56 protein-coding genes and 1 pseudogene (2 of these 57 only partly in view) are annotated in these 55749 nt (G+C 60.0%); 31 read left to right on the forward strand and 26 right to left on the reverse strand.

Features of this window, described 5'->3' with window-relative positions; translation table 11 throughout:
- The 4 genes from BBF94_RS00245 to ppnP all read left to right on the forward strand — a co-directional run.
- Nucleotides 1-500: the 3' portion of an enoyl-CoA hydratase/isomerase family protein gene (locus tag BBF94_RS00245; protein WP_065257056.1), read on the forward strand. The gene continues 298 nt to the left of window position 1, outside the view; only the last 500 of its 798 coding nucleotides appear in the window; the start codon falls outside the window, past its left edge; it ends in the stop codon at nucleotides 498-500.
- A 68-nt stretch (nucleotides 501-568) separates the two neighbouring features.
- Nucleotides 569-2530 (forward strand): acetyl/propionyl/methylcrotonyl-CoA carboxylase subunit alpha, encoded by a 1962-nt coding sequence (locus BBF94_RS00250; protein ID WP_065257057.1) that lies wholly within the window; start codon nucleotides 569-571, stop codon nucleotides 2528-2530.
- A gap of 69 nt (nucleotides 2531-2599) precedes the next feature.
- Complete coding sequence (locus BBF94_RS00255; protein ID WP_065257058.1) at nucleotides 2600-3142, forward strand: exonuclease domain-containing protein; 543 nt, start codon at nucleotides 2600-2602, stop codon at nucleotides 3140-3142.
- Between the two features lie 82 nt (nucleotides 3143-3224).
- Entirely contained in the window at nucleotides 3225-3509 is a 285-nt protein-coding gene (gene ppnP / locus BBF94_RS00260; RefSeq protein WP_007940055.1) for a pyrimidine/purine nucleoside phosphorylase, read from the forward strand.
- Between the two features lie 71 nt (nucleotides 3510-3580).
- On the opposite strand, the gene BBF94_RS00265 is transcribed toward ppnP, so the two are convergent.
- Nucleotides 3581-4387 (reverse strand): MOSC domain-containing protein, encoded by an 807-nt coding sequence (locus BBF94_RS00265; protein WP_065257059.1) that lies wholly within the window; start codon nucleotides 4385-4387, stop codon nucleotides 3581-3583.
- 91 nt (nucleotides 4388-4478) lie between these two features.
- Nucleotides 4479-5414: a chemotaxis protein CheV gene (locus tag BBF94_RS00270; RefSeq protein ID WP_065257060.1), complete on the reverse strand. Its 936-nt coding sequence runs from the start codon at nucleotides 5412-5414 to the stop codon at nucleotides 4479-4481.
- Between the two features lie 455 nt (nucleotides 5415-5869).
- Here BBF94_RS00270 and BBF94_RS00275 point away from each other — a divergent pair, with 455 nt between their 5' ends.
- The 3 genes from BBF94_RS00275 (at nucleotide 5870) to BBF94_RS00285 (ending at nucleotide 8385) form a co-directional block, all read left to right on the forward strand.
- Nucleotides 5870-6340: a hypothetical protein gene (locus tag BBF94_RS00275; RefSeq protein WP_065257061.1), complete on the forward strand. Its 471-nt coding sequence runs from the start codon at nucleotides 5870-5872 to the stop codon at nucleotides 6338-6340.
- 495 nt (nucleotides 6341-6835) lie between these two features.
- On the forward strand, nucleotides 6836-7729 hold the full coding sequence (locus BBF94_RS00280) for a sensor histidine kinase (RefSeq protein ID WP_065257062.1): 894 nt from the start codon (nucleotides 6836-6838) through the stop codon (nucleotides 7727-7729).
- Nucleotides 7726-8385, forward strand: coding sequence for a response regulator (locus tag BBF94_RS00285; RefSeq protein ID WP_065257063.1), 660 nt, complete (start codon nucleotides 7726-7728; stop codon nucleotides 8383-8385). The genes BBF94_RS00280 and BBF94_RS00285 overlap by 4 nt, the downstream gene beginning before the upstream one ends.
- Here BBF94_RS00285 and yegS read toward each other — a convergent pair.
- Nucleotides 8369-9286, reverse strand: a complete 918-nt coding sequence (yegS, locus tag BBF94_RS00290; RefSeq protein ID WP_065257064.1) for a lipid kinase YegS — start codon at nucleotides 9284-9286, stop codon at nucleotides 8369-8371. The two genes, BBF94_RS00285 and yegS, sit on opposite strands and share 17 nt — an antisense overlap.
- Nucleotides 9287-9601: 315 nt before the next feature.
- Here yegS and BBF94_RS27855 point away from each other — a divergent pair, with 315 nt between their 5' ends.
- The gene (locus tag BBF94_RS27855) at nucleotides 9602-9910 is read left to right on the forward strand and encodes a hypothetical protein (RefSeq protein WP_176704396.1); all 309 of its coding nucleotides are present in this window, start codon (nucleotides 9602-9604) and stop codon (nucleotides 9908-9910) included.
- 42 nt (nucleotides 9911-9952) lie between these two features.
- Here the strand turns inward: BBF94_RS27855 and BBF94_RS00300 are convergent, their stop codons facing one another.
- Both BBF94_RS00300 and moaB read right to left on the reverse strand, forming a co-directional pair.
- Nucleotides 9953-11179, reverse strand: a complete 1227-nt coding sequence (locus tag BBF94_RS00300; RefSeq protein WP_065257065.1) for a molybdopterin molybdotransferase MoeA — start codon at nucleotides 11177-11179, stop codon at nucleotides 9953-9955.
- The gene (gene moaB, locus BBF94_RS00305) at nucleotides 11163-11702 is read right to left on the reverse strand and encodes a molybdenum cofactor biosynthesis protein B (RefSeq protein ID WP_065257066.1); all 540 of its coding nucleotides are present in this window, start codon (nucleotides 11700-11702) and stop codon (nucleotides 11163-11165) included. The genes BBF94_RS00300 and moaB overlap by 17 nt, the downstream gene beginning before the upstream one ends.
- Nucleotides 11703-11783: 81 nt before the next feature.
- Between moaB and mobA the strand changes: the two genes are divergently transcribed.
- Nucleotides 11784-12386 carry a molybdenum cofactor guanylyltransferase MobA gene (mobA, locus tag BBF94_RS00310; protein ID WP_065257067.1) on the forward strand — a complete coding sequence of 201 codons (603 nt, stop codon included), beginning with the start codon at nucleotides 11784-11786 and terminating at the stop codon, nucleotides 12384-12386.
- A 75-nt stretch (nucleotides 12387-12461) separates the two neighbouring features.
- Entirely contained in the window at nucleotides 12462-12683 is a 222-nt protein-coding gene (locus BBF94_RS00315; protein ID WP_065257068.1) for a YgdI/YgdR family lipoprotein, read from the forward strand.
- A gap of 69 nt (nucleotides 12684-12752) precedes the next feature.
- Here the strand turns inward: BBF94_RS00315 and BBF94_RS00320 are convergent, their stop codons facing one another.
- The 3 genes from BBF94_RS00320 to BBF94_RS00330 all read right to left on the reverse strand — a co-directional run bounded on the left by BBF94_RS00320 (nucleotide 12753) and on the right by BBF94_RS00330 (nucleotide 14422).
- Nucleotides 12753-13646: a pseudouridine synthase gene (locus tag BBF94_RS00320; RefSeq protein ID WP_141676535.1), complete on the reverse strand. Its 894-nt coding sequence runs from the start codon at nucleotides 13644-13646 to the stop codon at nucleotides 12753-12755.
- 66 nt (nucleotides 13647-13712) lie between these two features.
- The gene (locus BBF94_RS00325; RefSeq protein ID WP_065257265.1) at nucleotides 13713-14030 is read right to left on the reverse strand and encodes a transcriptional regulator; all 318 of its coding nucleotides are present in this window, start codon (nucleotides 14028-14030) and stop codon (nucleotides 13713-13715) included.
- 155 nt (nucleotides 14031-14185) lie between these two features.
- Nucleotides 14186-14422 (reverse strand): glutaredoxin family protein, encoded by a 237-nt coding sequence (locus BBF94_RS00330; protein WP_065257070.1) that lies wholly within the window; start codon nucleotides 14420-14422, stop codon nucleotides 14186-14188.
- Between the two features lie 201 nt (nucleotides 14423-14623).
- Between BBF94_RS00330 and BBF94_RS00335 the strand changes: the two genes are divergently transcribed.
- Nucleotides 14624-16336: a cation:proton antiporter gene (locus tag BBF94_RS00335; RefSeq protein WP_065257071.1), complete on the forward strand. Its 1713-nt coding sequence runs from the start codon at nucleotides 14624-14626 to the stop codon at nucleotides 16334-16336.
- Here the strand turns inward: BBF94_RS00335 and BBF94_RS00340 are convergent.
- The gene (locus BBF94_RS00340) at nucleotides 16333-17541 is read right to left on the reverse strand and encodes an ammonium transporter (protein WP_065257072.1); all 1209 of its coding nucleotides are present in this window, start codon (nucleotides 17539-17541) and stop codon (nucleotides 16333-16335) included. The two genes, BBF94_RS00335 and BBF94_RS00340, sit on opposite strands and share 4 nt — an antisense overlap.
- Before the next feature lie 317 nt (nucleotides 17542-17858).
- On the opposite strand from BBF94_RS00340, the gene BBF94_RS00345 reads away from it, so the two are divergent.
- The 8 genes from BBF94_RS00345 (at nucleotide 17859) to BBF94_RS00380 (ending at nucleotide 29181) form a co-directional block, all read left to right on the forward strand.
- Nucleotides 17859-18173, forward strand: a complete 315-nt coding sequence (locus BBF94_RS00345; RefSeq protein WP_065257073.1) for a DUF883 family protein — start codon at nucleotides 17859-17861, stop codon at nucleotides 18171-18173.
- A gap of 2 nt (nucleotides 18174-18175) precedes the next feature.
- Nucleotides 18176-18562, forward strand: coding sequence for a phage holin family protein (locus BBF94_RS00350; RefSeq protein ID WP_065257074.1), 387 nt, complete (start codon nucleotides 18176-18178; stop codon nucleotides 18560-18562).
- A complete protein-coding gene (locus tag BBF94_RS00355) occupies nucleotides 18559-18897 on the forward strand; it encodes a hypothetical protein (protein ID WP_065257075.1) in 339 nt (112 codons plus the stop codon). The genes BBF94_RS00350 and BBF94_RS00355 overlap by 4 nt, the downstream gene beginning before the upstream one ends.
- Nucleotides 18898-19021: 124 nt before the next feature.
- On the forward strand, nucleotides 19022-20185 hold the full coding sequence (locus BBF94_RS00360; RefSeq protein ID WP_065257076.1) for an EAL domain-containing protein: 1164 nt from the start codon (nucleotides 19022-19024) through the stop codon (nucleotides 20183-20185).
- Nucleotides 20186-20253: 68 nt separating this feature from the next.
- Nucleotides 20254-21582 (forward strand): deoxyguanosinetriphosphate triphosphohydrolase, encoded by a 1329-nt coding sequence (locus BBF94_RS00365; protein WP_065257077.1) that lies wholly within the window; start codon nucleotides 20254-20256, stop codon nucleotides 21580-21582.
- Between the two features lie 312 nt (nucleotides 21583-21894).
- Nucleotides 21895-22521, forward strand: a complete 627-nt coding sequence (locus BBF94_RS00370; protein ID WP_065257078.1) for a response regulator transcription factor — start codon at nucleotides 21895-21897, stop codon at nucleotides 22519-22521.
- An 8-nt stretch (nucleotides 22522-22529) separates the two neighbouring features.
- The gene (locus tag BBF94_RS00375; RefSeq protein WP_065257079.1) at nucleotides 22530-26186 is read left to right on the forward strand and encodes a transporter substrate-binding domain-containing protein; all 3657 of its coding nucleotides are present in this window, start codon (nucleotides 22530-22532) and stop codon (nucleotides 26184-26186) included.
- A gap of 49 nt (nucleotides 26187-26235) precedes the next feature.
- Complete coding sequence (locus BBF94_RS00380) at nucleotides 26236-29181, forward strand: HD domain-containing phosphohydrolase (protein ID WP_065257080.1); 2946 nt, start codon at nucleotides 26236-26238, stop codon at nucleotides 29179-29181.
- On the opposite strand, the gene BBF94_RS00385 is transcribed toward BBF94_RS00380, so the two are convergent.
- Both BBF94_RS00385 and BBF94_RS00390 read right to left on the reverse strand, forming a co-directional pair.
- Nucleotides 29182-29664 (reverse strand): GAF domain-containing protein, encoded by a 483-nt coding sequence (locus tag BBF94_RS00385; protein WP_065257081.1) that lies wholly within the window; start codon nucleotides 29662-29664, stop codon nucleotides 29182-29184.
- Nucleotides 29661-30551 carry an ATP-binding protein gene (locus BBF94_RS00390; RefSeq protein WP_065257082.1) on the reverse strand — a complete coding sequence of 297 codons (891 nt, stop codon included), beginning with the start codon at nucleotides 30549-30551 and terminating at the stop codon, nucleotides 29661-29663. The genes BBF94_RS00385 and BBF94_RS00390 overlap by 4 nt, the downstream gene beginning before the upstream one ends.
- A 166-nt stretch (nucleotides 30552-30717) precedes the next feature.
- Here BBF94_RS00390 and BBF94_RS00395 point away from each other — a divergent pair, with 166 nt between their 5' ends.
- Complete coding sequence (locus BBF94_RS00395; protein ID WP_065257083.1) at nucleotides 30718-33039, forward strand: hybrid sensor histidine kinase/response regulator; 2322 nt, start codon at nucleotides 30718-30720, stop codon at nucleotides 33037-33039.
- Here BBF94_RS00395 and BBF94_RS00400 read toward each other — a convergent pair.
- The 3 genes from BBF94_RS00400 to msrB form a co-directional block, all read right to left on the reverse strand.
- Nucleotides 33023-33484, reverse strand: coding sequence for a MarR family winged helix-turn-helix transcriptional regulator (locus BBF94_RS00400; RefSeq protein ID WP_065257084.1), 462 nt, complete (start codon nucleotides 33482-33484; stop codon nucleotides 33023-33025). The genes BBF94_RS00395 and BBF94_RS00400 overlap by 17 nt on opposite strands.
- Nucleotides 33481-33966, reverse strand: coding sequence for a glutathione peroxidase (locus BBF94_RS00405; protein WP_065257085.1), 486 nt, complete (start codon nucleotides 33964-33966; stop codon nucleotides 33481-33483). Before BBF94_RS00405 ends, BBF94_RS00400 begins: the two co-directional genes overlap by 4 nt.
- Nucleotides 33967-34068: 102 nt before the next feature.
- Nucleotides 34069-34464, reverse strand: coding sequence for a peptide-methionine (R)-S-oxide reductase MsrB (msrB, locus tag BBF94_RS00410; protein ID WP_065257266.1), 396 nt, complete (start codon nucleotides 34462-34464; stop codon nucleotides 34069-34071).
- A gap of 225 nt (nucleotides 34465-34689) precedes the next feature.
- Between msrB and BBF94_RS00415 the strand changes: the two genes are divergently transcribed.
- Together BBF94_RS00415 and htpX are read left to right on the forward strand one after the other, a co-directional pair.
- Nucleotides 34690-35901, forward strand: coding sequence for a pyridoxal phosphate-dependent aminotransferase (locus BBF94_RS00415; protein WP_065257086.1), 1212 nt, complete (start codon nucleotides 34690-34692; stop codon nucleotides 35899-35901).
- A 304-nt stretch (nucleotides 35902-36205) separates the two neighbouring features.
- Entirely contained in the window at nucleotides 36206-37093 is an 888-nt protein-coding gene (gene htpX / locus BBF94_RS00420) for a protease HtpX (RefSeq protein ID WP_065257087.1), read from the forward strand.
- A gap of 53 nt (nucleotides 37094-37146) precedes the next feature.
- Here htpX and BBF94_RS00425 read toward each other — a convergent pair whose 3' ends face one another.
- On the reverse strand, nucleotides 37147-37803 hold the full coding sequence (locus tag BBF94_RS00425; RefSeq protein ID WP_065257088.1) for a thiopurine S-methyltransferase: 657 nt from the start codon (nucleotides 37801-37803) through the stop codon (nucleotides 37147-37149).
- Between the two features lie 102 nt (nucleotides 37804-37905).
- Here BBF94_RS00425 and BBF94_RS00430 point away from each other — a divergent pair, with 102 nt between their 5' ends.
- Nucleotides 37906-38673, forward strand: a complete 768-nt coding sequence (locus tag BBF94_RS00430) for a DODA-type extradiol aromatic ring-opening family dioxygenase (RefSeq protein ID WP_065257089.1) — start codon at nucleotides 37906-37908, stop codon at nucleotides 38671-38673.
- A gap of 86 nt (nucleotides 38674-38759) precedes the next feature.
- Here the strand turns inward: BBF94_RS00430 and BBF94_RS00435 are convergent.
- A pseudogene (locus BBF94_RS00435) lies at nucleotides 38760-40458 on the reverse strand (DEAD/DEAH box helicase).
- A gap of 387 nt (nucleotides 40459-40845) precedes the next feature.
- Between BBF94_RS00435 and BBF94_RS00440 the strand changes: the two are divergent.
- Complete coding sequence (locus tag BBF94_RS00440) at nucleotides 40846-41637, forward strand: crotonase/enoyl-CoA hydratase family protein (RefSeq protein ID WP_065257091.1); 792 nt, start codon at nucleotides 40846-40848, stop codon at nucleotides 41635-41637.
- 3 nt (nucleotides 41638-41640) lie between these two features.
- Here BBF94_RS00440 and BBF94_RS00445 read toward each other — a convergent pair whose 3' ends face one another.
- Nucleotides 41641-42396, reverse strand: coding sequence for a spermidine synthase (locus BBF94_RS00445; protein ID WP_065257092.1), 756 nt, complete (start codon nucleotides 42394-42396; stop codon nucleotides 41641-41643).
- Between the two features lie 127 nt (nucleotides 42397-42523).
- Between BBF94_RS00445 and BBF94_RS00450 the strand changes: the two genes are divergently transcribed.
- Nucleotides 42524-43870: a class II 3-deoxy-7-phosphoheptulonate synthase gene (locus BBF94_RS00450; RefSeq protein WP_065257093.1), complete on the forward strand. Its 1347-nt coding sequence runs from the start codon at nucleotides 42524-42526 to the stop codon at nucleotides 43868-43870.
- 131 nt (nucleotides 43871-44001) lie between these two features.
- Here BBF94_RS00450 and BBF94_RS00455 read toward each other — a convergent pair whose 3' ends face one another.
- The gene (locus BBF94_RS00455; protein WP_065257094.1) at nucleotides 44002-45228 is read right to left on the reverse strand and encodes a winged helix-turn-helix domain-containing protein; all 1227 of its coding nucleotides are present in this window, start codon (nucleotides 45226-45228) and stop codon (nucleotides 44002-44004) included.
- Nucleotides 45229-45292: 64 nt separating this feature from the next.
- Entirely contained in the window at nucleotides 45293-45508 is a 216-nt protein-coding gene (locus BBF94_RS00460) for a DUF1127 domain-containing protein (RefSeq protein WP_065257095.1), read from the reverse strand.
- A 97-nt stretch (nucleotides 45509-45605) separates the two neighbouring features.
- On the opposite strand from BBF94_RS00460, the gene BBF94_RS00465 reads away from it, so the two are divergent.
- Nucleotides 45606-46460 carry a LysR substrate-binding domain-containing protein gene (locus BBF94_RS00465; RefSeq protein ID WP_176704397.1) on the forward strand — a complete coding sequence of 285 codons (855 nt, stop codon included), beginning with the start codon at nucleotides 45606-45608 and terminating at the stop codon, nucleotides 46458-46460.
- Here BBF94_RS00465 and BBF94_RS00470 read toward each other — a convergent pair.
- Complete coding sequence (locus tag BBF94_RS00470; protein ID WP_065257097.1) at nucleotides 46450-47199, reverse strand: sulfite exporter TauE/SafE family protein; 750 nt, start codon at nucleotides 47197-47199, stop codon at nucleotides 46450-46452. The two genes, BBF94_RS00465 and BBF94_RS00470, sit on opposite strands and share 11 nt — an antisense overlap.
- Nucleotides 47200-47311: 112 nt before the next feature.
- Between BBF94_RS00470 and BBF94_RS00475 the strand changes: the two genes are divergently transcribed.
- The 3 genes from BBF94_RS00475 to BBF94_RS00485 all read left to right on the forward strand — a co-directional run bounded on the left by BBF94_RS00475 (nucleotide 47312) and on the right by BBF94_RS00485 (nucleotide 49516).
- Nucleotides 47312-48268, forward strand: a complete 957-nt coding sequence (locus BBF94_RS00475; protein WP_065257098.1) for a LysR family transcriptional regulator — start codon at nucleotides 47312-47314, stop codon at nucleotides 48266-48268.
- Nucleotides 48269-48350: 82 nt separating this feature from the next.
- Nucleotides 48351-48815 carry a MarR family winged helix-turn-helix transcriptional regulator gene (locus BBF94_RS00480; protein ID WP_065257099.1) on the forward strand — a complete coding sequence of 155 codons (465 nt, stop codon included), beginning with the start codon at nucleotides 48351-48353 and terminating at the stop codon, nucleotides 48813-48815.
- 281 nt (nucleotides 48816-49096) lie between these two features.
- Nucleotides 49097-49516 (forward strand): organic hydroperoxide resistance protein, encoded by a 420-nt coding sequence (locus BBF94_RS00485; RefSeq protein WP_007940002.1) that lies wholly within the window; start codon nucleotides 49097-49099, stop codon nucleotides 49514-49516.
- Nucleotides 49517-49595: 79 nt separating this feature from the next.
- Here the strand turns inward: BBF94_RS00485 and efp are convergent, their stop codons facing one another.
- Nucleotides 49596-50165 carry an elongation factor P gene (gene efp, locus BBF94_RS00490; protein WP_065257100.1) on the reverse strand — a complete coding sequence of 190 codons (570 nt, stop codon included), beginning with the start codon at nucleotides 50163-50165 and terminating at the stop codon, nucleotides 49596-49598.
- Nucleotides 50166-50213: 48 nt separating this feature from the next.
- Nucleotides 50214-51356: an elongation factor P maturation arginine rhamnosyltransferase EarP gene (earP, locus tag BBF94_RS00495; RefSeq protein ID WP_065257101.1), complete on the reverse strand. Its 1143-nt coding sequence runs from the start codon at nucleotides 51354-51356 to the stop codon at nucleotides 50214-50216.
- Nucleotides 51357-51479: 123 nt separating this feature from the next.
- Here earP and BBF94_RS00500 point away from each other — a divergent pair, with 123 nt between their 5' ends.
- Together BBF94_RS00500 and BBF94_RS00505 are read left to right on the forward strand one after the other, a co-directional pair.
- Nucleotides 51480-51887, forward strand: a complete 408-nt coding sequence (locus BBF94_RS00500) for a hypothetical protein (protein ID WP_065257102.1) — start codon at nucleotides 51480-51482, stop codon at nucleotides 51885-51887.
- A 2-nt stretch (nucleotides 51888-51889) separates the two neighbouring features.
- Nucleotides 51890-52372, forward strand: a complete 483-nt coding sequence (locus tag BBF94_RS00505) for a GreA/GreB family elongation factor (RefSeq protein ID WP_065257103.1) — start codon at nucleotides 51890-51892, stop codon at nucleotides 52370-52372.
- A gap of 8 nt (nucleotides 52373-52380) precedes the next feature.
- On the opposite strand, the gene cysB is transcribed toward BBF94_RS00505, so the two are convergent.
- From cysB to BBF94_RS00525, 4 genes are all read right to left on the reverse strand, one after another.
- Entirely contained in the window at nucleotides 52381-53355 is a 975-nt protein-coding gene (gene cysB, locus BBF94_RS00510; protein ID WP_065257104.1) for an HTH-type transcriptional regulator CysB, read from the reverse strand.
- Nucleotides 53356-53468: 113 nt separating this feature from the next.
- Nucleotides 53469-53972: a universal stress protein gene (locus BBF94_RS00515; protein ID WP_065257105.1), complete on the reverse strand. Its 504-nt coding sequence runs from the start codon at nucleotides 53970-53972 to the stop codon at nucleotides 53469-53471.
- Between the two features lie 98 nt (nucleotides 53973-54070).
- Complete coding sequence (locus BBF94_RS00520; RefSeq protein ID WP_065257106.1) at nucleotides 54071-54976, reverse strand: 5'-nucleotidase; 906 nt, start codon at nucleotides 54974-54976, stop codon at nucleotides 54071-54073.
- Nucleotides 54977-55007: 31 nt separating this feature from the next.
- Nucleotides 55008-55749 carry the 3' portion of a putative 2-dehydropantoate 2-reductase gene (locus tag BBF94_RS00525; protein ID WP_065257107.1) on the reverse strand. The gene runs 212 nt beyond the window's last position, so only the last 742 of its 954 coding nucleotides appear in the window; its start codon lies beyond the right edge, outside the window; its stop codon occupies nucleotides 55008-55010.

Here is a 55749-nt window from a genome sequence, read left to right on the forward strand (position 1 = left end):
AGCACGCGCCGCAGGTACTGATCACCGTTCTGCAGGGTGCAGTGCTCGGCGGCGGTTTGGGGCTGGCGTGCGTCAGCGATATCGCAATGGCCGATCACCAGGCGCAATTCGGTCTGCCGGAAACCAGCCTCGGCCTGTTGCCGGCGCAGATCGCACCTTTTGTGGTGCAGCGCATCGGCCTCACCGAAGCCCGCCGCCTGGCGCTGACCGCTGCCCGTTTCGACGGCCATCAGGCGCGGCGCCTGGGGCTTGTGCACTTTGTCGAAGAAGATCCACAGGCGCTGGCCGAACGGCTGGAAGACGTGCTGCAACATGTTCTGTGCTGCGCCCCCGAAGCGAACGCCGCCACCAAAAAACTGCTGCTGGCCAGTGCTGGCCAGCCGTCGAGTGAACTGCTGGATGACGCGGCGCGACGGTTCAGCGAAGCGGTAACGGGCGCCGAGGGGATCGAAGGCACGATGGCGTTCATGCAGAAGCGCAAACCCGGATGGAGCACCTGACCTTGTGGGAGCGAGCCCGCTCGCGATGAGGACCTTCAATCCACCGCCAGACACGCAGGAAAACCACCATGCCCGCCATCCATAAAATCCTGATTGCCAACCGCGGTGAAATCGCCTGCCGCATCCAGCGCACCGCCCAGGCCCTCGGCTATCGCACGGTAGCGGTGTTCAGCGACGCCGACGCCGATGCGCTGCATGTGCGAATGGCGGATCAAGCGGTGTACATCGGCCCGGCGCCGGTGCAGCAGTCCTACCTGAACATTCCCGCCATCCTCGCCGCCGCCCGCCGCAGCGGTGCCGACGCGATCCATCCCGGGTATGGCTTCCTCTCGGAAAACGCCGAATTCGCCCGGGCCTGTGAACATGCCGGCCTGACCTTCATCGGTCCCGACGTCGACGCCATCGAGCTGATGGGCAGCAAGCGTCAATCGAAAATCGCCATGCTCGCCGCTGGCGTCCCATGCATCGACGGCTATCAAGGCGCCGAGCAGGATGACGCCACTCTGATCCGCGAAGCCGAACGCATCGGTTATCCGTTGATGATCAAGGCCAGCGCCGGCGGTGGTGGACGCGGCATGCGTCTGGTGCATCACGCAGAAGAACTGGCAGCGCAACTGCGCACCGCCCGTTCCGAAGCAAAGAATGGATTCGGCAGCGACGAACTGATCCTGGAACAGGCGTTGATCGAACCGCGTCACGTCGAAGTGCAGTTGTTCGGCGACCGACACGGCAACCTGATCTACCTCGGCGAACGGGATTGTTCGATCCAGCGGCGCCATCAGAAAGTCATTGAAGAAGCGCCGTGCCCGGTAATGACCGAGGCGCTACGGCAAGCGATGGGCGAAGCGGCGCTCAAGGCCGGGCGCGCAGTGAACTACGTGGGCGCCGGCACGGTGGAGTTTCTGCTCGATGCCCGCGGCCGGTTCTACTTTCTGGAGATGAATACCCGGCTGCAAGTGGAGCACCCTGTGACCGAATTGATTACCGGACTGGATCTGGTGGCGTGGCAGCTTCTGGTTGCCGAAGGTCAACCACTGCCGCTGACCCAGGCGCAGGTGAAACTCGATGGCCACGCCATGGAAGTGCGCCTCTATGCCGAAGATCCGGCCCGGGGATTTCTGCCGCAGACCGGTCGGATCGAAGGTTGGGAACCAGCGCTGGATCGCGGTGCGCGGATTGATCATGGCTTGCTCGAAGGTCAGTCGATCACGCCGTTCTACGACCCGATGCTCGGCAAACTGATCGCCCATGGCGCCACTCGCGAGGAAGCCCGGCGCAAATTGTTGTGCGCGGTGCAGGACAGCGTGTTGCTGGGGGTGCAGAGCAATCAGCGGTTGCTCTGCAGTCTGTTGCAGCATCCGCAGTTCATCAGCGGCGAATTCGGCACCGGGTTCATACCGCAATATTTCACCGACCATCCATGTCTGCTTCCCCACACACCGAGTGCCGAAGAACTGGCGATCGCGGCATTGCTGTTCTATCAAGCTGCCGCAGTTTCGCATCGCGCATCTCTGGCGGGTTGGCGCAACAACGCCGGCGCACCGCTGCACTATCTTTTGGGCCTCGACGATCAGACGTGGAGCGTGCAGTTGCTGCCTGCCGCACATGGCATCGTTCGGGTTCTGGTCGCTGAACATGACTTCGAACTGAAGCTCATCGAACACGGCGAACACTCGATATCGCTGGAAATCGAAGGCCTTCGTCAGCGCCACAGCTATCGTCTGCGCGACGACCGGCTCTGGCTGTTCACCCGTCCCGGCAGCCTGCACCTGGTGGATCGAACTCATGCCGTGATCGACAGTCAGACCAGCGTCAGCTCCGGCACCTTGAAAGCCCCGATGGATGGCGCAATCATCGACGTGCTTGTCAGCGAAGGCAGCCCGGTCAGCAAGGGCCAGCTGCTGGTGGTGCTGGAGGCGATGAAAATGGAGCACCCGCTCAAGGCCGGCATCGACGGCGTGCTCAAGCGGGTGCAGGTCAAGGTCGGCGATCAGGTAAAAAATCGTCAGGTTCTGTTGCAGGTCGAGTGAGTCGCCGAACGTATCCGTAAGGTTTGACTACGCTCTGACTATCAGGACGCGGAAATCAGGAACCCTGCGATGCCCCATTGGCTGGTCATTGATCTGGAAGCCACCACCGACGAAGGTGGCTGGCCGGTAACGGAAATGGAGATCATCGAGATCGGCGCCACTCTGGTGGATCGTGCCGGTCGCGAGCAGGATCACTTTCAGCGCTTCGTCAAACCGGTGCGTCGGCCACTGCTGACGCCGTTCTGTCGCGAACTCACCCACATCACCCAGGCCAATATCGACGCCGCCCAGACACTGAGCGAAGTGTGGCCGACGTTCGAGCGCTGGCTCGGCCAGCACCTTGCACGCCTTGAAGGCTGGGCCAGCTGGGGTGACTACGACCGCAAGCAATTGCTTCAGGAATGGCAGCGCCTGCAACTCGACAGCGCGCTGAGTCGTACTGCGCACATGAACCTCAAACAGCGCTTTGCCAAGGCCAGGCGCCTCGAACGGCCTTTGGGGCTCAATGGCGCCCTGCAACTGGCAGGCATGCAGTTCAGCGGCCAACAACATCGTGCGCTGGAAGATGCACGCAATACCGCCCGATTATTGCCGCTGGTGCTGCCGCTCTAGCGCAGGTGACGGCGCCAAGAGCCTTGTGCATACTGGCCGGCCCTTTTTAACCCTTTTACGCCCTTTTCGAGAGGAATCGCCCATGTTTAAAGTCAACGAGTACTTCGACGGCACCGTCAAGTCGATCGCCTTTGGCACTGCTGAAGGCCCTGCGACCATCGGCGTCATGGCCCCGGGCGAATACGAATTCGGCACCAGCCAGCGTGAAATCATGCATGTGGTATCCGGTGCGCTGACCGTCAAACTGCCGGACAGCAGCGACTGGGAAACCTTCGCTGCCGGCAGCCAGTTCAACGTGCCGGCCAACAGCAAGTTCCAGCTGAAAGTGGCCGTCGACACCGCTTACCTGTGCGAGTACCGCGGCTGACACCCCGGTTTCCTGCGGCAATGAAAAATGCCCGTGTCCAGTGACACGGGCATTTTTCGTTTCGGGGCCGGTTATTCGAGGATTTCCACCGGCATGCCGATTTCGAGGCGACCATTGCTGTCATTGACCAGGTTCTGCCCGAACATCGCGCCATCGGCCTGGGCGCGGGTCTTCTGCAGGGTCGCCAGTGGTTCGCGGTCGGCGCTGCGCTCGCCGGTCTGCGGATCGATGGTGGTGAGAATGCAGCGAGAGCACGACTTGACAACGCGGAACTCGACATCACCGATGCGGATGCGCTTCCAGCCATCCTCGGCGTACGCTTCGCTGCCCTCGATTACCAGATTCGGACGGAACCGCAGCATTTCCAGCGGACGTCCGACTTCCTGCGAAAGATTCTGCAACGACGCCTCGCCAATCAGCAGCAGCGGGAAGCCATCGGCAAACGCGACCTGATCGTCATCTTTGCCATACCCGGCCTGAGTCGTCCGGGCGCGATCCAGCGGAACCTGTACCAGACGAGTCGGCTTGCCGATAAACCGACTGACCCACGCCGCAGCTTCATCTCCGGCATCGGGCACCCGCAGGGTATCGCGCCAGATGGTCACGCCGCGCAGTTCAGCGTCGCTGCCAGGCAAGGCGATATCGATCGCCGAATGCCCCGGCGCATCGAGAGTCAGGCCACCAGCGGCATTCCACAGCGCCGACAACTGGCTCATCTTCGCTTCGGCGCGCTGGGTCAGGAACCGCCCGCTGGCCTCGTCCACCAGCATCCAGCGGCGGTCGCCTTCAAGCCCCAGTTTGTCCAGGCCGATCCCTTGCAGAACCTCGGCCCTGGCGGATTTCAACGGGTAACGATAAAGCGCGCTCAGACGCAGCATGGCCAGCTCCCTGGTGGCGGAAAAATGCCACCCTATACGAGCTTTCTCGTCGAATCAAAGGCTGCCGCACGGTCAGCCCGCGACCGGCGCGTCAGGCAGGCACTCCATCAAGCATCAGACGCTGGCGCACCACATCGACCAGTTTGTCCGGCTGGAATTTGGAAAGGAAATTATCGCAGCCGACCTTCTTGACCATCGAATCGTTGAAGCTGCCGGACAACGAAGTATGCAGCACGACGTACAGACCACGCAGACGCGGATCATTACGGATTTCGGTGGTCAGGCGATAACCGTCCATTTCCGGCATTTCCGCATCGGTGAAGACCATCAACAGTTTGTCGGTCATGCTCACTCCGGTATCGGCCCATGCCTTGAGCATGTTCAAGGCTTTCAGACCGTCACTGGCAATATGCATTTTCACACCCAACTGGCCGAGGGTGTCGCGCAACTGCGACAACGCCACATTGGAATCGTCCACCAGCAGCACCTCACGACCGCGGGCCCGCTCCAGAACCGGGTCTTCGAGCTTGTCGCGGGACACTTTGGCGTTGTAAGGAACGATTTCGGCGAGCACTTTCTCGACGTCGATGATTTCCACCAGTTGATCGTCGACCTTGCTGATGGCCGTCAGGTAATGTTGGCGGCCGGCGCTGCTCGGAGGCGGCAGGATGGCTTCCCAGTTCATGTTGACGATACGATCTACGCCACCGACAAGGAACGCCTGCACCGAGCGGTTGTACTCGGTGACGATGATCGTGCTGTCGGGGCCCGGCACCAGCGGGCGCATGCCGATCGCCTGAGACAGGTCGATCACCGGCAGGGTCTGGCCGCGCAGGTTGACCACACCGCAGACAAACGGATGACGCTGGGGCATCAAGGTCAGCTTCGGCAATTGCAGGACTTCCTGGACCTTGAACACGTTGATCGCGAACAACTGGCGCCCGGCGAGTCGAAACATGAGAATTTCCAGGCGATTCTCACCCACCAGTTGCGTGCGTTGGTCTACCGTATCGAGAATGCCGGCCATCAAATGACTCCTGGGGCTTGTACTGGTGAATTCATTAAAGGGGTTTATCGGCTGATGCCGGCCAATCTTGATCCCCCTTGCAAATCACCTACAAAATGCCATGAGAAAGCATTGATGTCACATTAACATCATGCTTTACTGACCCCGTGATTTCATCTGCTACATTCTCTGCGGCGCGACCTCGGTTTGCACCGTAGGTTCCCGTGCCTAAGGGATTCCCCTAGTAACAATCAGGCCCGACCTGATGTTCGCAATATCCAATAGCCATTAATGTGACGCCATTCTCATTGCATGAACGGAGTCAGGCTTTTGTGTGTGATCGCAGGTCAGTGGAACCCCACCCTCTCGAAACCCCCGGCACACGCCTCGGCACAGCAGGGCGCGATCTCACGACGGTTCATGATCGTCGACACACACGACATTCGCTCATCAGACATGACGTTGTGGAGATAAGCATGCCGAACGACCGCAAAGAGTGGGCACAGCGATTCCCCGAATTTCTCGTCGAGGCTGAAACGCTCCTGGCCAAGTCCGAAGAGTGCCTGAGCCACTTGCAGTTGATCAGCAATGACCGGGACGCCATCGATTGCATGCTCAGCACTCTGCTCAAACTGGCGAACAGGGCTGACGCCCTGGCACTGGGGGCGGTCTCGGAGTTCTCCCGTCACTTGCACGGGTTGCTCAGCCGGACCCAGGACGGCGTCGACCTGCATGCTCAGGCGCTGGAGGCCCTGAAGGACTGTTTCACCTTGATGGCCTGGCAGCTTGAGCTGGTCGACCCGAGTACCGGGCAGCTGAGTCTGGACGAAAGCGAGCAGACTTCCCTCATCGAAGCATTTGCCTTTCAGGTCGGACAGAGCCAGTTTCAGCCGCCGCTCCAAAGCAAAACCATTTCCCTCGTATCCTACTCGGAGCGACAGGCCTGAGCGGGCGCATTCCAGGCCCGGTGCAACACCATTAGTTTGAACCATCGAATGTCGCAATTGATTAACTCATGCCTGCCAGCGACACCTGCGAACAATTAATAACGTTCCATGAATGCAACCTGACTGCCACGGATGTCAGGGTTTACCTGTGTGTTTGTGAAAAAAGAATCTTCGGACCGCAGCGATAATTATCAAATCCGGTAAATCAACTTTTCCATTATGGAACTGGCGTCCAACGTGGCGTATATCCTGACTCTTCGGACATATAGGCGAACGCGACCAACGGTATGTTAAGTGGTATTATGCCGCCCGTTAGTTGCTTTCAGTTAATGGCACAGTGACTTCAATGAGCGACCTGCAGCAAAAGTTGGCAGTCATTTATCGGTCACTGAACCTTGTTGAAAACAGCAGCCTGAACCACAGTATTTTCAAACAGAGACCGACAATCACACTGCCCGGTCTGCCCGCAGCGAACATCCATTGGCTCCATCCGCTATGTACGCCAGCCTCAAGTCAATCACCACTTGGCCTCCCTCCCGAGAAAACGCGCGCCGTTTCACTCTCTTGCTGTGCATTGGAGCGGCGACGGGCAGCCTTTTGACTTATGGTCTGTCGGCCCCGGTCTCGCTGGGTCTGCTGTTGATCAATATTGCAGCTGCCGGCTGTGTCTGGATACAACATCGCCTGTCGCGCAAATCGATCAAGCTCAAGCCTCAGGAGCTGGCCGAGCGATTGCTTGAAGTCCAGGAAAACGAACGTCATCGGCTGAGCCGCGAACTGCATGACGATATCGGGCAACTACTGACCGCCGCCAAGTTGCAAAGCGAATGGCTCAAACGACGCCTGCCGGAAGACTTGCAGGAACAATGCTCGGCTCTCTGCGACACCCTTGAGGAAACACTCAATAAAGTCCGTGACGTTTCAGCCATTCTCAATCCTCGGCAGTTGACCAGCCTCGGCCTCGAAGCCAGCCTGCGCGCGCACTTGCTCAAGACGCTGGCCAATACGCCGGTTCACTGGAGTCTCGACTGCCAGCAACGTCTGAACGGCATCCCCGAAGAAATGGCGGTCGCGGCCTTTCGAATCACTCAGGAAGCCGTGACCAATATCCTGCGTCATGCGCAGGCCAAAAATCTGCTGATCCGCCTGCAGCGTCTTCCACAAGGGTTGACCTTGCTGATCAGCGATGACGGCCTGGGCTTCGCCCCGGCTGCCAATCCCGGCCGTGAAGGACAACGTGGCATGGCCGGAATGGCCGAAAGGATCGAGCAATTGGGGGGCACCCTGAGCGTGAGGAGCGAGCCGGGCAACGGCACTCAAATCGAAGCACTATTCCCGTGGGCGCCCCGGGCACTCGAGCGGGCCAGTACGAATAAGGTTATGCGTTGACTTGTAACTTACTTCTGGTGGATGACCACTCGCTGATCAGGGCCGGCGTGCGCGCTCTGGTGCTGGATATCCCGGGCTACGCGGTAATCGGCGAGGCCAACGACGGCTCGCAACTGCTCGAAATGGTCGAGCAGATGAACCCCGATATCGTCTTGCTGGATATTTCCATGAAAGAAACCGGCGGCCTGGAAGCCTTGCAACGGCTCAAACGGATTCGTCCGCACAGCAAGGTTCTGATTCTGTCGATGCACACGGATCCGGCGCTGATCATGCAGGCGCTGGAGTCCGGAGCCCATGGTTACCTGCTCAAGGACACGACCGCCACCGAGCTGGAACACGCCCTGGAAGCCCTGCGCAATAACGAACGTTACTTGAGCCCCGCCATCGCCCACACGGTGATCAATCAGGCATTGACCCGCAACCAGAAACAGCAACCGGAAGTCGCCGACTCTCACAATCTGACGGCGCGCCAACTGGAAATCCTGCGCCTGATCGTGCGTGGCAAGTCCACACGCGAGATCGCCAACGGCCTGGGTCTGAGTATCAAGACCGTGGAAACCCACCGCTCGCAGATCATGAAACGTCTGCAGATCTACGACGTGGCGGGACTGGTGCTGTTTGCCGTGCGGGAACAGATCATCAGTCTTGACGACTGACAGGTCGGGGGTTGCCCAGCAGAGGCGAATCCTGTGGCAGATGCACGCGCAATGCCGCCGGGCGCGCCGAGAATCGCAGACTCTCCCCTTCCAGTGGCTCTCCGTCAAGATTGATGCACAGTCCTTCGGCCACCTTGATTTCAACCCACGGCAATCGCGTGCGCACGAACATGTTATCGAGGCCGAAACCATCGCTTAGCAAGGTTTTCAGAGTGCCAACCAACTCCTGAGGAGCCGGCAGGATACTGATATCCAGCAGGCCATCATCAACCTGTGCCTCCGGACACAGCACGTGTCCTCCACCCGCCTGGCGACCATTGCCGATGCCCAGTGCCAGCAGCTCTCCACTCCAATGGAAATCCGGGCCCTGCAATTCGCCATACGCGGCATGCAACTCATTGAACCGGGACAGTCCGGTGAACAGATAGGCAGCCCCTCCGAGGACCTTTTTCAAGTCCTCCGAGGTATTGGCGGTGACCTGACTGCCGAATCCACCGGTGGCCATGTTCAGGAATATCTGTCCACCCACCTCCCCCAGATCAATGTCATACGCAGGCGTATCGAGCAGCTCGAGCGCCTCGGCCGGCTCCAGAGGAATGCCTGCAGCGCGGGAAAAATCGTTGGCAGTACCCAACGGCAGCAACACCAGACTGGCCTTGCCGGGATCAGACGCCAAGGCTTCGGCGATGTCCCGCAACGTACCATCGCCGCCCCCGGCAATGATGTGACTGAACCCTGCAGACAGGGCTTCCTTTACCAGACGCCGGGCGTCACCGTCCTCCCAGGTAAGGCGCACCGCGATATCCCAACCCTGGCTGCGCTTGTATTCAACGGCCGCACGAACCGACTCGTTGAGTGCTTGCTTGCCATGCAAAATCAGCCATGCCTTGTGCTTTTCCATTGTTGGTTACTCCCGGAAATGAATCTGTTCGGGACATCTTGACCCTCAAGGTACAGAAAAGAGCCGTGGCAGTTTCAAGCAATTACCGGGATCGGGCCTGTTCTTCCTGCAGGCCGGTATTTTTTCGTACGAAATGAAAGGAATCGGCTCAATTGACCTGTCCTTGTCATTGGTACACCGTGTCTCGGCAACATTAATCTTTCACCCGAACACACAGGGATGTGCAGGTAATGCGTGAGTACTTCACCGGGAATTTCGATCATTCGAACGGCATTTTTTGCCGGAGAAAAACAAGAGCGGCAGGCGGGCGGTTCAATGCGCAGTCATGAAGCAATACTGTCAGTGAGTCCGGTTGCCCCTTTCTCCGATGCTCGAACCAGCCCTGAAACTGAAATCAAAAGCGACGCCAACAGCAACGGAGAAACCATCATGGAGCCCCGTTTCACCGAGCTCGAAACTCACCTCAAATACATCCGTCGCGACATGGATGAAGTCAGAGGGGACGTCAAAGCCATCAAATACCGACTTGCCTACGCTGCTGGCGCTACAGCAGTGGTGATTACACTGCTTGGCTGGATAGCCAACAGCCGTTTCGACCAGGTGGTTGCACTGATCAGCCGTTGACAGGCTGAACTGCAGGCCCTCACCGGGCCTGCAGTTCAGGGTTCAGCCGAGCAGGTCGCTCAGCGGAATGAAGGGCACGCTCTCCCCCTGCTCCAGCGTGCGCCCTTCCTGGACCTCTACCAATCCATCGGCCCACGCAGCGCTACGCAGGACACCGGAACTCTGATTACGGTAAATCATCGCTTGTCCCTGCTCCAGGCGTCCCCGCAGAAACTCGCGCCGATTGCCGGCATGGGGCCAGACAAATCCTGCCGGAACCGGAAACTTCAACGGCTCGACATCCTGCACACCCTGGCGACGAAGCAGATACGGTTTGGTCAGCAAGGCGAAAGTCACAAGAGTGGATGCCGGATTACCAGGCAGGCCGATGACCGGAACGTTGCGAAAATGACCGACAGTCAAAGGTTTGCCGGGCTTTATTGCCAGTTTCCAAAGCGTCAGCTCACCCTCTTCCCTCAGCGCGACGCCAAGGAAATCCGCCTCTCCGACCGACACACCACCGGTGGACAGAATCAGGTCGGCCTCTTTGAACGCCCCAAGGCGCGTGCGAGTTGTGGCCAGATCGTCCGGCAGGATGCCGCCGTCGAGCACCTCGCACCCCATGCGCCGCAGCCAACTGCAAAGCACCACCCGGTTGCTGTTGTATATCTGTCCCGGTCCCAGCGCCGCACCCGGTTCAACCAGTTCATCGCCAGTGGACAGTACCGCCACGCGCACCTTTCGCACTACATCAAGTCCGGCACACCCCAGGGAAGCGGCCAGACCCAGCTCGATCGGACCCAGTCGGGTTCCGGCAGGCAGGATCAATTCGCCCGCAGTCGTTTCCTGGCCTTGCGGGCGTATGTTCTGCCCGGCACTCATTGTTTCGATGAACCGTACCCGCTCATCGGCCTCGATCACGGCGTTTTCCTGCATCTCGACACAATCCGCCCCCGGCGGCACCGGTGCGCCTGTGAAGATCCGCGCGCAGGTGCCTGGCAGCAGCGGCTCAGGCGCCTGACCGGCAAAGATCTTCTGACTGACCGGCATCGGCTCGCCGGTCCAGTCGGCCAGATTCAAGGCATAACCATCCATCGCGCTGTTGGGCCATGGCGGCAGATCCAGTGTCGAGATCAGATCCTGCCCCAGTACCCGCCCCTCGACCTGCGCCAGCGGCAAATATTCACACTCCGCAATCCTTGCGGCATCAGCCATTTCGAGCAGCCGCGCCAGTGCAACCTCGACAGGCATCAGGCTGCCGGTCTTGCCCGGCTTACCCACGGGTTTCACAGGGTGCCGCCTGTTTCAGATGAGGGACGAAATTGCACGGACGGTGCCGTGAATCCAGTTGCTCGGCCAAAATCCCGTCCCAACCGGTGCGCACTGCGTTGGTCGAACCTGGCAGGCAACAAACCAGCGTACCGTTGGCCAGACCGGCCAGAGCACGGGATTGCACAGTGGAAGTGCCGATATCGGCCACCGAGATCTGCCGGAACAGTTCACCAAAACCATCAACCTGCTTGTCAAGCAGACAGGCAACGGCTTCCGGCGTACTGTCGCGACCGGTGAAGCCGGTTCCCCCGGTGATCAGCACCACCTGCACGACATCCTCGGCAATCCAGTGGGCGACTTGCGCACGGATCTTGTACAGATCGTCTTTGAGCAATACCCGCTCTGCCAGGTAATGACCGGCGGCGGTCAAACGATCGACGAAGACCTGGCCGGAAGTATCGGTTTCCAGAGTACGGGTATCACTGACTGTCAGTACCGCAATATTGAGCGGTACGAAAGGTACATCGGCCTTGGCTTTCATCGGCTCGTCCAGTTGTAGGGGAAACAGCCCGGTGTTATATCACAGCACTCCATTTTTTCGCCGAACCTGCGGAGCGTCTCCATGATTTCGAATACGCCATTGCCACCCTGCTCCGTCCTCCTGCTGGCCGGCGGACGCGGTCAGCGTATGGGCGGACAGGACAAGGGACTCGTGGAATGGCAGGGCGAACCACTGATCGCTCATCTGCAGCGAAAAGTTCGCCCCTTGACGGACGATCTGATCATTTCCTGCAACCGCAATCATGAGCGCTATGGATGCTTCGCGGATCAATTGGTCAGTGATGATGTGGAGGACTTTCCGGGCCCGCTGGCCGGCATTCGCGCGGGTCTGCGCGCCGCCCGCCATACCCACTTGCTGGTCCTGCCTTGCGACGTGCCGCGAATCGACCTTCCCTTGCTTCAGGAAATGCGCGAGACCGCCAGTCTGAACCCTGAAAACCCTTTGATGCTGCGTCATGATGACCACTGGGAACCCCTGCTGTGCGTGATTCCCGTGGTACTGCTGCCCGCGTTCGAAGACGCCTGGCACCAAGGAGAACGGAGCCCCGGCCGACTCATGCGCAGCCTCGGCGCGAAGGCACTGATCTGCCCGGATAACGACCCGAGGCTGGCCAATCTCAACACCCCGGAACTGTTAAGCTCCCATGACACTGTGTCAGACTGATCGCATTCAAGGAACTCTCACGCCTTGTATACGTCTACAGCTTCAGTAACCAAATTTCCCTTCGGAGACAGACACATGACTCAACGGACTATCGCCACTTTCATGCTTGCACTGGGCCTGGCCACCCTCGCTGGTTGCGCTTCGCCAACGGTGATCACCTTGAATGACGGTCGCGAAATCCAGGCCGTCGACTCGCCAAAATTCGACAAGGATTCCGGCTTCTACGAATTCGAACAACTGGACGGCAAACAGACTCGCATCAACAAGGATCAAGTTCGCACCGTCAAAGAGCTGTAAACGATCCCCCGATATACGAAAAAGCCCGCAAATGCGGGCTTTTTCATGGGCGGCGGCAGACGCCTGCGATCACCAGTCCAGCGTAATCCGGCTTTCAAACTCTCGTGTCTGCCCCGTGACCGGATCAATGAACCGCAACCCCTGCGCCAGAAGCTTGAGCGGTTTGGCGTAATCATCCTCAACGTCCCTGAGTACCTCTGGATAGAACGGATCATTGCATATGCTCGCGCCCAGCGACGTCATGTGCACCCGCAACTGATGCTTCTTGCCGGTCACGGGATACAGACCATAACGCCAGAGCTCACCGTTCCGCTCCCTCACTTCCACTGCCGTTTCGGTATTGCTGTCGCCCGACACTTCCTGCATGCGAAAAAAAGGCTCGCCATCGACCATCCGGCTTTTGTGCACCATCGGAAAGTTCAGCCCGGGGAGCGCGGGAGCGATGGCTTCGTAACGTTTTTCGATTTGCCTGGTCGGAAACAGCGACTGATACGCCGAACGGGTCTGCGGGTTGGCCGAGAAAATCACCAGGCCGGCCGTGTGCCGGTCAATTCGGTGCAGCGGCACCAGATGCGGATTGTCCAGGCGGCGAATCAATCGGCGCAGCAACGTCTGCTCGACATACTCGCCTGCCGGGGTCACCGGGAGGAAGTGCGGTTTGTCCGCCACAACCAGATGCTCGTCCGCGTAGAGAATCGACTCGACCACCGGAATCGGCTTCTCGTCCGGCACTTCGCGAAAGTAGTGAATACGCAGGCCTTCCTTGTACGGCAAATCCAGTGCGATCGGTCGACCCTCGCCGTCCAGCACTCGCCCCCGGGCAATCCTGTCGCGCCATTGCTCGCGCCCGATCGTACTGAAGTGATCGCAGAGGCAATCGAACACTGTCCGCCAGTCACCAGGGGGCAGATAAAGCGTGCTGGCCTGACTCTGTGCGGCGGAAAACACTGATGCGCTGGACATACGGAAAACTCGAACCACGAAACAGAGCCGCATTATCCAGCACAGGGCACGACGGGCCTAGCGGATTCATGCCGGAATCGACTTCATGGCGGCTGCTTCGGTGAACTCCTTAAGCCAGCGCAAGACCTCGACCGCTTCCCAGCGACCCGGGTCGTACAAGGCATACAACAACCCCTGATAGCCCACCACATCCAGTTGCTTGTGATAACCAGCACGCTGGAACAGGGCTTCGATCTCGGCAAAACAGGTATTGAAATGCAGCTTGTTGAACGGCGTCTTGCCTTCCGTGACCAGACCATCCAGACGCAACTCGCGGACGGCCTCGCCAATCACATCCACCGACATCAGGTTCACACTGCTTTTCAATTGTTCGACATTGACCACATTCATCCCTCCGGTGTCCTGCCTGCCCTGCGCATTGTCCAGATAGCGCCAGGCATGGCAGGACCACCCAATTACTGTATGCACATACAGTAACCGAATAATCCGGCAAGCGCCAAGGAAGGAATGATCGCCGCGATGAATGGGCGCAGGAAAACTCAGCGAAGAAATGCCACCACCTGATCGGCGCTGAATGGCCATCCGAGCTCCGCACCGGTATCGGTTCGCCGCAAGACCGGAATCCGAAGGCTGTAAGCTTCGTACCAGGATTCATCGTCAGCGATGTCCACCAGCTCCACCAGCAGGCCATGCTCGACAAAGGGCATCAACTCGGCTTCGGCCACTTCACACAGATGACACCCCAAGGTGCCGAACAGCTGGCATTCAGGAAGCATGTGCGCTCGATCCAGATATTTGATGGGTCATTCTAGGCCCGACCTGCAAACCCGTCGAGCCGCCAGCGTACCCGACTCGCGACCCCGGTTTCCCTGACAGAAAGCCTGACATGAATCAGCTCCCGCCAAGGTGAATTACGCCATGCTCCGGCGTTTTTTGCCTCTACGCTTGAAGAGCCCGCCCCATCGCCGGAGTGTTCTGTGTTTGCCAATCTGCTGATTATCCTCGCCTCCTCCCTGGTGGTGATTGCCCTGTTCCGACGCCTGCGTCTGCCGCCGGTGCTGGGCTATCTGTGTGTAGGACTGATGGTCGGCCCGAAGGCCTTCGACTGGATCAACGAGAGCGAGCATCTGCCGGATCTGGCCGAACTGGGCGTGGTGTTTCTACTGTTCTCCCTGGGGCTGGAATTCTCCCTGTCGAAAATGATTGCGCTTCGCCAGGTAGTGTTTCGCCTGGGCAGCCAGCAAGTACTGATCAGCGCTGGTCTGCTGGGAAGTGGGCTGATGCTGCTGGGCATGCCTCTAGCCCCGGCGCTGCTGCTGGGCGCAGGCCTTTCGCTTTCATCCACGGCGATCGTCACCAAAGAACTGGGCAGCCTCGGCGAAATCTTCAGCAGCCATGGCCAGAATGCGGTCGGGGTCCTGTTGTTTCAGGATGTCGTGGCGGTGTCGTTACTGACACTGGTACCCGTCTTCGCCGGCAGCAGCGACCAGGCGTGGTATTGGGCGTTGCCGCTGACACTGCTCAAGACAGTCGTGCTGTTCATGGGCTTGCTGCTGGCCAGTCGCTGGCTGTTGCCGCGCCTTTTCCAGGAAGTGGCCGCGTCGCGTTCGGCCGAGCTGTTCGTGCTGCTGGCGCTGGTGATCGTATTGCTCACGGCCTGGCTGACACACCTGCTGGGGCTGTCCCCCGCCCTCGGTGCTTTTCTCGCCGGCATGTTGCTGGGAGAAAGTCATTATCGGCACCAGATCGAAGCCGATATCCGGCCGTTCCGCGACATCCTGCTCGGCCTGTTTTTCGTCAGCATCGGCATGCTCATTGACCTGCAACTCTTCACCAGTCACAGCCTTCTGATAATCGCCATGACCCTGGGTCTGCTGGTGATCAAGGGCTCCGTGGTGGCGCTGCTGGTGAAATGGCGTGGCAGCGACAATGAAACCGCCTGGCGCAGCGGCCTGGCCCTGGCGCAGGGTGGCGAGTTCTGTTTCGCCCTGATGGCGCAGATGCAGCAGAATAATTTGATGCCCGCCGATCTCGGCGCCCTGCTCCTCGCGGCGACGTTCTGCTCAATGCTGCTGACACCGCTGATGCTGCGCGCTGCCCCTCGCATCGCCGCGGCCCTGCATCGCAAACCCAATGAGGAAGCACAGATCGAGCAGATCAGCGCCCTCAATGCCGGACTCGATCAGCATGTGGTGATCTGCGGCTACGGGCGTGTCGGTCAGTCGATCGGACGCTTCATGCGCAATGCCGGGCAACCTTACATCGCCCTGGACAACGACCCCGTACGTATTCAGGAGGCAGCCACCGTCGAACGCGACGTGCATTACGGCGATTCTGCACGCGCCGACCTTCTGACCGCAGTCGGCTTGCTGCGTGCAAGGCTGCTGGTGATTGCCGTGGATAAAAGCGATGTGGCGTTGCGGGTGCTCAAGGAGGCCCGGCGACTGAACCCGAAAGTACCGATTCTGGTGCGCACCCGCGACGACAGCCAGTGGTCCGAACTCAAAGCCGCCGGCGCCAGCGAAGTGGTTCCTGAATTGCTGGAGTCAAGCCTGATGCTCGCCGCCCATGCCCTGATTCTTCTCGGCCTGCCGGCGCATCAGGTACAGGAGAAAGTCGATCGGGTGCGCATCGACCGCTACCGCCTGCTGCATGGCTTTTACCCGGGTGCCGACGATGAGGAGACCTAGTCCTGACTGACCGCGCCGATCTTGTGCAAAGACAGGTCGGCGCCGTAGTACTCCTGTTCCTGGCTCAGGCGCAGGCCATGCAATGCCTTGATCGAGCCATAGACGGCGAAGCCACCGACCAGCGCCACTACCACGCCCAACGCCGTGCCGATCAACTGACTGATCAGGCTGACGCCGCCGAGCCCGCCCAATGCGGTCGAGCCGAAGATCCCGCAGGCGATGCCGCCCCACACGCCACATAATCCGTGCAGCGGCCAGACCCCCAGCACATCATCGATCCGCCATTTGACCTGCGCCGCCGTGAAGCACCAGACAAACAGGGCGCCGGCAATCGCACCGGTGACCAGGGCGCCCACCGGGTGCATCAGGTCGGAGCCCGCGCACACCGCCACCAGACCGGCCAACGGGCCGTTGTGCAGAAAGCCCGGGTCATTGCGCCCGACGATCAGTGCCGCCACCGTTCCGCCCACCATCGCCATCAACGAATTGACCGCCACCAGGCCACTGACACCTTGGAGGGTCTGCGCGCTCATCACGTTGAAGCCGAACCAGCCGACGATCAGGATCCACGATCCCAACGCCAGAAACGGAATGCTCGACGGCGCGAACGCCACCAGCCGGCCATCGCGATAACGACCGTTGCGCGGCCCCAGCAACAATACCGCCGCCAGCGCCAGCCAGCCGCCCATGGCGTGAACCACCACGGAGCCGGCGAAATCATGGAACGATGCGCCGAATCGCACCGCCAGCCAGGCTTGCAGCCCATGGTTGCCGTTCCAGATCAGGCCCTCGAAAAACGGATAGATGAACGCCACGATCAGCGCCGTTGCACACAGCTGTGGAACGAACCGGGCCCGCTCGGCAATGCCGCCGGAAATGATCGCCGGAATCGCTGCCGCAAAGGTCAGCAGGAAGAAAAACTTCACCAGTGCGTAACCATGATCGGCACTGAGCACGGTCGCCGGTTGCAGAAACGTCACCCCGTACGAGATCCAGTAGCCTATAAAGAAATAGGCCAGCGTCGACACCGCGAAGTCGCTGAGAATCTTCGACAGGGCATTGACCTGATTCTTCTGGCGAACCGTTCCGACCTCCAGAAAAGCGAAACCGGCATGCATGGCCAGCACCATAACGGCACCGATCAGAATGAATAACGTGTTGGAACCATGAACGAGCGTATCCACAGCGCTTTGCAGATTTTCCATGAAGAGTCAGACCCAAGGCTGAAAAAGGCACCAAAGCGGTTCATGCGGACATTTCACGCACCAAGTTGCGACCACGCAGATCACCAACCCATGGGGCGGGTGAACCGCTTTGGCGCACGAGGTCGATGTCCTGAGCTGAACCCGTGTCATCCGGGCTATGATTTCCCGGTTTCGCGCCCGGCAATAGCGCACCATGGCCAGACGACGCACCACGACACAGCAAAAGATGTACCAGTCATTTGTACTGAACCTTCACGCAAGGCGCATACTCGAAAGTTTCAGAAGCCGCTTCAGACTGCCACTTACGGAGATCCCCAATGGCCAGCACCAAGGCAAAGACTGCTCAAGAAATCCTGATGAACGACTTCCAGACCCTGGTCAGCGACACTGAACGGTTGCTGGAACATACCGCCACGCTGGCCGGCGATCAGGCTGACGAGTTGCGCGAACAGATCCATGAAAGCCTGCTGCGCGCACGGGAAACCCTGAAGTTGACCGAAGACACTCTGCGCCAGCGCGGGCAGGCCGCGGTCAATGCCACTGAAGATTACGTATCGGCCAATCCGTGGCAATCGGTGGGCATCGCCGCCGGGGTGGGCTTTCTGCTTGGCCTGCTGGCCACGCGGCGCTGATCATGTCGATCGGTGAATCCGGCCCGACTGCGGGCACTGCCTCTTCCACACGGCGCCTGGGCGCTGCCGTCCTCGGTCTTCTGCACAGTCATGTCGAGCTGTTCGGCATCGAACTGCAAGAGCAAAAGGCGCGCACTGTCAGCCTGTTACTGTTCGCCGGTCTGGCACTGGTATTCGCACTGCTGTTGCTGGTCGGCCTGTCGACACTGGTCCTGATCGTGTTCTGGGACACCTATCGTCTCGCCGCGATCATCGGCCTGTGCGTGTTCTACACCCTGGCGGCGATCTTCTGCGGGCTGCGCTTGAAGGCTGCAATCTTCGATGAATCCTCGCCCTTCCACGGCACCCTGGAAGAACTGGCCAACGACCGGGAGCGCCTGTTGCCATGAGCCTGCCTGAACTTCCGCGCAACAGCTCGCGCCAGGAAATGCGCAAGGCCCTGATCCGCCTGCGCATGGAAATGCATCGCCAGGAAATCCGCCACGAAACCGGACAACTGATGGAGCCCTTGCACCGCATGCGTGGCATGAAGCAGAACCTGCAAGACGGTTTCGGCATCAAGCACGCGCCGTTGTGGGGCGTGGCGGCGGTGACGTTGCTGGGTTTTCTCACCGGCAAGGGCGCCAAAAGCGGTGGCATCAGCGGCGTGAGCCGTTTGATCCGCCTCGGAACCAGCCTCGCACCGCTGATCAGACTGGTCATGCAGAACTCCGGCAAGCGCTGAGTTTCACATCTGGCTGCATTCTTGCACTGCACGCGGGATCGAATCTCTTCATCAGGAGATTCGGTCCCGCTCGCCTGTACGGCTGGCAGGACCCGACCAGAACAACAATGACCAAGGAGGCCCCGTGATCGACGGGCAACCGCTCGCCTGCTTTCAGCCTTTCATCGATACCGCCACCGGACGCATTGCAGGCGTCGAGGCTCTGGGTCGCCTGCGCCAGGCGCAAGGGCAACTGATGTCGGTCGGGCCGTTGTTCGCCGATCCAAGAACGCCCGCTACCGCACTGCGCCGCCTCGACCGGCAGATTCGTGACAATGCGCTGAGCCGGTTTCACGACGCACCACCGGACTGGTTTCTCAGCCTGAACATGTCACCACGCTGGATCAGCCGTTTGCGCCCCGACCAGGCGCTGCCAAGTCTCAAGCAATTGGCCCGGCATGGCGTCGACCCGCAGCGGATAGTCTTCGAAATCACCGAACTGGGTGGCAACAGCCAGCGTTTGTCTGAAGTGGTGGCGCGCTACCGTGATGCCGGGGCTCGAATCGCCATAGATGATTTCGGCGCCGGATACTCACAGCTCGATCGCGTGCTGGCCCTGCAACCGGACATCCTCAAGCTCGACATGCGCCTGTTTCAGGCCGCCGCTCTCGGCGGACCCAGCAGCGATGTGGTCAAGGCGCTGGCGCAGATGGCGGAAAAAACCGGTTGCCGGATCATTGCCGAAGGGGTGGAAACCGAGGCCCAGCTGAATTTCGCCCTGGAGGTGGGCTCACGTTATGTACAGGGGTTTCTGTTCGCCCGCGCGCAGCAGGCCTTCTTTGCAACGGACGCTTTCGTCCCGCGCTTCGCTGAACTGCGCCAGTCCTATGTGAAGCAGAAGCTCGCCGAGCGTGGCAAACTGATGTCGATGCGCCAACAACTCGCTGAACTGATGACGATCCTGCAGAACTGGGCCCAGACCCGCGCCCCGCTCAGTGCCTTGCCGCAACTGGATGCCTTTCCGTGGCTGCTGCGTTTTTACCAGTGCGATCGTCAAGGCACCCAACTGACACCGAACCTGGAATGGCGCCAGAGTGGCTGGGTTGCCGACAACCGTTATCTGGGTCACAACTGGTCGTGGCGTCCTTACTTCTACCACCTGTTGGCCGAAGGCCGGGAAGAACGGCGACTGATGCTTTCCAACACGTATCGCGACGCCACCACCAACCAGTATTGCCTGACTGCCGGACAGTTCTTCGACAACGGCGAACGCCTGTTGTTGATCGACATCGACGCCGCCGGGCTGTAGTTGTACTTGCAGACGTCCTCCCGAACCGGGAAGCTAGGGCACCAGTCACCCGACGGAGAGAATCAGCCTTGGATTGGCAAACCCTGCTCAACCGCGAACGTCTCGGCAAGCCGCTGCACAGCCCGCAGGAACTCGGCCGCAGCCCGTTCCACAAAGACCACGACCGCATCATTTTCTCCGGTGCCTTCCGCCGTCTGGGCCGCAAGACACAGGTGCATCCCGTCTCGAGCAACGACCATATCCACACGCGCCTGACCCACTCGCTGGAAGTCAGTTGCGTCGGACGCTCGCTCGGCATGCGCGTCGGTGAAACCCTGCGTCGCGCCCTGCCCGAGTGGTGTGAGCCGAGCGACCTGGGCATGGTCGTGCAGTCCGCCTGCCTGGCCCATGACATCGGCAACCCGCCCTTCGGTCATTCCGGCGAAGACGCTATCCGCCACTGGTTCCAGCAGGCCGCCGGGCGTGGCTGGCTGGATGCGATGAGTGACGCCGAACGCGGTGACTTCCTGAACTTCGAAGGCAATGCCCAGGGTTTCCGGGTTCTCACGCAGCTGGAATATCACCAGTTCGACGGTGGCACCCGCTTGACCTATGCGACCCTCGGCACGTACCTCAAGTACCCGTGGACCGCGCGTCACGCCGACTCCCTGGGGTACAAGAAACACAAGTTCGGCTGCTACCAGAGCGAGTTGCCATTGCTGGAGCAGATCGCCCACAAGCTGGGCCTGCCGCAACTCGAGGAACAGCGCTGGGCACGTCATCCGCTGGTGTATCTGATGGAGGCCGCGGACGACATCTGCTATGCGCTGATCGATCTGGAAGACGGACTGGAAATGGATCTGCTGGACTATGCCGAGGTCGAGTCATTGCTGCTTGGCCTGGTCGGCGACGACTTGCCGGAAACCTATCGGCAGCTGGGACCGCAGGATTCGCGTCGGCGCAAACTGGCGATCCTGCGGGGCAAGGCCATCGAACACTTGACCAACGCCGCTGCCCGGGCCTTCGTCGAACAACAGGACGCGTTGCTGGCCGGGACGCTTCATGGTGATCTCGTGGAGCACATGCATGGTCCGGCCAAACGTTGCGTGCTGAATGCCAAGGACATCGCCCGCAAGAAAATCTTTCAGGACAAACGCAAGACGCTGCATGAAATCGGCGCTTACACGACCCTGGAAATTCTGCTCAATGCGTTTTGCGGCGCAGCCCTGGAACAACACAATGGCCGCACGCCGTCCTTCAAGAGCCGCAGGATCCTCGACCTGCTGGGCAACAATGCGCCGGACCCGCATGGCCCGTTGCACACCTCGTTCCTGCGCATGATCGACTTCATCGCCGGCATGACCGATAGCTACGCCAGTGACATGGCGCTGGAAATGACCGGGCGCTCCAGCCATTGATAACCGGTCGCCCGACCGATCAGCCTTGGATCGGTCGGGTCAGTGATCGCAGTCAATAACCGAAACAACAGTCCATGAATGGACGACAAACATTAAACAAGCCGATCTTCAGCCATACACAGATTTCCAGCAGGAATTGCGAAGAGGACACCCCGTCTCTCTACCTACGCCAAAACTAGTTATTGCGTAGTCTCATTCCTCTTTACTTGTAGGAACAATCCTAGATTGCTGCTGAGACCCTGTGGGTTCATGCGACCGCTCATCCAACTGAGCTAAGGTGCGCCCTTTAATCGCGCTCGCATGGGACTTTATATGAACTCCGTTTTTATCGTCGACGATCATCCCGTTATTCGCCTTGCCGTTCGAATGCTTCTGGAACATGAAGGTTATAAAGTCGTCGGGGAAACCGATAATGGCGTCGATGCCATGCAAATGGTCCGTGAATGCGCTCCCGACCTGATCATTCTCGACATCAGTATTCCGAAACTGGACGGGCTGGAAGTTCTGGCCCGCTTCAACGCCATGAGTTCTCCCTTCAAGACGCTGGTCCTGACTGCACAGTGCCCTACACTGTTCGGTATCCGCTGCATGCAGTCCGGTGCATCGGGCTATGTGTGCAAACAGGAGGACCTGAGTGAACTCGTCAGCGCAATAAAGGCTGTTCTTTCCGGTTACAACTATTTTCCCAGCCAGGCACTGAATCCGGTTCGCAATGATGATATTCGCTACGTGGAACTGGAACTTTTCAAGTCGGTAAACGACAGGGAGTTGATGGTGTTGCAACTGTTTGCCCAGGGCCGGACAAACAAGGAAATTGCCAAGGGCATGTTTCTCAGCAACAAGACCGTCAGTACTTATAAAAAACGCCTGATGCAGAAACTCAAGGCCAAATCCCTTGTAGAACTTATCGAAATGGCCAAACGTAACGCACTCGTGTGAGAGCCAACATGTCCAGCCATTTAAAGAAGTGTCTGATCATTGCAAGTACATGCCTGGGGTTAAGTGCTTCAGTAACAGCCACGCCCGCCTCGCCACAAGACTTGACCCTGCTCAGCCGTTCGACCGGCAGAACACTGCCGGTACTGCTCGAACCTTCGCAACGGGACTGGCTGAACAGGCGCAACGAACTGATTCTGGGCACCTCCGCTCCCGACTATCCGCCATTCGACATGACCGCCAGCGGTCGTGATTACGAAGGTTTCACCGCGGACTACGCCGGAATCATCGGGCAGGCAACCGCCCTGCCGATCAAGGTAAAGCGGTTTTCCAGCCGAGAAGCCGCCATTGCGGCCCTGATCGACGGCAGCATCGACATGCTCGGGACATCCAACGGGCTGGAAGCGGAGAACCGCAATCTTGTCCTGTCCAGCCCCTACGCCATCGATCAACCCGTGCTGGTGACCCGCGAAGGCGAAACCCGTTCATTGAGCGAAGGTCTGGCCGGTTTGCGTCTGAGCATGCTGTATCACTACCTGCCGCTGGACGAGATCAAGACCCTGTACCCCAAGGCGCTCGTCACGGCCTACCCGTCCTACCAGAACGCTATCAATGCAGTGGCGTTCGATCAGGCGGACGTGTTTCTCGGCGATACCATTTCCACCCACTACATGATCAGCAAGGGCTACCTGAACAACATCCGCATGGCCAATTTCGGCAAGCACGAAGCGCACGGTTTCAGTTTCGCCGTGCGTCGTGACAACCCGCAATTGCTGGGCATCATCGATAACGTGCTCAAGGCCGTCCCGGCGAGCGAACGGGAGCATATCGCCAAACGCTGGAGTGCCGGCAGCGACACCTTGCTGACCGATCAGAAACTGCAACTGACCCACCGCGAAGAGCAATGGCTGAAAAAACACCCGGTTGTCAGTGTGGTGGTCAACGAGGCCTTCGCTCCCCTGACATTCTTCGATACCGATGGCAACTTTCGCGGCATCAGCGCCGACCTGCTCGAACTCATACGCCTGCGCACCGGTCTGCGCTTCGATGTACGCCGCAGCCGCAGTGACGCCGAGATGATCAAGCAGATCGAAAACCGGCAGGTCGACCTGATTGCCGCTCTGCTGCCGACACCCCGGAGAGAAGAAACCCTCCGATTCAGTCGCCCCTATCTTGAAAACTCCTACGTCCTGCTGACGCGCAAGGCTGCCGACAGTCCGACACACCTCGGACAACTCAAGCGCAAGCGCCTGGCCATTGCCCAGGGCAACCCGATGATCGAATATCTGCGCCGCGAGTTTCCCTATATCCAGTTGATCGAAACGCCGGACACCTTCAGTGCGGTGGCCTTGCTCGACGAAGGTCAGGTCGACGGAGCCGTGAATTCGCTGGTGATCGCCAACTACTTCATCGCCTCACACATTTTCGAACAGCCGCTACAGATCACCACCACCATCGGTACGCGCCAGGCAGCGTTTTCCCTGGCAACAGCGCGAGACAACCCCGAACTGAGTTCGATCATCGACAAGACGCTGATGAGCATCACGCCCGAGGAGCTGGGTATCATCAATGGCCGCTGGCGTGGTTATTCAAGTGTTTCCCAGGGTGCGTGGCACCAATACCGGCGTCTCTTCTATCAAGTCATAGGCGGTGCCGGCCTGCTTCTGCTGCTTTCACTGTTCTGGAATGCCTACATGCGCCGCCAGATCAGGCAGCGAAAATCAGCCGAACGCGCCCTGAGCGACCAGCTGGAGTTCATGCGCTCGTTGCTCAACGGCACGCCGCATCCAATCTATGTGCGTGATCGGCAGGGACTGCTGCAAAGTTGCAACGACAGCTACCTGGAAACCTTCAATGTCCGGCGCGAAGACGTCATCGGCAAAAGCGTCATGGAGGGAGCCCTCAACAACGCATACGAAGCCAGGGTTTTCCAGGCCGATTACCAGCGAGTGGTGACCGAGGGCAAGCCGCTTGTGCTCGACCGGCCACTGCACATCGGCGACCGACGCCTGACGATCTATCACTGGATCCTGCCGTATCGCGACTCCAGCGGTGACGTTCAGGGCATCATCGGTGGCTGGATCGACATCAGCGAGCGTCATGAACTGTTCGATGAACTGCGCACCGCCAAGGAGCGGGCGGACGATGCCAACCGGGCCAAGAGTACGTTTCTGGCGACCATGAGCCACGAAATCCGTACACCGATGAACGCGGTGATCGGCATGCTCGAGTTATCCCTCAAACGCATGGACAAAATGCACCCGGACCGCGCCAACATCGAAACCGCCTACAGTTCGGCCAAGGACCTGCTGGGGTTGATCGGTGACATCCTGGATATCGCCCGGATCGAATCCGGACGTCTGAGTCTGAGCCCCCAGCGCGTCAACCTCGTCGGGACCATCGGTTCGGTGATCAGGATTTTCGAAGGTCTGGCCCGTCAGAAACATCTGGATCTGACGCTGAATGTCTCCCCTCCCGGACTGGACGTCGACGTGCACCTGGACCCTCTGCGCTTCAAGCAGGTACTGTCGAACCTGATCAGTAATGCCATCAAGTTCACCGAGCATGGCCAGGTGCAGGTCTCGCTGGAAGTGCTGGCCGGCGAACGCCCCGATTGCTCCCGGGTGAAATTGACCGTACAGGACAGCGGCATCGGTATCACGGCCGAGGATCAACGGCGTCTGTTCGAACCTTTCGCTCAGGCCCGCCATGGCAAGTGCCGGGCAATCGGCGGTGCCGGGCTGGGCCTGGTCATCAGCCGAAATCTTTGCGAAATGATGGGTGGCGAACTGCAATTGAGCAGCCAGCCGGGGGGCGGCACCCAAGTCAGTGTGTCGTTGCCCCTGGCGACCCTGCCCGCGCAAGTGACCGGCCCGGAACTGGAACCGCAGATCCAGACCGCCCTCACCCCTCTGAACGTGCTGATTGTCGACGATCATCCGGCCAACCGCCTGCTGATGTGTCAACAACTGGAGTACCTCGGTCATCGATACAGCATCGCCGAAGAGGGACGCAGCGCGTTGGAACAATGGAAAGGCAGCACATTCGACCTGGTCATCGCCGATTGCAACATGCCCGTCATGAACGGATATGAGCTGACCCGGGCGATCCGCCGCCATGAAAGGCTCACGCAACGGCCGGCCTGCGTGGTACTCGGGTTTACGGCCAATGCCCAGCCGGAAGAGATCCTGCGCTGCAAGCAGGCCGGCATGAACGAATGCCTGTTCAAACCCCTGAGCCTGAGCATCCTGAGCCAGTGGGTCGACAACGTACGCCCCCTGTTTCGTGCGCCGCCGTTCAACTTGCAGGGAATGCAATCGCTGACGGGTGGAAATCCGGCGCAGATGCGACGACTGCTGAGCGAATTGCTCAAAAGCAGTCGGCAGGATCGCCAGGACCTGCAGACCCTGTCCCGAAGAGGTGACCCAAAGGCGCTGGCCGAGATTGCGCACCGGATCAAAGGCGCTGCACGCATCGCCCAAGCCGCACACCTGATCGAGCGCTGTGATGCCCTTGAACAGGCATGTCTGCAGGCATTGCCGCAATGCGAGATCGAACGCCGATGCGAAGACGGCCATAACGCCATCCTCGAACTGGAAATGGCACTGGAGAGAGCACTTGAGCAACAACAGGTGCAGTCGGGACAGAGCAGAGTGAGCGGGCCTTAACTATGCTTGAGCGCTGAGCAGTGTGTTTTTTCAACACGGAGAGTCCGCAATGCCCAGCCCACTGCGCCCGGAACAACGCCGGTTTCCCTTACATGTGCACATCAGCGTCATGTTCACCTTTCTGCTGTTGCTCACCGGTGTGGTACTGGGGCTGTTCAACTATCGGCAGACCACGCAGATCATCCTGTCGAGCGGCGAAAAACTGTTTGAACGCATCGAACAGGATGTGCGCGTCGATCTGCAATCGACCTACACACCGATCCGGCACTTGCTCAGCCTGCTCGCGGACACGACGGGAACCCGGGCCACCACACTGGAACAGCGTCTGACGCTGCTCAAGCCATTCAGCCAGTCGCTGGCGGACAATCCCGACCTGGCTTCGCTGTATCTGGGGTACGACAACGGTGATTTCTTCATGGTACGGCCATTGCGCACCGCGCCACTGAAGACAGTTCTCAAGGCCCCGGATGCGGCGGCCTATCAGGTCTGGAGCATCGAACATGACACCAGCGGCAAGGCACGCTCGCAATCATTGTTCTTCGATCGTGAACTGACAGCGATCGGTCGTACCGATAATCAGGACGACGCCTACGATCCACGTGACCGGGCCTGGTACAAACTCGCGCAGCAGCAGGACGAGCAAGTCACCACCGAGCCCTACGTATTTTTTTCCACACGCAATGTCGGTACCACCCTTGCCCGGCGCAGCGGCGAACACGCAGTCATCGCCGCCGACCTGACCCTCGATGCACTGTCGGCGACCCTGATCAAGCATGTGGTGACACCGGCGACCGAAATCGTCCTCTACGATGCCGATGGCAACGCCGTGGCATACCCTGACAGCCGCCGGTTGATCGTCGATGACCAGAGCGCGCGACTGGCCCGGGCGGCAGACCTGAGCCCGAGCCTGCATGCCCTGTTGACTGGCGAACACCCGGGCAACCGACTGAACGCCGACGGGCGACGTTGGATCTTCGCCCGCAGCCACTTGCAGGAAGGTGGACCCAAAGGCCTGCAGATGGCCTTGCTGGTGCCGGAGGACGAGTTACTGGTCGATGCCTATCGCATGCGCTGGCAAGGTGCGTTGATCACGCTCGCTACGTTGTTGCTGTGTCTGCCGCTGGGCTGGCTGATTTCACGGATTCTGGTCAAGCCGCTGCACGCACTGGTCAGGGAGGCCGATGCGATTCGCAGTTTCGACTTCAACTTCCCCGTGACACGGCGCTCGCCGGTGCTGGAGGTCGATCAGTTGAGCCTGTCGATGGCGCGCATGAAAGACACCCTGGCCAGTTTCTTTCGCATCACCGACAGTCTGACTGCCGAAACTCGCTTCGCCCCGCTGCTGCAACGGGTGCTGTTCGAAACGGTGCAGATCGCCCAGGCCCAGGCGGGACTGATTTATCTGCGCGAAAGCGATGGCAAGCGCATTGAACCTTATGGTCTGGTGATCGATGGTGTTTCCCGGACGCCGTCCGAGTTCGATGTTCAAGGCTACGACCTTGATGCCACACAACGTCCCGAATGGTTCGGGCAACTGGTGCAGGCCGACAACACCGTGACCGGTCTGGGCTTCGAACAGGCCGCCGATCTGCAAAAAGTCCTGCTGGCCATGGCCACGCCCAGGGTTCATCTGATCGGCCTGCGCCTGCACAATCGACACAACGAGACGGTCGGCCTGCTGTTGCTGCTGATCAACGACAGCGGCACGGTTGCCGACCAGGAAAAACTGCGCCCGGACCGCATCGCATTCCTGCAGGCCGTGTCCGGCGCCGCGACAGTGAGTATCGAAAGTCAGCGCCTGCAGGCCCGACAGAAACAACTGCTGGATGCGTTCATTCAACTGCTGGCCGGTGCAATCGATGCCAAGAGTCCTTACACCGGCGGACACTGCCAGCGCGTGCCGGAACTGACCCTGATGCTCGCTCGTGCCGCCGCAGCCAGCGAGGCGCCGGCCTTCAGCGATTACCAGCCCGGTGAGGACGAATGGGAAGCCTTGCACATCGCCGCGTGGCTGCACGACTGCGGCAAGGTCACGACTCCGGAATACGTCGTCGACAAAGCCACCAAACTGGAAACCCTGAACGACCGCATCCATGAAATCCGCACCCGGTTCGAAGTGCTCAAGCGCGATGCCTGGATCAGTTACTGGCAGGCGCTGGCGTCGGGTGGCGATGAACAGCAACTGGCCGGTTTGCGAGACGCAACACTCATGGCTCTGGATGACGACTTCGGTTTTGTCGCCCGCTGCAATCTGGGTAGCGAAGCCATGGCCGAAACCGACCTGCAGCGTCTCGAGGATATCGCGCAGCGCACCTGGACGCGCACCCTGGATGATCGCCTGGGTGTGTCCTGGGAAGAAAACCGGCGTCAGGCGCGCACGTCGGCACCGACCTTGCCGGTCAGCGAAAAACTGTTGGCGGACAAGCCCGAGCACTTGCTCGAACGCAGCGACGGCGAGCTGATCCCGGAAGACAATCCGTGGGGATTCAAACTCGACGTCCCGCGTTACAAATACAACCGAGGCGAGCTTTACAACCTGAGCATTCCTCGCGGCACCCTGACCCGCGAAGAACGCTACATCATCAACCACCACATGGTGCAGACGATCCTGATGCTCAGTCATCTGCCCTTCCCCGGGCACCTGAACAACGTGGCGGAAATTGCCGGCGGCCACCATGAAAAAATGGACGGCACCGGTTACCCGAAACGTTTGAAACGCGAGGAAATGAGCCTGCCTGCGCGAATGATGGCGATCGCCGATATCTTTGAAGCCCTGACCGCCGCCGACCGCCCTTACAAAAAGGCCAAGACGCTCAGCGAAGCGCTGGCAATCATGGCCACCATGTGCCGCGAGGCGCATATCGACGCCGAGCTGTTCGGCCTGTTCATCCGCGAACGCGTTTACCTGCAATATGCCGGCCGCTTCCTCGACCCGCAGCAGGTCGATTTGGTAGATCCCGCCGGCGTGTTGCGCAAGGCGGGTCTGGCGGCGTGATCAGCAGTCGGTCAGGCGCAGGAAGATCGCCGCCAGTCGTTCGATACCGGCCTGATCTTCTGTGCCGAAGCGGGCCAGCTTCGGACTGTCGAGGTCGAGGACGCCAATCAGACGACCGTCCTTGACCAGCGGCACCACCAGTTCGCTGTTCGATGCGCTGTCACAGGCGATGTGACCGGGGAATGCGTGAACGTCTTCGACCCGTTGGCTCTGCAGGCTGGCCGCCGCCGCGCCACACACGCCGCGACCGAACGGAATGCGTACGCAGGCGATCTGGCCCTGGAACGGGCCCAGCACCAGCTCTTCATTGCGATTGAGGTAGAAACCGGCCCAGTTCAGGTCGTCGAGCTGGTTGAACAGGAACGCCGAAAACTGTGCGGCGTTGGCGATGAAATCGCGCTCGTCCGCCAGCAGCGACTCCAGTTGCGCGGCCAGCATCCCATAGCCTTCCAGACCCTGGCCGCTCTGTTGCAAATCAATCATGCCTTGTGCTCCAGCAATTTCAGTCCCACCCAATAGCGGGCGAATTGGTATGCGCAACGTCCGTTGCGGTTGCCGCGGCCGGTTGCCCAGCGTACGGCTTGAATGTCCAGTTGTTCGTCGCGCTGCCAGCTCAGCCCGGCCCTGGAGGCCAGCTGGCCGATCCAGTGTTCGACAACATTGAGGAAGTGTTCCTGGGTAAACGGATAGAACGACAGCCACAGGCCGAAGCGATCCGACAGGGCGATCTTGTCTTCCACCGCCTCGCTGGGATGCAGCTCGCCATCGACGCGCTTCCAGTTTTCGTTGTCGCTTTCCTTTTCCGGCACCAGGTGACGACGGTTGGAGGTCGCGTACAGCAACACGTTGTCCGGCGCCTGTTCCAGCGAGCCATCCAGCACGCTTTTCAGCACCCGGTAATCGCCTTCGCCGGACTCGAACGACAGATCATCGCAAAACAGCACGAAACGCTGTGGCAGTTTGGCGACCTGCTCCACCACCCGCGGCAGGTCCGCCAGATGATCGCGCTCGATCTCGATCAGGCGCAGGCCGGCCTTGGCGTGTTCGGCCAGCAGCGCCCGCACCAGCGAGGATTTCCCGGTCCCGCGCGAGCCCCAGAGCAGCGCATGGTTGGCCGGCATGCCGTCGAGGAACTGTTGGGTATTTCGGCCCAGTTGCTCCAGTTGCCGATCGACACCGATCAGGTCCGACAAACGCATGTCGAGGCTGACCTCCAGTGGCAGCAGGTAGCCGCTGCGCCCGTCGCGCTGCCAGCGGGCAGCCAGGCAAGTACCCCAGTCGATGAGCGGGCGTGGCGCCGGCAGCAACGGTTCGATTCGCGCCAGAACCGACTCTGCGCGCTCAAGAAAAGCATTCAATCGGGAATCCACGTCTTCTCCTCGGGCGGGTTGGCAGTGATGATGACAAAGCAGCGACAGACAATAGCGTTCGACACCCGTCCCGGCCCTTGTTACAAGGCTATGCGGGAACTCCGGTATCCATGCATGATCGACTATGCTTGAGCAGCGAAGGGAAACGTAAGTGGTTCAACACCCCATGGATATCAAATTCACCCACCGGCTGTCTTACAAGCAAGCCAGGCTTACCGTGCTGGTCGGGTTCATTCTGGGCACACTGCTCAGTCTGCTGCAAATCGGCATCGATTATGCCAGCGAAGACGCCTCCATCAACCGTGAAATCCTTTCCCTGCTGGAAATCAGCCACAATCCGGCCTCGCGCATCGCCTACAACATCGACGCGGAACTGGCCCAGGAGCTTACGCTGGGTTTGCTGCGATCGCCGGCGATCATTTCCGCGCAACTGACCGACAACAACCAGACGGTGCTGGCCAGCGTCAAGCGTCCGGAGCTGCAAAGTGGCTACCGGGTGTTGAGCGACTTCCTGTTCGGGGCCAAGCGCGAGTTCGAGGACCGGCTCTATCTCGACCATTTGCCCAACGAGTCTCTCGGCACCCTGAGCCTGGAAGTGGACACCTATGCCTTCGGCAGCCGTTTTCTGCGCCGGGCCGAAGTCACCTTGCTCAACGGCTTTGCCCGCAGCCTGATCCTGACCGGCATCCTGCTGGCGCTGTTCTATGTGATGCTGACCAAGCCGCTGGTGCGGGTGATCCGTGAACTCAGCGGGCGCGATCCGCGCAGTGCCGAACCGACCACTCTGGAGTGCCCGGCCGGCCATGCCAACGACGAGATCGGTGTGCTGGTGAAGGTCGCCAATCAGCAGTTCGAAAATATCGCCACGGAAATCCGGCAACGGCGCAACGCAGAAAACCGCCTCACCGATTACCTCGCACAACTGGAAGATATCGTTTCCGCACGCACCGCCGAACTCAAGGCAATCAACGCCCGCCTCAGCCAGTCCAACGAGGAACTGGAAGTCGCCCGCAGTACGGCATTGGACATGGCCGAGGCGCGCTCGGCTTTCCTGGCCAACATGAGCCACGAGATCCGCACTCCGCTCAACGGCCTGCTGGGCATGATCGCGCTGTCCCTGGACGGTCCGCTCAATGCTGAACAACAACAGCAACTGTCCATCGCCCACGACTCGGGCAAGGTACTGGTGGAATTGCTCAACGATATTCTTGATCTGTCGAAATTCGATGCCGGACAACTGGAGCTCGAGCACATCCCGTTCGACCTCGGCTCGCTCATCGAAGACACCGCCAACCTGCTGTCGCAGAATGCCGCGCCTAGCGTCGAACTGACCTGCCTGATCGATCCGCACTTCCCGGCGCTGGTGCTGGGCGACCCGACCCGGGTCCGGCAGATCGTCAGCAACCTGCTGTCCAACGCCCTGAAGTTCACCCGTTTCGGTCGGGTCGATGTCCGGTTGTCGACATGGAAAGATGGCGTGCGTATCGAGGTGTGTGACACCGGCATCGGCATCGCCCAGGAAGCCCAGGTGAGAATCTTCCAGCCCTTCACCCAGGCCGGAGCCGGCATTACCCGGCAGTACGGCGGCACCGGGCTGGGCCTGGCGTTGACCTACAATCTTTGCGAAGCCATGCAGGGACGCCTGACGATCAGCTCCGAAGTCGGATTCGGCAGCCAGTTCTGCGCCGAACTGCCATTGCCCTGCCACACTCGCGCAGTCATTCCGGCACCGCTGCATGGCAACGTGCTCGCCATTACCACGGCCGCCAGCGGTCTTTCGGAGCTGCTGAAAAACCTGCTGCCGGTCTGGGGCCTGACCTATGAACAGCGCACGATCGACGACTCATTGCTCGGCCTGAAGCCGGACATCATCGTCACCGACTGCCCCGAATGCCTGTTCGGCCTGCGCCCGACCATGAGCGCCCCGATCCTGCTGGTGACAGCCTACGGCAGCTTCCTGCCCGGCGAAGAAGCCGCCGCCCTCGCCCCGCTGCAACAGCAGGCGCGCCCGCTGGCACGCAATGCCCTTTACCAGAATCTGCGCCGGACCCTGCAACCGGACATCGTCACGATCGATCGCGCACGGCTCGAAAACGTCCCCTCGCAACGCCGCGGGCGGGTATTGCTGGTGGAGGACAATCCGGTCAATCAACTGGTAGCCAAGGGCATGCTCGGCAAACTCGGGTGCGAGGTCATCGTGGCAGCCCATGGCGCAGAAGCGCTGGATCAACTGGAACACCACGAATTCGATCTGGTATTGATGGACTGCAACATGCCAGTGATGGATGGCTACGAAGCGAGCCGGCAGATCCGCCAGAGCGGTCGCTGGCCGCATCTGCCGATCGTGGCGCTGACTGCCAACGCCATGTCCGAGGAACGCGAACGCTGCCGGGCGGCGGGCATGAGCGACTACCTGGCCAAACCCTTTCGCCGCGAAGAACTGGCGGCGTTGCTGGATCAGTGGATCCCGACTACGACAGCGCTCTGATCTGCCCCAACAGATGGTCGAGCCCCGTGCGCAGTTCATTGAGCCGATCCAGATCCACACCGCTGTCACACAACAACCGATCCTTCAAAGGCCCGACCTGCGCACGCAGCGCCTGTCCCTGGGCGGTGAGGCTCAGATGGACCTCACGCTCGTCCCGCGCCGAACGCCGGCGTTGTACCAGTTGCAGTTGCTCCAGACGCTTGAGCAGCGGCGTGAGCGTCCCGGAATCCAGCGCCAGACGCTCGCCCAACGCCTTGACCGTCGGTTGTTCCGGCGCGGTCTCCTGCCATTCCCACAGCACCAGCATCGCCAGGTACTGCGGATACGTCAGACCGAGCTGATCGAGCATCGGCTTGTAGGCACGGATCACCGCCCGGGACGCGGCGTACAGCTTGAAACACAACTGACTGTCGAGCTTCAGGGCATCGGCGGACAGAGTGTTCATTTGAGCAGGGCTTCGATCTCGCGGCTCAGGTCCTGCGGCTTGGTGGCCGGGGCGAAGCGCTTGACTACCTGGCCATCCTTGCCGATCAGAAATTTGGTGAAATTCCACTTGATGCCCTGAGAGCCCAGAACGCCCGGCGCACGTTTCTTCAATTGCACAAACAGCGGATGCGCACCGTTGCCGTTGACTTCAATCTTCTTGAACAGCGGGAAGCTGACGCCGTAATTGAGCTCGCAGAACTCGCTGATTGCACCCTCGTTGCCGGGCTCCTGTTTGCCGAACTGATTGCACGGAAAGCCCAGCACCACCAGACCTTGATCCTTGTATGTCTGCCACAAGGCTTCGAGCCCCTTGTACTGCGGGGTGAAACCACACTTGCTGGCGGTGTTGACCACGAGCACCGCCTTGCCGGCGAAATCGGCGAGGGTCTTTTGCTCGCCCTTGATGGTGGTGCACGGGATGTCCAGCAGGTTATCGCTCATGGTGCGCACTCCGGAAAGTTGAGAAGCTGCAAAGGTAGCGAGCAATTGAATTGTGTGCAATTTAATTATCCGAAAGGCGATCCGTGGATCGCCTGCTTTCGGTTATTCGCGCGGCACCAGATCCAGGCACACGGAGTTGATGCAATAACGCAGGCCGGTTGGCGGCGGCCCGTCGGGGAATACGTGACCGAGATGTGCATCGCAACGGGCGCATTTCACTTCGGTACGGATCATGCCGTGGCTGGTGTCACGGATTTCGGTCATGGCACTTTCACCGATCGGTGCATAAAAGCTCGGCCAGCCGCATCCGGAGTCGAATTTGGTCGTGGAGTCGAACAGCGGCGCGTTGCAGCAGACGCAGTGATAGACGCCGTCCGTCTTCGTGGCGTTGTACTTGCCCGAGAACGGTCGTTCGGTAGCACTGAGACGGCACACGTTGTACTGCTCCGGATCGAGCATCGCGCGCCATTCTTCCAGGGTCTTTTCTATCTTTTCCATCATCACACCTCAGCGGCTGAAAAAGCCCGATCTGTACCTTTTCCACGGATCGGGCGGCACGTATGATTGCGCCTCGTCATACGCCAGTCTGGCAGCGGGATCCGGCGCATTCAAACGGATTGTCGGAAACCGCCGCTCAAGAGGCCTGCCTGTGTGAAGACGCAGGATTCCCAGCACGGTTGTCCACCCGCCGTCTGGATCGTTCATTTTCGGGATCACATCACCATGCAGTTCAGCAAATCGAACAAGCTCGCCAACGTCTGCTACGACATTCGCGGCCCGGTGCTCAAGCACGCCAAACGCCTGGAAGAGGAAGGCCACCGCATCCTCAAGCTGAACATTGGCAACCCGGCGCCCTTTGGTTTCGAAGCGCCTGACGAAATTCTCCAGGATGTGATCCGCAACCTGCCGACCGCCCAGGGCTACAGCGACTCCAAAGGCCTGTTCAGCGCACGCAAGGCGGTGATGCAGTACTACCAGCAGAAGCAGGTCGAAGGTGTCGGCATCGAAGACATCTACCTGGGCAACGGCGTGTCCGAACTGATCGTGATGTCGCTGCAGGCCCTGCTCAACAACGGCGACGAAGTGCTGGTGCCGGCGCCTGACTATCCGCTGTGGACCGCTGCCGTCAGCCTGGCCGGCGGCAATGCCGTGCATTATCTGTGCGACGAAGGCGCCGGCTGGTTCCCGGATCTGGCCGACATGAAAGCCAAGATCACCCCGAACACCAAGGCCATGGTGATCATCAACCCGAACAACCCGACCGGCGCCGTCTATTCGAAGGAAGTGTTGCTGGGCATGCTGGAACTGGCCCGTCAGCACAACCTGGTGGTGTTCTCCGACGAGATCTACGACAAGATCCTTTACGACGATGCCGTGCATATCTGCACGGCATCGCTGGCCCCGGACCTGCTGTGCCTGACCTTCAACGGCCTGTCGAAGTCGTATCGCGTAGCGGGTTTCCGCTCCGGCTGGATCGCCATCTCCGGGCCCAAGCACAATGCCCACAGCTACATCGAAGGTATCGACATGCTGGCCAACATGCGCCTGTGTGCCAATGTGCCCAGCCAGCATGCCATTCAGACCGCACTCGGCGGCTATCAGAGCATCAACGATCTGGTGCTGCCGCAAGGGCGCCTGCTGGAGCAGCGCAACCGCACCTGGGAGTTGCTCAATGACATTCCCGGCGTGAGCTGCGTGAAGCCGATGGGCGCGCTGTATGCCTTCCCCAAGATCGATCCGAAAGTCTGCCCGATTCACAACGACGAAAAATTCGTCCTCGACCTGTTGCTGTCCGAGAAACTCCTGGTGGTTCAGGGCACGGCCTTCAACTGGCCATGGCCGGATCACTTCCGTGTCGTGACCCTGCCCCGTGTCGATGATCTGGACATGGCCATCGGACGCATCGGCAACTTCCTCAAGAGCTACCGCCAGTAGCCGGTCATCGGTGCGCAACGCGCCTTGCGTTGCGCACTGTCTGATTCAGCAACACTTCTGCCCCGCCACCTTGCGCATGCCTTCTACACTGTGGACTCGTACCCATCACGCGAGTCTGACGCACTGGCCGTGGGTGGCGCGCGGCGGTCGTTCATAGCGGCGCAGAGGACGGGAAATGTCCCACGCACTGCAGAATTCAATACAGGACACAGTTTGAAATAGTCACCCGGTTGAATCGCCCGGTGCCGCACCTTATATACCCCGCAGTACGCTACATCTTTAGCTTGAGGAGATTTCTACAACCATGATGCGCATCCTGCTGTTTTTGGCCACTAACCTGGCGGTCGTGCTGATAGCCAGCATCACCCTGAGCCTGTTCGGCTTCAACGGGTTCATGGCGGCCAACGGGGTTGACCTCAACCTCAATCAGCTGCTGGTTTTCTGTGCAGTCTTTGGTTTCGCCGGTTCGCTGTTCTCATTGTTCATCTCCAAGTGGATGGCGAAGATGAGCACCGGCACACAGATCATCACCCAGCCGCGCACCCGCCACGAACAATGGCTGCTGCAAACCGTCGAGCAACTGTCCCGGGAAGCCGGGATCAAGATGCCCGAAGTCGGGATTTTCCCGGCCTACGAAGCTAACGCTTTCGCCACGGGCTGGAACAAGAACGATGCGCTGGTCGCTGTCAGCCAGGGCCTGCTGGAGCGTTTCTCTCCGGACGAAGTGAAAGCCGTGCTGGCCCACGAAATCGGCCACGTCGCCAACGGCGACATGGTCACCCTGGCACTGATCCAGGGCGTGGTGAACACCTTCGTGATGTTCTTTGCACGGATCATCGGCAACTTCGTTGACAAGGTGATCTTCAAGAACGAGGAAGGCCAGGGTATCGCGTACTACATCGCGACCATCTTCGCCGAACTGGTTCTGGGCATCCTGGCCAGCGCCATCGTGATGTGGTTCTCGCGCAAACGGGAATTCCGTGCCGACGACGCCGGCGCTCGCTTGGCCGGTACCAGCGCGATGATCGGCGCCCTGCAACGCCTGCGTGCCGAACAGGGCCTGCCGGTGCACATGCCTGACACCCTGAATGCCTTCGGCATCAACGGTGGCATCAAACAAGGGTTCGCCCGCATGTTCATGAGTCACCCACCGCTGGAAGAGCGTATCGACGCCCTGCGTCGTCGCGGTTGATCAACCCGGCAAAAACAGAAGGCCCGCAGAAATGCGGGCCTTTTTCATGCCTGTTACCGGCCAGCCAGCCGATACACACGCTCCTGCAACCGCGTGACGCCCGCTTGCAGGAACTTCCCGCTTTCGTTCAATACGTCCTGTTCTTCCAGTGCCTGCACCGCCCAATCATTACCGAAAAGCCGCTGCACCTCGGCATCTGTCACTGCAAATGGCGGACCGGACATCTGCGCCTGATCGTAATCCAGCGTGATCAGCAAACCACGCAGGCCCGCCGGCAGGATTTCGAGCAAATGTGTCGCATAACGCTCGCGCATCGGCCACGGCAGGGCGATCAGTGCAGCCCGGTCATACAGCGCCGTGCAATCAACCACGTCGCTCGCGGACAAGGCAAAGAAATCCCCGCACCACAACTCGATACTTCCGGCCCGATAGATCCTGAACCCGCCCTCCTCGCTGATTTGCGGCTGTAATGCCTGCTCGCGGAAGAAATCCTCGACGGCCTTTTCGGACAACTCGACACCGAGAACCCGATACCCCTGACCGGCCAGCCACAACAGATCCAGGCTTTTGCCGCACAACGGCACCAGTACCCGTGCCTGCGCCGCAATGGCCAGATCAGCCCAATGCCGCTGCAAGTATGGATTCACTTCAGGCTGATGAAAGCCGATCTGGTTCGTTTCCCATTTCTTGTACCAAAACTCCGGCTGCATGCTTACTCCCAAAAACTCGATCAAAAAGCGTTAAAACTTATATTGGAATCAGATCAATGATCTGACTGAAGATGAGCCATCTTAACGCTCAGGAATCCTTTCATGTTTCCCAGCCTGTTCATCTCTCACGGCTCGCCCATGCTGGCTCTGGAGCCCGGCGCCAGTGGTCCGGCCCTGGCGCGTCTGGCTGCCGAAATGCCACGCCCGAGAGCCATCGTCGTCGTTTCCGCTCACTGGGAAAGCCAGGAACTGTTGGTCAGCAGCCATCCGCAACCGGAAACCTGGCATGATTTCGGCGGTTTCCCTCGTGCACTGTTTGAAGTGCAGTATCCCGCCCCGGGCAATCCGCAACTGGCCCAAGAGGTCGCCGACCTGTTGACCGCCAACAACCTGCCGGCACGCCTCGACCCGCAACGACCCTTTGACCATGGCGTGTGGGTGCCGCTGTCGCTGATGTACCCGCAGGCCGATATCCCGGTGTTGCAAGTTTCCCTGCCCAGCCGTGGCGGCCCGACGTTGCAGACCCGCGTGGGCCAGGCGTTGGCCGGCCTGCGCGAACAAGGCATTCTCCTGATCGGATCCGGCAGCATTACCCATAACCTGCGTGAACTGGACTGGCACGCAGGTCCGGAAAGCGTCGAGCCATGGGCCCGGGACTTCCGCGACTGGATGATCGCCAGGCTTGCAGCCGATGACGAAGTCGCCTTGCATGATTACCGTCAGCGAGCGCCGAACGCCGTCCGCAGTCATCCGAGCGATGAGCACCTGTTACCGTTGTACTTCGCTCGCGGCGCCGGCGGTGAGTTCAGCATTGCGCACCAGGGATTCACCATGGGTGCGCTGGGCATGGACATTTACCGGTTCGGCTGATGCACTCGCACCTGAAATCGCAGGCATAAAAAATCCCCGAACCAGTCGGGGATTTTTTTGTTTCGATCAATCAGCCCAAGGGCGGATCAATCTTCGCGGTAGCGACGCAGCTTCAATTGCTTGCCGGCAACGCGAGTGTCCTTCAGCTTGGCCAGGAGTTTATCCAGGCCCTCTTCCGGAAGCTCGACGAGGCTGAAGCTGTCACGCACCTGGATGCGACCGATGGCTTCACGTGCCAGACCACCTTCGTTGAGGATGGCACCCAGCAGGTTTTTCGCCGCGATACCGTCACGCGCGCCCAGCGCGGTACGGCAACGGGCACGGCCTTCACCCAGCGGCATCGGCGCACGGCGCTCGCGGTCACCGCGATCCGGACGCTCGCCACGATCAGGACGGTCGCCACGCGGTGCAGGCACCAGCGGACGCTCCTTCTCGATCGCTGCCAGGTTCAGCGCCTGACCGTTGGTGGCCTTGCGCAGCAGAGCGGCAGCCAGGGCACGCGGGGTGCAACCGATATCGGCGGTCAGGCGATCGAGCAGATCACCGTGAGTCGATTCGGCGTCAGCCACCAGCGGCGACAGGCTGTTGGTCAGCTTCTTGATGCGGGCATCGAGAACGGCCTGGGCGTCCGGCAGACGCACTTCGGCCACTTTCTGACCGGTGACACGTTCGATCACCTGCAGCATGCGGCGTTCACGCGGTGTCACCAGCAGCAGCGCGCGACCTTCGCGACCGGCACGGCCGGTACGGCCGATACGGTGCACGTAGGATTCCGGATCGTACGGCATGTCCACGTTGAATACGTGAGTGATGCGCGGTACGTCCAGACCACGGGCGGCAACGTCGGTCGCCACAACGATGTCCAGACGGCCATCCTTGAGCGAGTCGATCACGCGCTCACGCTGGTTCTGGGCGATGTCGCCGTTCAACGCGGCGGCCTTGTAGCCTTTGGCGTCGAGGGCGCTGGCCAGATCCAGGGTCGCTTGCTTGGTGCGCACGAACATGATCAGAGCGTCGAAATCTTCCACTTCCAGCAAGCTGAGAACGGCAGAAGTCTTCTGGTCGGCGTGAACCAACAGGTGAGCCTGTTCGATCGCGGTGACGGTCTGGGTCTTGCTCTGGATCTTGACGTGTTTCGGATCCTTGAGGTGACGCTCGGCGATCGCACGGATCGACTGCGGCAAGGTGGCCGAGAACAGTACGGTCTGACGGGTTTCCGGCATGGCCTTGAAGATGACTTCGAGGTCGTCCATGAAGCCCAGTTTGAGCATTTCGTCCGCTTCATCGAGAACCAGGTGGTTCACGGTGGCGAGGACTTTTTCGTCGCGACGCAGGTGGTCGCACAGACGACCCGGAGTGGCGACAACGATCTGTGCGCCATTACGGATTGCTTTCAGTTGTGGGCCCATCGGCGCGCCGCCGTAGACAGCCACAACAGTCACGCCCGGCATTTGCTTGGCGTAGGTTTCGAAAGCGGTTGCAACTTGCAGCGCCAACTCACGAGTTGGGGCCAGGATCAGAGCTTGCGGCTCGCGCTTGGACGGATCGATGCGGTGCAGGATAGGCAGGGCAAAGGCAGCGGTTTTACCGGTACCGGTTTGCGCCTGGCCAATCATATCGTGACCGGCGAGGATGATCGGGATCGACTGCTGCTGAATGGCCGAAGGCTCTTCATAGCCGGTAGCGACTACTGCAGCGACAATATTGGGATGAAGTTCAAGAGCGGCGAAGCCGCCGATTTCCTGGGTCATGGGTCTGCCTCTAAGTGCATCCGCAAAGACCCATGCTCCAAAGCTGCACATGCCGTGTTGAGACTCAAGAGTCGCCCTGGCAGCTTTGTCGGCGGGGATTTGCGAAAACGAATGGATGGAAAAGAATCGTCAAGGAAGAGCCCGCAGTGCGGACGTGCAGCCGAAGCTGACTTCGGGGAATTGCGCTACCTAAACGCGGCCCGGTTAAAGGCCGGCGCGCACTATACCGGAATTTGCCCAAAAAGGGAGCTTTTTTTATCCACGCAGAACAGTTGTCACCGCTGTGTAACGGGGTTTTGCGGATAATCGTGCGCAGGTCTATTTTTCTAAGGCCCGGTCTTGCGGGCGATGGCGCTTAAACGATTCACCGATGTGCGGCATGTGGTCGCTGCACCCATTCTTCCCGTCCGAGGAAACACTCATGAATCAGCCCTGTCCCGGCCGCGTCAGCCGCGAGCGCCATGGTCACGTGCATTTGATCGGTCTGGACCGAGCAGCCAAACGCAATGCCTTCGACCTCGACCTGCTCAATGAGCTGGCCCTGGCCTACGGCGAATTCGAAGCCGACAGCGATGCGCGAGTGGCGGTGGTGTTCGGCCATGGCGAGCATTTCACCGCCGGGCTCGACCTGGTCAACGCCAGTTCCGCCCTCGCCCAAGGCTGGCAAGTGCCGACCGGCGGTTGCGATCCCTGGGGTGTATTCGTCGGACCGCGGGTCAGCAAACCAGTGATCGTCGCCGCGCAGGGTTATTGCCTGACCATCGGCATCGAGCTGATGCTCGCAGCCGACATCAACCTGTGCGCCAGCAATACCCGGTTCGCCCAGATGGAAGTACAGCGCGGCATCTTTCCGTTCGGCGGAGCCACGTTGCGTTTTCATCAGGTGGCCGGCTGGGGCAACGCCATGCGCTGGCTGCTGACAGGCGATGAGTTCGACGCCCATGATGCGCTGCGCCTGGGCCTGGTGCAGGAGGTCATGGCCAGCGAGGACTTGCTGCCGCGCGCCATCGAACTGGCCGAACGGATAGCCCGACAGGCGCCATTGGGCGTGCAGGCGACACTGATGTCGGCGCGTCAGGCGCGGTATGAAGGCGAGACTGCGGCGGCGCGAAGCTTGCCGCCACTGGTCAGGAAGCTGCTGGCAACCGAGGATGCCAAGGAAGGTGTGCGCTCGCTGGTGGAGCGCAGACCGGGGGTTTTCAAAGGCCTGTGAAGATCAGGTCGCCGGACGAATGCAGTTGATCAACGACTGCAACGAGTAACCCAGTTTCGGTGCGAGCGCTTCAGCCCGGGTGGTGAGCGCCTGCAGGTCCAGCGACTGCTCGAGGTCCGCCGGCACGATCAGAATCACGTTGCCCTCCTTCACCGGCAGCTCCCAATAGTGTCGGTGATAGAGCCCGCGCAACAGTGCTGCCCCCAACGGCTTGCCGTCATCGGTGGCCCATTGGTTGATCACCAGCCAGCCACCGGGATTCAGACGTTTCTGACAGTCACCGAGGAAATTCCACGCAAGATGCGCGGCGCCCGGACCGACATCGGTGTACAGGTCGACGAAGATCAGATCCGCCGGTTCGGCCGTCGGCAGCAGTTCGATTGCATCACCGACACGGATATACAACCGCGGATCGTCGTCCAGCCCGAGGTATTCGATCGCCAGCCGCGGCACATCCGGACGCAACTCGATGGCCTCGACATCTTCCAGCGGCAGAAACCTGAGACAGGCCTGGGTCAGCGTGCCGGCGCCCAGCCCGAGAAACAGCGCGCTCTCCGGTTGCTCATGGCACAACGCGCCGATCAGCATCGCCCGGGTATAGTCGTACTCCAGCCAGCTCGGATCGGCGGTGAATACGCAGCTTTGCTCGATAGCATCACCGAACTCCAGAAAGCGGTAATCGGCCACTTCCAGCACGCGAATCACGCCGAACTCATCCTGTACCTCGGCGAGCAACCGCTCGACGCGCTCCTCAGTCATTTCGTCTCCAGATCATTACCGCAACGGCACCGTAGCAAAGCGGCGATTGTCCGCGATGCGGCGGGAACAGGTCACGCACTAATTGCTGCTAACATGGCCGTCCGTGCGAAGAACCTTAGAGACCGTGATGAGCCAACCCTGGAGTCCTGACAGCTGGCGTGCCTTGCCGATCCAGCAACAACCCCGATATCCCGACGCCGCGCACCTGCGCCAGGTCGAACAGACACTGGCCAGCTATCCGCCGCTGGTGTTTGCCGGCGAAGCGCGCGAGCTGCGCCGTCAGTTTGCCGAAGTCACCCAGGGCCGGGCGTTCCTGCTGCAGGGCGGCGATTGCGCGGAAAGCTTCGCCGAGTTCTCTGCCGCGAAAATCCGCGACACCTTTAAAGTGTTGCTGCAAATGGCAATCGTCATGACCTTCGCCGCCGGCTGCCCGGTAGTCAAGGTCGGGCGCATGGCCGGCCAGTTCGCCAAGCCGCGTTCGGCCAACGATGAAACCATCGATGGCGTGACCCTGCCGGCCTACCGGGGCGACATCGTCAATGGCATTGGCTTCGACGCAGCCAGTCGTGTACCGGACCCGGAGCGCCTGCTGCAGTCCTATCATCAGTCCACCGCGACCCTCAACCTGCTGCGTGCCTTTGCCCAGGGCGGTTTTGCCGATCTGCATCAGGTGCACAAGTGGAACCTCGATTTCATCGCCAACTCGGCCCTGGCGGAGAAGTACAGCCACCTCGCCGACCGCATCGATGAAACCCTGGCCTTCATGCGCGCCTGTGGCATGGACAGCTCGCCGCAACTGCGCGAGACCAGTTTCTTCACCGCCCACGAAGCGTTGCTGCTGAACTACGAAGAAGCCTTCGTGCGCCGCGACAGCCTGACCAACGATTATTACGATTGTTCGGCGCACATGCTGTGGATCGGCGACCGCACCCGTCAGCTCGACGGCGCCCACGTCGAATTCCTGCGCGGGGTGAACAACCCGATCGGGGTGAAAGTCGGCCCGAGCATGAACCCCGACGACCTGATCAGCCTGATCGACGTACTCAACCCGGACAACGATCCGGGCCGTTTGAACTTGATTGCGCGCATGGGCGCGAACAAGGTCGGCGATCACCTGCCGGCGCTGATCCGCGCGGTGCAGCGTGAAGGCAAGCAGGTGCTGTGGAGTTCCGACCCGATGCACGGCAACACCATCAAGGCCAGCAGCGGTTACAAGACCCGCGACTTCGCGCAGATCCTCGGCGAGGTGAAGCAGTTCTTCCAGGTTCACGAAGCGGAAGGCAGCTACGCCGGCGGCATTCACATCGAGATGACCGGGCAGAACGTCACCGAATGCATCGGTGGCGCACGACCGATCACCGAGGATGGTCTTTCGGATCGCTATCACACCCATTGCGACCCGCGGATGAACGCCGATCAGTCACTGGAGCTGGCGTTCCTGATTGCCGAGACGCTGAAGCAGGTTCGACGCTAACGCCCAAAACCCTCAGTGTTTGACCGGTCCCCATCGCGGGCAAGCCCGGCTCCCACAGGATTGCTGTCGTACATTTGACTTGTGAACGACTCGGTCACTGTGGGAGCTGGCTTGCCAGCGATGAGACCGGTTCAATCGCAGCGGATCTGGATCATAGCCATTCGGAGCCGTCCTGCACTTTCGCGCTGACAATTGAGTTGCACCTGCTCAAGCCCCAGCCAATCTGCCATCCGCCGCAGATTCAACGCCAAGGCCAGCATTCCCGCCTCGTCCAGCCCCGACTCCTCCTCATGCACCGCATGCACCGCCAACCGCCCCGCCGCCCGCTCGGCGCGCAGATCGATCCGCGCCGCTATTCGTTCTTTGTGCAGAAAGGGCAGCACGTAATAGCCATAAACGCGTTTGTCCTGCGGCGTATAGATCTCCAGTCGGTAACGGAAATCGAACAGCCGCTCGGTGCGGTTGCGCTCCCAGATCAGTGAGTCGAACGGCGACAACAGCGCACTGGCTTCAACTTTTCGCGGTATTTTCGGCTCGGGCAGGCAGTAGGCGATCTGGCGCCAGCCTGCGACTTCGCAGGTCAGCAACTGCCCGGCTTCGACCAGTTCAGCCAGACGCGGACGGGCATCGGAAGGGTTCAGACGGAAGTAATCGCGCAGGTCTTTTTCCGTCGCCACGCCCAACGCCTCGGCCGCATGCAGCAATAAACCGCGCTGCGCCTCGGCCTCATCGGGCAACGATTGCTGCAACACGGAAGCCGGAATCACCCGCTCCGGCAAATCGTACAACCGCTCGAAACCACGGCGCCCGGCCACAGTGACTTCGCCGGCAGCGAACAGCCATTCCAGTGCATGCTTTTCCGCGCTCCAGTCCCACCATGGTCCGGCTTTTTCCTTGCGGGTCGACAAGCTGCCGGCGCCCAGTGCGCCCTGCTCCTCGACCGACGTCAGTACCCGGCGAATGGTGTCCTGTTGCTCACGGCCGAATCGCGCCAGTTGCTGATAGATGTCTTCACCGCGTCTGGCCCGCTGCATCCGCCAGCCCATCAACGGATACATCGACAGTGGCAGCAGAGACGCCTCATGCCCCCAGTATTCGAACAGAGAGCGGCGCCGACCCGAGCTCCAGGCAGCCTGGTCGAGCAAATCAGCAGAATAGGAACCGAGACGGGAAAACAGCGGGAGGTAGTGCGAGCGCACCACAGCGTTGACGGAATCGATCTGCAACAGGCCGAGGCGTTCGATCAGCCGGTTGAGGTGTGTCGTCTTGACGACCGGCGGCTGGCGCCCGTTGAACCCTTGGGCAGCCAGTGCCAGACGTCGAGCCTGTTTAAGGGAAAAGGACAATGTCGCGGGCATGTGTACCTCCATGTCTGCTCGCAACCTACCTCACCTGAAAGGGATTTGTGTAGCGTTCGCCCCATCATTTATGCATCGGATCGTCCCAGAACGGCCGCACCGCTTCGTGTTCGACATCGGCGCGGCTGACCCCGATGTCCTTCAACGCTTCGTCGCTCAGACTGGCGAGCAGTTCACGTTCGCGATGCAGTTCGTACCAGCGGCTGAACTTGTGCAACAGATCGGAAACGATATGGCCGGAAAATTTTTCTTCACCTGCATACTCTCTTTGACCTTTCATCGTGTTGCCTCCTTTTTGGGATGGCTCAAGTCTCGCGCCGGCGCTACGATCAATCCAACGAATGTTTCTGATGGCATGCATCACGGAGATTCATCAATTGTCGGCCTACCCCAGTATCGATACCGATGTCCTGCGTACCTTCGTCGCCATTGCCGATCAGGGCGGGTTCACCCGCGCCGGTGAAATGGTCAATCGCACGCAGTCGGCAGTGAGCATGCAGATGAAGCGTCTGGAAGAGGACGTGCTGCAGCGCCAATTGTTCGAGCGCGACGGGCGTCAGATACGCCTCACTGCCGAAGGCCAGGTGTTGCTCGGTTATGCGCGGCGCATCCTGAAACTGCACAGCGAAGTGTTCAACACCCTGCGCGAGCCGCACATGGTCGGCACTGTGCGCATCGGCACGCCGGACGATTACGTGATGCGGTTTCTGCCGGGAATTCTCTCGCGCTTCGCCCAGTTCTATCCGCTGATCCAGATCGAAGTGCATTGCGAATCCACCCGCCAATTGCTGCAACGCACCGACCTGGATCTGTCGATCGTCACTCGCGAGCCGGGCAACGAAATCGGCCAGTTGCTGCGCAAGGAGCGTTTCGTGTGGGCCGAGGCGCAGAACTTCAGCGCCCACGAGCAGACGCCGTTGCCGCTGGCGATGTTCAACAGCGATTGCTTCTGTCGTCTGTGGGCCTGCAATGCGCTGGATGCCATGGGCCGCGAATACCGCATCGCCTACAACAGCACCAGCCTGTCGGCGTTGATGGCAGTGGTGAGCGCGGGCCTTGCGATCACCGCGCAACTGGAAAGCCTGATCACGCCGGACATGCGCATTCTCGGCGCGGCCGAGGATCTGCCGCTGTTGCCCGAGGCCAGCATCATGCTGATCCGCAACCTGAACAACCCGTCGCCGATCACCGAGTGCCTGGCCGAGCACATCGTCGAAGGCTTCAAACTTTAAGGGCGAGCATCACCGCGCAGAGCACCAGGAACCCGCAGAACAGTCCACGCAGGAGCTTTTCCGGCATTGCGTGGGCAACCTTCACGCCCCAACTGATGCTGGCCAGACCACCGATAGCCAACGGCAGGCCGATCATCCAGTCCACTTCGTGATGCACCGCGTACGTGACCAGCGTCACACCGGTGCTCGGCAATGCCAGCGCCAGCGACAGTCCCTGAGCAACCACCTGAGTGGTGCCGAACAGACTGGTCAGCACTGGCGTCGCCACCACCGCCCCGCCGACACCGAACAAGCCGCCCATGGCGCCCGACGCCGCGCCCAGTACACCCAGCCACGGCCATGAATAACGCATTTCGGAACTCGCTGAAGGGCCCGTACCGAACATGCGCACCAGGTTGTAGGCGGACAACGCCACGAGGAACGCGACAAAACCGATGCGCATGGTTTGCGCGTCGATACCCACGGCCCAGATCGAGCCGATCCACGCAAAACAGAACCCCATGACCGCCAGCGGCAAAGCATGTCGGAGTTCGATGCGGTTTCGCTGGTGATAACGCCACAGCGCCAGCATCACGTTAGGCACGACCATCACCAGCGCCGTGCCTTGGGCAATCTGTTGATCGAGACCGAACCACACGCCCAATAACGGAATGGCGATCAAACCACCGCCAATGCCGAATATCCCGCCCAGGGTGCCAAGGGCAGCGCCGAACAACAGGTACAGCAAAAACTCGATCACAGCCGGACTCCTCATACGTCAGGCGGTTCATCCTACGCAGTCGGCGCTGGCACGGAAACGCACAGCAACGCACAATGGCTGTGCCAAATCCGCATAAGCACTGGATTGATTCATGAACCCCAATCAATTGACCGAACAGCTCGGATTGTTTCTCGACGTGCTTGAGAGCGGCAGCTTTTCTGCCGCTTCACGCCGACACCCGCTGACGCCTTCCGCTGTCGCCCGGCGCATCGATAGTCTGGAAAGCGCTGTCGGCAGCCAGTTGTTTATCCGCAGCACCCATGCAGTGCGAGCAACACCGGCCGGTCTGGCATTTGCCGAGCGGGCGCGGCGAATCGTTGCCGAGCTGCAACTGGCCCGCGCTGAAGCGGTGTCCCTGAGCAGCGCGCCTGAAGGTCTGATTCGAGTAGATGCTCCGGCAGCGTTCGGGCGACGGCATCTTGCGCCGGTGATTGCCGATTTTCTGGTCCTGTATCCGGGACTCGATGTGCAGTTGCATCTGATCGACAGCTTCGTCGACATGGGCGGCTCGAACCTGGGCAAGGTCGATCTGGTGCTGCGTGCCGGGCAAATGGCCGATACCCGACTGGTCGCCACCCCGTTGGCGAGCATGGTGCGCATCGCCTGTGCCAGTCCAGACTATCTCAAGCGTCGCGGCGTGCCGGGCGAGCCCGCTCAGTTGGGCGAACATGACGGCCTCGATTGGGACGGCCTCGCTCCACCCTTCGCCTGGCGGTTCGAACGGAACGGTCAGATGCAGCTGCACCGTCCGGCGCGGATCCGCATGAGTGCCAATAACGCCGAGGCGCTGGTCTGCGGTGCGCTCGCGGGACTCGGGATCGCGCATCTGCCGACCTGGCTGGCCAGTGAATACCTGGTGCGTGGCGAGTTGCTGCCGCTGTTCTGCGAAAACGGCCTGCCGAAACCGGAGAGCAGCGGCATCTATGCGCTGCGCCTGGAACAGCAGGCCAGTTCCCGCAGCCGCCTGCTGCTGGAGTATCTCAAGAGCCGCTTCAGCCCGGTGCCGCCGTGGGATCTGGCGCTGCAACGGGAGCTGGGCCGACAATGATCGAGCCGTCACCGTCACAATTGTCTGGCGCATTAAAGATTCGAGCGCTAGATTCAACTGCATTATCGTTCAAGGCACCGACATGACCACCGATCGCAACACCACCGATCACTGCGAAGAACTGCTGCTCGACAATCAGGCCTGCTTCGCCCTGCATTCCACCTCGCTGATGATGACCAAGGTCTACAAGCCACTGCTGCAAGCGCTTGGGCTGACTTATCCGCAATATCTGGCAATGATGGTGCTGTGGGAGAAGGATGGTCTGACCGTCGGAGAAATCAGCACGCGCCTGCTGACGGATCCAGGTTCCCTGACACCCCTGCTCAAGCGTCTGGAAGGTGAAGGCTTGCTGAGCCGGACCCGCAGTCGCGAGGATGAACGGGTGGTGATCGTCGAGCTGACGGCACAGGGACGCGCCTTGAAGGACAAGGCCCGAAGTGTTCCGCCCTGCATTCTGGGAGCCAGCGGATTCACCGTGGAGCGTCTGCAAAACCTGCAAGCCGAGTTGCAGGCCTTGCGTGGTCATCTGCAGGACAGCCTGATTTAAGCGTCCCCTTCCCTGCAGGAGCAGTCTCGCACCTGCAGGGAAATCGCATTTTTCTCTGCCTTTACTCCTCCCCCGAAAATTTTTTTCTCTCGTTCTTCCATCAAAAAAAACCTTTCATATCAAAAGCTTGAGTTTTCATCCCGAGCTGATCCACGTCTCGGTTCCATGCTTCTTAAAAAATTTATCTTGCGCACTAAATATTAGCGAAGTACATTTACTTCGCACCTGGTTAGCGCACAAACAATTAGCGCAACAAATCACACATCGACGAGGATCACTCCATGCAAACTCTCTACACCGCAATCGCAACCTCCACTGGCGGCCGTGACGGTCGTGCGATCTCCAGCGACAACGTACTCGACGTGAAACTCGCTACCCCGAAAGAACTCGGCGGTGCCGGTGGCGCGGCCACCAACCCTGAGCAACTGTTCGCCGCCGGTTATTCGGCCTGTTTCATCGGCGCCCTGAAATTCGTCGCCAGCCAGACCAAACGCAAAATCCCGGACGACGCCTCGATCACCGCTCACGTCGGTATCGGCCAGATTCCTGGCGGTTTCGGTCTGGACATCGACCTGCACATCAGCCTGCCGGGCCTGGAACAGGCTGACGCGCAAAGTCTGGTCGACGCGGCTCACCAGGTCTGCCCGTACTCCAACGCCACCCGTGGCAATGTCGATGTACGCCTGCACGTAACCGTGTAAGTAGCCCGAGAGCAAAAATTGCAGGCATAAAAAAACCCGACACACAGGTCGGGTTTTTTTATGCAACTCGGCAGAAGAATTACTTCTTGCTGCGGCTCTTGAAAGAACCGTCGCGGGTGTCGATATCGATCCACTCGTCGATTTCGATGAAGTCGGCAACCTGGACTTCAGTACCGTTCGCCAGCTTGGCAGGCTTCATGACTTTACCGGAGGTATCGCCGCGAGCAGCGTTCTCGGTGTAGACAACCTGACGGCTGATGGTGGTCGGCAGTTCTACCGATACCACTTTCTCTTCGTACATGGTCAGGGCGCAAACGTCCTGCATGCCTTCTTCGATGTACGGCAGAACGGCTTCGATGTCTTCGGCGTTCAGTTCGTACATGGTGTAGTCGGTGGTGTCCATGAACGTGTAGGCGTCACCGCTGATGAAGGACAGGGTCACTTCCTTGCGGTCGAGGATCACGTCGTCCAGTTTGTCGTCTGCAAAGTAAACGGTTTCAGTCTTGTAACCGGTCAGCAGGTTCTTCAGCTTGGTCTTCATGATCGCGCTGTTGCGACCCGACTTGGTGAATTCAGTTTTCTGAACCAGCCAAGGATCGTTGTCGATACGCAGCACGGTACCAGGTTTGAGTTCTTTACCAGTTTTCATTGCGAATATCCGAATTTGGATGGGATGTACAAAAATCTAGGCCGCGTATCATAGCCAATTTCGGTAAAAATGTACCAGCGCCGTCGCAAGATCGGCTTGCAAGGCTTGTTCCAGAGACCATGCTTCGGCGTGTGACTGCAACTGTGACCAGTGCTCACGAACCGCGAGCCAGTGCTGCCCGACCGGCTGGCCGCTGCACCATGCACGCCAGAAACCGCTCGTCGCATCGGCCGCTGCGGGTGAAAGGGCTCGCGTATACAGGGCCAGGAAGGCATCGAGCTTGTCCATGTGGATGTCCTCATCCTGCTGGTAGATGTGCCACAGCATCGGTCGCCCCGCCCATTGCGCCCGAACGAAAGAGTCCTCGCCACGTACAGCGTTGAAATCGCAGCACCACAACAGGCGATCGTATTGATCCTGATGGATGAACGGAACGACCTGTACGGTGAGCGCCCCGCGAATCTGCAGGTCCCCCGCTTTCAGCGACTCCACCTCCAGCCAACGGGCAACATCACCGACAATGCGCCCTTCCGGCACTAACAGATGAGTGGGTGACACATCGGCAGCCAACACATCCAGCCAACTGGCCAGGCCCGGGTTCTCGTAGGCGAACAATGAAATCAAAAGCGCGTCGGATGCAGGCGCAATCCCCAGCCCTTGCAGGAATTGCCGCTGCGACGCCCGATCACGTTGAAATGCCTGACGCTGCTCGATCAGATTTCGCTCGCGCAGCAATCCGCCCGTATCCGGTTGAAACCCGGGAAAAAAGAAATAGCGCTGCACCGACTTGTATTTCACCGAGGGTAGACGGTGACATCCGACGACCCAGTCTTCGGCGCTGAGATAGTCGAGGTTCAACCACAACGGACGCTGTTGGCGCTCAGCCATGGCATCCATGTATCGCGTCGGCAACTGACAGGCAAACGCAGCGATCACCACGTCGGCGGCGTCCGTTTCCGGCCATTCAGCAGGCCAGTGCCGAACCTCGACGCCTTGCTGCCACTGCGTATCGAGATGGATGTCGAGTTCGGGACACAACCGTTCGAACGCTCGCAGATCATCGACCCAAAGCCGCACCGTCAGCGCATGCTCGGCCACCAGTTGCCGGGCCAGGCGCCAGGTCACCCCGATGTCGCCGTAGTTATCGACCACGGTGCAGAAGATGTCCCAGCGGGTTTTCGGTTGCGGCATTCAAGACTCCCGTTGGCAAAAGCGACGATTGTCCGCATAAATGTCCGGGTACAGAAGAGCCGACGGCAATTAATCTTCGTGCGACAATCGCATTCGCCCGCAATCATCCGCCAGGAGGCAGCCATGCCCTACCGCCCCACTCCTCGTCGCCCGTTGTCCGTTCAGCTTAGTCCGCTGCAATTGACCGGCAGCATTGCCCTGGGCCTGTGGCTGGGTTTCCTGGCCATTGCGCTGACATGCTGGCTCGCTTCGATGCTGTTCAGCCGTCAATTGCAACCGGTGGCCGATGCAGTGCAACAACTGAGCAAGCCTGCGGCTGTCGCCCAGCCGCAGCCAGAGGCGGAGCCGCAAAACCGCCTGTTCGAACAATACGAAGAAAACCTGCGCAAGAACGAACAGCAGAATCGACTGGATCAGGCCCGCAGCAATACACGCAACCAGTCGAACCCGAAGTGCCAGTTCTGGCTTCAGCAGGATCAGACCGCACCGAGCGAAAAGAGCCGCGCCAACGTCCTGCAATTCTGCGATTGATCATGAACAAGCACACGGTCCACCAACTGATTATCGACAAGCTGCGCGCCGACCTCGAGATCGCCGAACGCGCCGCGTTGACGGCATACGAAACCGCGACTCACGAAGAGAACATTGCGGAGAACAAGTACGACACCCTCGGGCTCGAGGCATCTTATCTGGCAGCCGGACAAGCAAAGCGGGTCGAGGAAATCCGCCAGTCACTGGCGCGGTGCCAGAACCTGACACTGCGGGCGTATGACGAACGACGCGGTATCGAGCTTGGCGCCCTGCTCGGCCTGGAAGACGAAAACGGCCGCGAACAATGGCTGTTTCTGGCGCCGGATGCGGCGGGCCTGAAAGTCGACGTGGTGGGTCAGCCGATCACCGTCATCACCCCGCGTTCGCCGCTGGGCCAAAGCCTGCTGGGCAAGGCCGAGGGTGATGAGGTGGAGGTTCTGGTGGCGGGCACCCGGCAACAGTTCGCTGTCACCGAGGTGCTGTAGAGAGGAACTCAGTGGACGGGCAGTTCGACGCCTTCGAACAGTTCTTCCAGCTCCTGCTTGTTGTGGCACTGAATGGCCTTGGCCATCACTTCACGAGTCAAGTGCGGTGCAAATTTCTCGATGAAGTCGCACATGAAGCCGCGCAGGAAGGTACCGCGACGGAAACCGATCTTGGTCACGCTGGATTCGAACAGTTCGCTGGCATCGAGCACCACCAGGTCGTTGTCGAGTTTGGTATCGACGGCCATTTTGGCCACGATGCCCACACCAAGCCCTAGGCGCACATAGGTCTTGATCACGTCAGCGTCGGCAGCGGTGAACACCACTTTCGGTGTCAGGCCGCGATGGCTGAAGGCTTCGTCGAGTTTCGAACGGCCGGTGAAACCGAACACGTAAGTCACGATCGGGTATTCGGCCAGCGCTTCGAGGGTCAACTTCGGCAATCGGGTGAGCGGGTGGCCCTGAGGCACCACCACGCAGCGGTTCCAGCGGTAGCACGGCATCATCACCAGATCGCCGAACAGCTCCAGCGCTTCGGTGGCGATGGCGAAATCCACGGTGCCATCAGCGGCCATTTCAGCGATCTGCATCGGCGAACCCTGATGCATATGCAACGCCACATCCGGGTATTGCTTGATGAAATTGCTGATGACCGGCGGCAGTGCATAACGCGCCTGGGTGTGGGTGGTGGCGATCGACAGGGTACCTTTCTTCTCGTTGGAGAATTCCTGGGCAATCTGCTTGATGCTTTCGACCTTGCGCAGGATTTCGCCGGCGGTGGTGATAATGCGCTCGCCGGCCGGGGTGACGCGGGTCAGGTGCTTGCCGCTGCGGGCGAACACTTCGACGCCCAGTTCGTCTTCCAGCAGGCGGATCTGTTTACTGATGCCCGGTTGCGAGGTGTAAAGGCTTTGGGCTGTAGCGGAAACGTTGAGGTCGTGGTGCGCCACTTCCCAGATGTAGCGCAATTGTTGAAGCTTCATATGTATCCCTCAAAGCAGGTAGACGCCACGGGCATCAGCGACGGTATATAACTATATTAATGGTTTGGAGAATAAATCTAGAACTTTTTTATCAAAAGGCCATTATTCCTGCTTCAGCGATCCCCCCGCCGCCGACGTTCCACCAGCGGCACCATGTAAACCGGCACCTTGGACAATTGCAGCAGACGGGTCGCCGTGCGCCCCAAGGGTGTTTCCGCCCCGACCCCGTGGCTGTGACTTCCTACGATCAGCAAATCGACGGAGAGTTTCTGGACCTGGTCCAGAATCACCTGCGACGGATCGCCCTGCAGCACCCGCACCGAACAAATCCTTTGCAGATCCTGCTCGCCCTCGTCCCCCAGTTCTTCGCGAAAGCTGTCCAGCACCCGCTGCTCGATATTGGCGATTACGGTCTGCAGCCCCTGACGTTGAAACTCGTTCAACGACTGCTCGTCGAGATAACTCTGCAATACCGATTCGGCGAACAGCCCCAAGGGCTCCACCGCGTGCACCACATGCAAGTCGGCACCGAACGTTCGAGCCATCGCCAGGGCATGCTGCATCACTAACGGTGCGTACAGACCGAGGTCAGTGGCATACAGCATCGAACGAATCATATGACCTCCTTGCAAGCCAACATGGCGGAGATTTGATTCAGCTTAGCAGTGCCGTGAGGAGTGCGACGGTCAGCGCAATGTCTTGAAGCACGAGGGCTTCAGACCGCCGGTTCGTTGCTGATGCCATGGGGGACATGGCCGGTGGCGACCACTTCCCGAGCCAGTTCGCAGTGGCCGGCCTGATCGTCGAAGAACACATCGGCGGCAAAGGCTTCGAGGAAGGCGGATTTGGTCAGACCGCCCAGAAACAGCGATTCGTCGAGCCGGATGTCCCACTCGCGCAAGGTGCGGATCACCCGCTCGTGGGCCGGTGCCGAACGCGCCGTGACCAGAGCGGTACGGATCGGGCATGCGTCGTCAGGGAACTCACGCTGCAACAGATTGAGCGCCGCCAGGAAGCCTTTGAACGGTCCGCCGCGCAACGGCTCGCGAGCGGATTCCCGCTCTTTGGCCTGAAAGGCTTCCAGGCCACCGGACTGATAGACCCGCTCCGATTCGTCGGAAAACAGCACCGCGTCGCCGTCGAACGCGATGCGTAATTCATCGCTGGCTGCACGGCTGGCGCCACCGGAAAGAATGGTGGCCGCTGCGAAACCGTTGTCCAGCGCCGAGCGTACGTCTTCGGCATGGGTGGAAAGAAACAGGTCGCAGCCGAACGCCTTGAGATACGGATAGGGACTGCGCCCGCCGACAAACGCCGCTCGGGAAATAGCCAGGCCGTAATGATCGATCGAGTTGAACACCCGCAGACCGGTGTCGGCACTGTTGCGCGACACCAGAATCACCTCGACCCTGGCACGGCCGAGGTGAGCGTTGAGTTTCAGGAGTTTCTCCACCAGCGGAAAGGCATCGCCCGGCGCCAGGACTTCATCTTCGTGTTCGATCTGATATTGCCGATAGGCCTCAACGCCACTAGACAGGTAGACCTTGTGACTCTCGCTCAGATCGAACAGGGCACGGGACGAAATCGCCAGCACCAGTTTGTCATCGATGTTCTTGGCCATGTCTTTCCCCCAATTCCCTCAACGAATCGACTCAGGTGTTACGCCGGTCGATGAAGCCTAACGTGCGATACAGCGCCTCGATACGCGGCAGTTCACAGCCTGCCGCTTTTGCCGCCGCTAAAGGTCGAGCGTAGATGGCGTCCAGCTCCAGCGGTCGCTTGTGCAGAAAATCGTGATACATGCTCGGCCAATAGTCAGGCATCTTCTCGGTCATCCTGAACAGGTATTCGGCGTAACCGGGCGGCATGTCATGCCCGCAGGCCTTGGCACCCTGCACCACTTCGGCCATCAGCGCCTGGATCAATGAGCGGCTGTCAGCGTCGGTCATCAGCGGTGTCGTGCTCGCCCCGAGCAGCACCGAAAGACCGTTGTAAGGAATGTTCCAGACCAGTTTTTGCCACCGCGCCTGATGCAGGTTCGGCATGGCCTGAGAGTCGATACCGGCGGTGCGGAACAGGCCGACGCCCTCTTCGACGATTGCCATGCGCGCCGATTCATCGGCTGCAGGACCGCTGTGATAACCGACGTTGACTGCACCGAGCGCCTGATGGGTGATCTGCCCCGGGCCGTCGCGATGAACGCAAATCAGGCACAACCCGCCCAGCAAATGCAGGGACTCGGGCAGCAACGCGCGCAAACTGTCTTCGACATCCAGACCATTCTGCAACACCAGCACTCTGGCACCGGATTTCGCCGCCTGACTGATCGATGGCGCAAGCCCCGCATTACTGGTGGTCTTGGCGCCGACCAGCAACCAGTCGCAGGATGGCATG

The organism is Pseudomonas bananamidigenes (assembly GCF_001679645.1).
Lineage (GTDB): Bacteria > Pseudomonadota > Gammaproteobacteria > Pseudomonadales > Pseudomonadaceae > Aquipseudomonas > Aquipseudomonas bananamidigenes.

What these genes read in the sequence shown, in the direction of transcription:
- earP (WP_065257101.1), bottom strand. Translation starts at nt 51,356, where the DNA reads ATGCCGCAACCGAAAACCCGCTGGGACATCTTCTGCACCGTGGTCGAT.
- BBF94_RS00400 (WP_065257084.1), bottom strand. Translation starts at nt 33,484, where the DNA reads ATGAACACTCTGTCCGCCGATGCCCTGAAGCTCGACAGTCAGTTGTGT.
- BBF94_RS00445 (WP_065257092.1), bottom strand. Translation starts at nt 42,396, where the DNA reads ATGACTGAGGAGCGCGTCGAGCGGTTGCTCGCCGAGGTACAGGATGAG.
- BBF94_RS00475 (WP_065257098.1), top strand. Translation starts at nt 47,312, where the DNA reads ATGAACCCCAATCAATTGACCGAACAGCTCGGATTGTTTCTCGACGTG.
- mobA (WP_065257067.1), top strand. Translation starts at nt 11,784, where the DNA reads ATGATTTCGAATACGCCATTGCCACCCTGCTCCGTCCTCCTGCTGGCC.
- BBF94_RS00405 (WP_065257085.1), bottom strand. Translation starts at nt 33,966, where the DNA reads ATGAGCGATAACCTGCTGGACATCCCGTGCACCACCATCAAGGGCGAG.
- BBF94_RS00315 (WP_065257068.1), top strand. Translation starts at nt 12,462, where the DNA reads ATGACTCAACGGACTATCGCCACTTTCATGCTTGCACTGGGCCTGGCC.
- BBF94_RS00425 (WP_065257088.1), bottom strand. Translation starts at nt 37,803, where the DNA reads ATGCAGCCGGAGTTTTGGTACAAGAAATGGGAAACGAACCAGATCGGC.
- BBF94_RS00350 (WP_065257074.1), top strand. Translation starts at nt 18,176, where the DNA reads ATGTCGATCGGTGAATCCGGCCCGACTGCGGGCACTGCCTCTTCCACA.
- BBF94_RS00330 (WP_065257070.1), bottom strand. Translation starts at nt 14,422, where the DNA reads ATGCTTCCTGAATGCCAGCTGTTCGGCACCTTGGGGTGTCATCTGTGT.
- BBF94_RS00375 (WP_065257079.1), top strand. Translation starts at nt 22,530, where the DNA reads ATGTCCAGCCATTTAAAGAAGTGTCTGATCATTGCAAGTACATGCCTG.
- msrB (WP_065257266.1), bottom strand. Translation starts at nt 34,464, where the DNA reads ATGGAAAAGATAGAAAAGACCCTGGAAGAATGGCGCGCGATGCTCGAT.
- BBF94_RS00280 (WP_065257062.1), top strand. Translation starts at nt 6,836, where the DNA reads ATGTACGCCAGCCTCAAGTCAATCACCACTTGGCCTCCCTCCCGAGAA.
- BBF94_RS00265 (WP_065257059.1), bottom strand. Translation starts at nt 4,387, where the DNA reads ATGCTGCGTCTGAGCGCGCTTTATCGTTACCCGTTGAAATCCGCCAGG.
- ppnP (WP_007940055.1), top strand. Translation starts at nt 3,225, where the DNA reads ATGTTTAAAGTCAACGAGTACTTCGACGGCACCGTCAAGTCGATCGCC.
- BBF94_RS00480 (WP_065257099.1), top strand. Translation starts at nt 48,351, where the DNA reads ATGACCACCGATCGCAACACCACCGATCACTGCGAAGAACTGCTGCTC.
- BBF94_RS00320 (WP_141676535.1), bottom strand. Translation starts at nt 13,646, where the DNA reads ATGTCCAGCGCATCAGTGTTTTCCGCCGCACAGAGTCAGGCCAGCACG.
- BBF94_RS00275 (WP_065257061.1), top strand. Translation starts at nt 5,870, where the DNA reads ATGCCGAACGACCGCAAAGAGTGGGCACAGCGATTCCCCGAATTTCTC.
- BBF94_RS00500 (WP_065257102.1), top strand. Translation starts at nt 51,480, where the DNA reads ATGCCCTACCGCCCCACTCCTCGTCGCCCGTTGTCCGTTCAGCTTAGT.
- BBF94_RS00485 (WP_007940002.1), top strand. Translation starts at nt 49,097, where the DNA reads ATGCAAACTCTCTACACCGCAATCGCAACCTCCACTGGCGGCCGTGAC.
- moaB (WP_065257066.1), bottom strand. Translation starts at nt 11,702, where the DNA reads ATGAAAGCCAAGGCCGATGTACCTTTCGTACCGCTCAATATTGCGGTA.
- efp (WP_065257100.1), bottom strand. Translation starts at nt 50,165, where the DNA reads ATGAAAACTGGTAAAGAACTCAAACCTGGTACCGTGCTGCGTATCGAC.
- BBF94_RS00255 (WP_065257058.1), top strand. Translation starts at nt 2,600, where the DNA reads ATGCCCCATTGGCTGGTCATTGATCTGGAAGCCACCACCGACGAAGGT.
- BBF94_RS00370 (WP_065257078.1), top strand. Translation starts at nt 21,895, where the DNA reads ATGAACTCCGTTTTTATCGTCGACGATCATCCCGTTATTCGCCTTGCC.
- BBF94_RS27855 (WP_176704396.1), top strand. Translation starts at nt 9,602, where the DNA reads ATGCGCAGTCATGAAGCAATACTGTCAGTGAGTCCGGTTGCCCCTTTC.
- BBF94_RS00380 (WP_065257080.1), top strand. Translation starts at nt 26,236, where the DNA reads ATGCCCAGCCCACTGCGCCCGGAACAACGCCGGTTTCCCTTACATGTG.
- BBF94_RS00250 (WP_065257057.1), top strand. Translation starts at nt 569, where the DNA reads ATGCCCGCCATCCATAAAATCCTGATTGCCAACCGCGGTGAAATCGCC.
- BBF94_RS00395 (WP_065257083.1), top strand. Translation starts at nt 30,718, where the DNA reads ATGGATATCAAATTCACCCACCGGCTGTCTTACAAGCAAGCCAGGCTT.
- BBF94_RS00345 (WP_065257073.1), top strand. Translation starts at nt 17,859, where the DNA reads ATGGCCAGCACCAAGGCAAAGACTGCTCAAGAAATCCTGATGAACGAC.
- BBF94_RS00270 (WP_065257060.1), bottom strand. Translation starts at nt 5,414, where the DNA reads ATGGCCGGCATTCTCGATACGGTAGACCAACGCACGCAACTGGTGGGT.
- BBF94_RS00355 (WP_065257075.1), top strand. Translation starts at nt 18,559, where the DNA reads ATGAGCCTGCCTGAACTTCCGCGCAACAGCTCGCGCCAGGAAATGCGC.
- BBF94_RS00430 (WP_065257089.1), top strand. Translation starts at nt 37,906, where the DNA reads ATGTTTCCCAGCCTGTTCATCTCTCACGGCTCGCCCATGCTGGCTCTG.
- BBF94_RS00440 (WP_065257091.1), top strand. Translation starts at nt 40,846, where the DNA reads ATGAATCAGCCCTGTCCCGGCCGCGTCAGCCGCGAGCGCCATGGTCAC.
- yegS (WP_065257064.1), bottom strand. Translation starts at nt 9,286, where the DNA reads ATGGAAAAGCACAAGGCATGGCTGATTTTGCATGGCAAGCAAGCACTC.
- BBF94_RS00450 (WP_065257093.1), top strand. Translation starts at nt 42,524, where the DNA reads ATGAGCCAACCCTGGAGTCCTGACAGCTGGCGTGCCTTGCCGATCCAG.
- BBF94_RS00415 (WP_065257086.1), top strand. Translation starts at nt 34,690, where the DNA reads ATGCAGTTCAGCAAATCGAACAAGCTCGCCAACGTCTGCTACGACATT.
- BBF94_RS00455 (WP_065257094.1), bottom strand. Translation starts at nt 45,228, where the DNA reads ATGCCCGCGACATTGTCCTTTTCCCTTAAACAGGCTCGACGTCTGGCA.
- htpX (WP_065257087.1), top strand. Translation starts at nt 36,206, where the DNA reads ATGATGCGCATCCTGCTGTTTTTGGCCACTAACCTGGCGGTCGTGCTG.
- BBF94_RS00505 (WP_065257103.1), top strand. Translation starts at nt 51,890, where the DNA reads ATGAACAAGCACACGGTCCACCAACTGATTATCGACAAGCTGCGCGCC.
- cysB (WP_065257104.1), bottom strand. Translation starts at nt 53,355, where the DNA reads ATGAAGCTTCAACAATTGCGCTACATCTGGGAAGTGGCGCACCACGAC.
- BBF94_RS00340 (WP_065257072.1), bottom strand. Translation starts at nt 17,541, where the DNA reads ATGGAAAATCTGCAAAGCGCTGTGGATACGCTCGTTCATGGTTCCAAC.
- BBF94_RS00520 (WP_065257106.1), bottom strand. Translation starts at nt 54,976, where the DNA reads ATGGCCAAGAACATCGATGACAAACTGGTGCTGGCGATTTCGTCCCGT.
- BBF94_RS00385 (WP_065257081.1), bottom strand. Translation starts at nt 29,664, where the DNA reads ATGATTGATTTGCAACAGAGCGGCCAGGGTCTGGAAGGCTATGGGATG.
- BBF94_RS00515 (WP_065257105.1), bottom strand. Translation starts at nt 53,972, where the DNA reads ATGATTCGTTCGATGCTGTATGCCACTGACCTCGGTCTGTACGCACCG.
- BBF94_RS00460 (WP_065257095.1), bottom strand. Translation starts at nt 45,508, where the DNA reads ATGAAAGGTCAAAGAGAGTATGCAGGTGAAGAAAAATTTTCCGGCCAT.